This window comes from Clostridium amazonense (assembly GCF_056431285.1).
Genome location: NZ_JBWKMH010000033.1, coordinates 1 through 57,671, shown reverse-complemented (window position 1 = coordinate 57,671; position 57,671 = coordinate 1). Strand labels below are relative to the sequence as shown.

Annotated in this window: 67 protein-coding genes and 2 riboswitches (1 of these 69 running past the window's edge); of the genes, 62 read left to right on the top strand and 5 right to left on the bottom strand. The window is 26.2% G+C overall.

What is annotated here, in order from left to right:
• From AC07E4_RS14740 to AC07E4_RS14625, 24 genes are all read left to right on the top strand, one after another.
• Positions 1 to 876: the 3' portion of an alpha/beta hydrolase family protein gene (locus AC07E4_RS14740; protein WP_430830846.1), read on the top strand. Its footprint begins 48 nt before the window's first position; the window shows 876 of its 924 coding nt (coding positions 49-924); its start codon lies beyond the left edge, outside the window; its stop codon occupies positions 874 to 876.
• A 313-nt stretch (positions 877 to 1,189) separates the two neighbouring features.
• Entirely contained in the window at positions 1,190 to 1,588 is a 399-nt protein-coding gene (locus AC07E4_RS14735) for a hypothetical protein (RefSeq protein WP_034439986.1), read from the top strand.
• A gap of 337 nt (positions 1,589 to 1,925) precedes the next feature.
• Positions 1,926 to 2,420 carry a GNAT family N-acetyltransferase gene (locus AC07E4_RS14730; protein ID WP_034439984.1) on the top strand — a complete coding sequence of 165 codons (495 nt, stop codon included), beginning with the start codon at positions 1,926 to 1,928 and terminating at the stop codon, positions 2,418 to 2,420.
• Positions 2,421 to 2,694: 274 nt separating this feature from the next.
• The gene (locus tag AC07E4_RS14725; RefSeq protein ID WP_034439982.1) at positions 2,695 to 3,327 is read left to right on the top strand and encodes an HAD family hydrolase; all 633 of its coding nucleotides are present in this window, start codon (positions 2,695 to 2,697) and stop codon (positions 3,325 to 3,327) included.
• 238 nt (positions 3,328 to 3,565) lie between these two features.
• Entirely contained in the window at positions 3,566 to 4,096 is a 531-nt protein-coding gene (locus AC07E4_RS14720) for a GNAT family N-acetyltransferase (protein WP_478216806.1), read from the top strand.
• Positions 4,097 to 4,271: 175 nt separating this feature from the next.
• Positions 4,272 to 4,694, top strand: a complete 423-nt coding sequence (locus tag AC07E4_RS14715; RefSeq protein ID WP_034439978.1) for a bis(5'-nucleosyl)-tetraphosphatase — start codon at positions 4,272 to 4,274, stop codon at positions 4,692 to 4,694.
• Between the two features lie 134 nt (positions 4,695 to 4,828).
• Complete coding sequence (locus AC07E4_RS14710) at positions 4,829 to 5,353, top strand: cysteine hydrolase family protein (protein WP_034439975.1); 525 nt, start codon at positions 4,829 to 4,831, stop codon at positions 5,351 to 5,353.
• A 414-nt stretch (positions 5,354 to 5,767) separates the two neighbouring features.
• Positions 5,768 to 5,841, top strand: a riboswitch (Fluoride riboswitch).
• A 57-nt stretch (positions 5,842 to 5,898) separates the two neighbouring features.
• A complete protein-coding gene (locus AC07E4_RS14705) occupies positions 5,899 to 7,086 on the top strand; it encodes a chloride channel protein (protein ID WP_074432672.1) in 1,188 nt (395 codons plus the stop codon).
• A gap of 90 nt (positions 7,087 to 7,176) precedes the next feature.
• Positions 7,177 to 7,854, top strand: a complete 678-nt coding sequence (locus AC07E4_RS14700; RefSeq protein WP_478216805.1) for a nucleotidyltransferase family protein — start codon at positions 7,177 to 7,179, stop codon at positions 7,852 to 7,854.
• 102 nt (positions 7,855 to 7,956) lie between these two features.
• On the top strand, positions 7,957 to 8,322 hold the full coding sequence (locus tag AC07E4_RS14695; protein WP_034439973.1) for a hypothetical protein: 366 nt from the start codon (positions 7,957 to 7,959) through the stop codon (positions 8,320 to 8,322).
• 535 nt (positions 8,323 to 8,857) lie between these two features.
• Positions 8,858 to 9,244 carry a hypothetical protein gene (locus AC07E4_RS14690; RefSeq protein WP_034439971.1) on the top strand — a complete coding sequence of 129 codons (387 nt, stop codon included), beginning with the start codon at positions 8,858 to 8,860 and terminating at the stop codon, positions 9,242 to 9,244.
• 67 nt (positions 9,245 to 9,311) lie between these two features.
• A complete protein-coding gene (locus AC07E4_RS14685; RefSeq protein WP_034439968.1) occupies positions 9,312 to 9,605 on the top strand; it encodes a hypothetical protein in 294 nt (97 codons plus the stop codon).
• Between the two features lie 160 nt (positions 9,606 to 9,765).
• Positions 9,766 to 10,407, top strand: coding sequence for a DJ-1/PfpI family protein (locus AC07E4_RS14680; RefSeq protein ID WP_478216804.1), 642 nt, complete (start codon positions 9,766 to 9,768; stop codon positions 10,405 to 10,407).
• A 130-nt stretch (positions 10,408 to 10,537) separates the two neighbouring features.
• Complete coding sequence (locus AC07E4_RS14675; protein ID WP_478216803.1) at positions 10,538 to 10,990, top strand: GNAT family N-acetyltransferase; 453 nt, start codon at positions 10,538 to 10,540, stop codon at positions 10,988 to 10,990.
• A gap of 244 nt (positions 10,991 to 11,234) precedes the next feature.
• Positions 11,235 to 11,675 (top strand): cytidine deaminase, encoded by a 441-nt coding sequence (locus AC07E4_RS14670; RefSeq protein WP_478216802.1) that lies wholly within the window; start codon positions 11,235 to 11,237, stop codon positions 11,673 to 11,675.
• A 97-nt stretch (positions 11,676 to 11,772) separates the two neighbouring features.
• On the top strand, positions 11,773 to 12,534 hold the full coding sequence (locus AC07E4_RS14665) for an EFR1 family ferrodoxin (protein ID WP_478216801.1): 762 nt from the start codon (positions 11,773 to 11,775) through the stop codon (positions 12,532 to 12,534).
• 58 nt (positions 12,535 to 12,592) lie between these two features.
• Positions 12,593 to 12,928: a hypothetical protein gene (locus tag AC07E4_RS14660; protein WP_478216800.1), complete on the top strand. Its 336-nt coding sequence runs from the start codon at positions 12,593 to 12,595 to the stop codon at positions 12,926 to 12,928.
• Positions 12,929 to 13,307: 379 nt separating this feature from the next.
• Complete coding sequence (locus AC07E4_RS14655; RefSeq protein WP_478216799.1) at positions 13,308 to 13,721, top strand: GNAT family N-acetyltransferase; 414 nt, start codon at positions 13,308 to 13,310, stop codon at positions 13,719 to 13,721.
• A 289-nt stretch (positions 13,722 to 14,010) separates the two neighbouring features.
• A complete protein-coding gene (locus tag AC07E4_RS14650) occupies positions 14,011 to 14,508 on the top strand; it encodes a kinase (protein WP_478216798.1) in 498 nt (165 codons plus the stop codon).
• Positions 14,509 to 15,238: 730 nt separating this feature from the next.
• Complete coding sequence (locus AC07E4_RS14645) at positions 15,239 to 16,069, top strand: class I SAM-dependent methyltransferase (protein WP_034439953.1); 831 nt, start codon at positions 15,239 to 15,241, stop codon at positions 16,067 to 16,069.
• 718 nt (positions 16,070 to 16,787) lie between these two features.
• The gene (locus AC07E4_RS14640) at positions 16,788 to 18,017 is read left to right on the top strand and encodes a hypothetical protein (protein ID WP_034439951.1); all 1,230 of its coding nucleotides are present in this window, start codon (positions 16,788 to 16,790) and stop codon (positions 18,015 to 18,017) included.
• 724 nt (positions 18,018 to 18,741) lie between these two features.
• Complete coding sequence (locus AC07E4_RS14635) at positions 18,742 to 19,470, top strand: TIGR02391 family protein (RefSeq protein WP_478216797.1); 729 nt, start codon at positions 18,742 to 18,744, stop codon at positions 19,468 to 19,470.
• A 14-nt stretch (positions 19,471 to 19,484) separates the two neighbouring features.
• Positions 19,485 to 19,877 carry a hypothetical protein gene (locus tag AC07E4_RS14630; protein WP_478216796.1) on the top strand — a complete coding sequence of 131 codons (393 nt, stop codon included), beginning with the start codon at positions 19,485 to 19,487 and terminating at the stop codon, positions 19,875 to 19,877.
• Between the two features lie 48 nt (positions 19,878 to 19,925).
• On the top strand, positions 19,926 to 20,369 hold the full coding sequence (locus AC07E4_RS14625) for a hypothetical protein (protein ID WP_478216795.1): 444 nt from the start codon (positions 19,926 to 19,928) through the stop codon (positions 20,367 to 20,369).
• Between the two features lie 749 nt (positions 20,370 to 21,118).
• On the opposite strand, the gene AC07E4_RS14620 is transcribed toward AC07E4_RS14625, so the two are convergent.
• Positions 21,119 to 21,751 carry a guanylate kinase gene (locus AC07E4_RS14620; RefSeq protein ID WP_478216794.1) on the bottom strand — a complete coding sequence of 211 codons (633 nt, stop codon included), beginning with the start codon at positions 21,749 to 21,751 and terminating at the stop codon, positions 21,119 to 21,121.
• 237 nt (positions 21,752 to 21,988) lie between these two features.
• Between AC07E4_RS14620 and AC07E4_RS14615 the strand changes: the two genes are divergently transcribed.
• From AC07E4_RS14615 to AC07E4_RS14475, 29 genes are all read left to right on the top strand, one after another.
• On the top strand, positions 21,989 to 22,483 hold the full coding sequence (locus tag AC07E4_RS14615; protein WP_478216793.1) for a GNAT family N-acetyltransferase: 495 nt from the start codon (positions 21,989 to 21,991) through the stop codon (positions 22,481 to 22,483).
• 99 nt (positions 22,484 to 22,582) lie between these two features.
• A complete protein-coding gene (locus AC07E4_RS14610) occupies positions 22,583 to 23,101 on the top strand; it encodes a GNAT family N-acetyltransferase (RefSeq protein WP_034439947.1) in 519 nt (172 codons plus the stop codon).
• A 66-nt stretch (positions 23,102 to 23,167) separates the two neighbouring features.
• Entirely contained in the window at positions 23,168 to 23,665 is a 498-nt protein-coding gene (locus AC07E4_RS14605) for an AAA family ATPase (RefSeq protein WP_478216792.1), read from the top strand.
• Between the two features lie 484 nt (positions 23,666 to 24,149).
• Positions 24,150 to 24,980, top strand: coding sequence for an MBL fold metallo-hydrolase (locus AC07E4_RS14600; protein WP_478216791.1), 831 nt, complete (start codon positions 24,150 to 24,152; stop codon positions 24,978 to 24,980).
• 1,107 nt (positions 24,981 to 26,087) lie between these two features.
• The gene (locus AC07E4_RS14595) at positions 26,088 to 26,672 is read left to right on the top strand and encodes a type 1 glutamine amidotransferase family protein (RefSeq protein WP_478216790.1); all 585 of its coding nucleotides are present in this window, start codon (positions 26,088 to 26,090) and stop codon (positions 26,670 to 26,672) included.
• Positions 26,673 to 27,168: 496 nt separating this feature from the next.
• On the top strand, positions 27,169 to 27,753 hold the full coding sequence (locus tag AC07E4_RS14590; RefSeq protein WP_478216789.1) for a sugar O-acetyltransferase: 585 nt from the start codon (positions 27,169 to 27,171) through the stop codon (positions 27,751 to 27,753).
• 223 nt (positions 27,754 to 27,976) lie between these two features.
• Positions 27,977 to 28,492, top strand: coding sequence for a GNAT family N-acetyltransferase (locus AC07E4_RS14585; RefSeq protein WP_430829521.1), 516 nt, complete (start codon positions 27,977 to 27,979; stop codon positions 28,490 to 28,492).
• 969 nt (positions 28,493 to 29,461) lie between these two features.
• The gene (locus AC07E4_RS14580; protein ID WP_478216788.1) at positions 29,462 to 30,019 is read left to right on the top strand and encodes a nucleotidyltransferase family protein; all 558 of its coding nucleotides are present in this window, start codon (positions 29,462 to 29,464) and stop codon (positions 30,017 to 30,019) included.
• A gap of 8 nt (positions 30,020 to 30,027) precedes the next feature.
• Positions 30,028 to 30,663: a chloramphenicol acetyltransferase gene (locus tag AC07E4_RS14575; protein ID WP_034439934.1), complete on the top strand. Its 636-nt coding sequence runs from the start codon at positions 30,028 to 30,030 to the stop codon at positions 30,661 to 30,663.
• 469 nt (positions 30,664 to 31,132) lie between these two features.
• Positions 31,133 to 31,279 carry a hypothetical protein gene (locus tag AC07E4_RS14570; protein WP_430829518.1) on the top strand — a complete coding sequence of 49 codons (147 nt, stop codon included), beginning with the start codon at positions 31,133 to 31,135 and terminating at the stop codon, positions 31,277 to 31,279.
• A gap of 22 nt (positions 31,280 to 31,301) precedes the next feature.
• Positions 31,302 to 31,463, top strand: a complete 162-nt coding sequence (locus AC07E4_RS14565) for a hypothetical protein (RefSeq protein ID WP_158644446.1) — start codon at positions 31,302 to 31,304, stop codon at positions 31,461 to 31,463.
• Between the two features lie 341 nt (positions 31,464 to 31,804).
• A complete protein-coding gene (locus AC07E4_RS14560) occupies positions 31,805 to 32,272 on the top strand; it encodes a GNAT family N-acetyltransferase (RefSeq protein ID WP_478216787.1) in 468 nt (155 codons plus the stop codon).
• Positions 32,273 to 32,296: 24 nt separating this feature from the next.
• Complete coding sequence (locus AC07E4_RS14555; RefSeq protein ID WP_478216786.1) at positions 32,297 to 32,779, top strand: GNAT family N-acetyltransferase; 483 nt, start codon at positions 32,297 to 32,299, stop codon at positions 32,777 to 32,779.
• Between the two features lie 48 nt (positions 32,780 to 32,827).
• Entirely contained in the window at positions 32,828 to 33,358 is a 531-nt protein-coding gene (locus tag AC07E4_RS14550; protein ID WP_478216785.1) for a 2'-5' RNA ligase family protein, read from the top strand.
• A gap of 19 nt (positions 33,359 to 33,377) precedes the next feature.
• On the top strand, positions 33,378 to 33,875 hold the full coding sequence (locus AC07E4_RS14545) for a GNAT family N-acetyltransferase (RefSeq protein WP_478216784.1): 498 nt from the start codon (positions 33,378 to 33,380) through the stop codon (positions 33,873 to 33,875).
• A gap of 36 nt (positions 33,876 to 33,911) precedes the next feature.
• Positions 33,912 to 34,442, top strand: coding sequence for an N-acetyltransferase family protein (locus AC07E4_RS14540; RefSeq protein WP_478216783.1), 531 nt, complete (start codon positions 33,912 to 33,914; stop codon positions 34,440 to 34,442).
• Between the two features lie 68 nt (positions 34,443 to 34,510).
• Positions 34,511 to 34,957, top strand: a complete 447-nt coding sequence (locus tag AC07E4_RS14535) for a GNAT family N-acetyltransferase (RefSeq protein WP_430829512.1) — start codon at positions 34,511 to 34,513, stop codon at positions 34,955 to 34,957.
• Between the two features lie 23 nt (positions 34,958 to 34,980).
• Complete coding sequence (locus AC07E4_RS14530; protein ID WP_034439920.1) at positions 34,981 to 35,880, top strand: GNAT family N-acetyltransferase; 900 nt, start codon at positions 34,981 to 34,983, stop codon at positions 35,878 to 35,880.
• Positions 35,881 to 35,900: 20 nt separating this feature from the next.
• A complete protein-coding gene (locus AC07E4_RS14525; protein WP_478216782.1) occupies positions 35,901 to 36,464 on the top strand; it encodes a GNAT family N-acetyltransferase in 564 nt (187 codons plus the stop codon).
• Positions 36,465 to 36,487: 23 nt separating this feature from the next.
• Positions 36,488 to 37,348 carry a GNAT family N-acetyltransferase gene (locus AC07E4_RS14520; protein WP_478216781.1) on the top strand — a complete coding sequence of 287 codons (861 nt, stop codon included), beginning with the start codon at positions 36,488 to 36,490 and terminating at the stop codon, positions 37,346 to 37,348.
• Between the two features lie 8 nt (positions 37,349 to 37,356).
• Complete coding sequence (locus tag AC07E4_RS14515) at positions 37,357 to 38,013, top strand: class I SAM-dependent methyltransferase (protein ID WP_478216780.1); 657 nt, start codon at positions 37,357 to 37,359, stop codon at positions 38,011 to 38,013.
• A gap of 198 nt (positions 38,014 to 38,211) precedes the next feature.
• The gene (locus tag AC07E4_RS14510; protein ID WP_478216779.1) at positions 38,212 to 38,460 is read left to right on the top strand and encodes a hypothetical protein; all 249 of its coding nucleotides are present in this window, start codon (positions 38,212 to 38,214) and stop codon (positions 38,458 to 38,460) included.
• Positions 38,461 to 39,046: 586 nt separating this feature from the next.
• The gene (locus AC07E4_RS14505; RefSeq protein WP_478216778.1) at positions 39,047 to 41,032 is read left to right on the top strand and encodes a YgiQ family radical SAM protein; all 1,986 of its coding nucleotides are present in this window, start codon (positions 39,047 to 39,049) and stop codon (positions 41,030 to 41,032) included.
• Between the two features lie 483 nt (positions 41,033 to 41,515).
• Positions 41,516 to 42,322 (top strand): class I SAM-dependent methyltransferase, encoded by an 807-nt coding sequence (locus tag AC07E4_RS14500; protein WP_034439907.1) that lies wholly within the window; start codon positions 41,516 to 41,518, stop codon positions 42,320 to 42,322.
• A 320-nt stretch (positions 42,323 to 42,642) separates the two neighbouring features.
• Entirely contained in the window at positions 42,643 to 43,482 is an 840-nt protein-coding gene (locus AC07E4_RS14495) for a class I SAM-dependent methyltransferase (RefSeq protein ID WP_478216777.1), read from the top strand.
• On the top strand, positions 43,483 to 44,067 hold the full coding sequence (locus AC07E4_RS14490) for a GNAT family N-acetyltransferase (protein WP_478216776.1): 585 nt from the start codon (positions 43,483 to 43,485) through the stop codon (positions 44,065 to 44,067).
• Positions 44,051 to 45,058: a hypothetical protein gene (locus tag AC07E4_RS14485; RefSeq protein WP_478216775.1), complete on the top strand. Its 1,008-nt coding sequence runs from the start codon at positions 44,051 to 44,053 to the stop codon at positions 45,056 to 45,058. Before AC07E4_RS14490 ends, AC07E4_RS14485 begins: the two co-directional genes overlap by 17 nt.
• Positions 45,059 to 45,175: 117 nt before the next feature.
• The gene (locus AC07E4_RS14480; protein ID WP_478216774.1) at positions 45,176 to 45,523 is read left to right on the top strand and encodes a ComEA family DNA-binding protein; all 348 of its coding nucleotides are present in this window, start codon (positions 45,176 to 45,178) and stop codon (positions 45,521 to 45,523) included.
• A 95-nt stretch (positions 45,524 to 45,618) separates the two neighbouring features.
• Positions 45,619 to 45,879: a hypothetical protein gene (locus AC07E4_RS14475; RefSeq protein ID WP_034439900.1), complete on the top strand. Its 261-nt coding sequence runs from the start codon at positions 45,619 to 45,621 to the stop codon at positions 45,877 to 45,879.
• Positions 45,880 to 45,932: 53 nt separating this feature from the next.
• Here the strand turns inward: AC07E4_RS14475 and AC07E4_RS14470 are convergent, their stop codons facing one another.
• On the bottom strand, positions 45,933 to 46,745 hold the full coding sequence (locus AC07E4_RS14470; RefSeq protein ID WP_034439897.1) for a DUF6414 family protein: 813 nt from the start codon (positions 46,743 to 46,745) through the stop codon (positions 45,933 to 45,935).
• Positions 46,746 to 46,960: 215 nt separating this feature from the next.
• Here AC07E4_RS14470 and AC07E4_RS14465 point away from each other — a divergent pair, with 215 nt between their 5' ends.
• The 3 genes from AC07E4_RS14465 to lepB all read left to right on the top strand — a co-directional run bounded on the left by AC07E4_RS14465 (position 46,961) and on the right by lepB (position 49,134).
• On the top strand, positions 46,961 to 47,257 hold the full coding sequence (locus AC07E4_RS14465) for a LysO family transporter (RefSeq protein ID WP_051540018.1): 297 nt from the start codon (positions 46,961 to 46,963) through the stop codon (positions 47,255 to 47,257).
• A 9-nt stretch (positions 47,258 to 47,266) separates the two neighbouring features.
• Positions 47,267 to 47,863, top strand: coding sequence for a LysO family transporter (locus AC07E4_RS14460; protein WP_430829502.1), 597 nt, complete (start codon positions 47,267 to 47,269; stop codon positions 47,861 to 47,863).
• Positions 47,864 to 48,573: 710 nt separating this feature from the next.
• Positions 48,574 to 49,134: a signal peptidase I gene (gene lepB / locus AC07E4_RS14455; protein ID WP_051540016.1), complete on the top strand. Its 561-nt coding sequence runs from the start codon at positions 48,574 to 48,576 to the stop codon at positions 49,132 to 49,134.
• 55 nt (positions 49,135 to 49,189) lie between these two features.
• Here lepB and AC07E4_RS14450 read toward each other — a convergent pair whose 3' ends face one another.
• The 3 genes from AC07E4_RS14450 to AC07E4_RS14440 are packed head-to-tail and all read right to left on the bottom strand — an operon-like array spanning position 49,190 to position 51,418.
• The gene (locus tag AC07E4_RS14450) at positions 49,190 to 49,354 is read right to left on the bottom strand and encodes a FeoB-associated Cys-rich membrane protein (protein WP_081770916.1); all 165 of its coding nucleotides are present in this window, start codon (positions 49,352 to 49,354) and stop codon (positions 49,190 to 49,192) included.
• A gap of 15 nt (positions 49,355 to 49,369) precedes the next feature.
• On the bottom strand, positions 49,370 to 51,145 hold the full coding sequence (gene feoB, locus AC07E4_RS14445) for a ferrous iron transport protein B (RefSeq protein ID WP_478216773.1): 1,776 nt from the start codon (positions 51,143 to 51,145) through the stop codon (positions 49,370 to 49,372).
• Between the two features lie 6 nt (positions 51,146 to 51,151).
• Positions 51,152 to 51,418 carry a FeoA family protein gene (locus tag AC07E4_RS14440; RefSeq protein WP_034439891.1) on the bottom strand — a complete coding sequence of 89 codons (267 nt, stop codon included), beginning with the start codon at positions 51,416 to 51,418 and terminating at the stop codon, positions 51,152 to 51,154.
• 832 nt (positions 51,419 to 52,250) lie between these two features.
• Here AC07E4_RS14440 and AC07E4_RS14435 point away from each other — a divergent pair.
• The 6 genes from AC07E4_RS14435 to AC07E4_RS14410 form a co-directional block, all read left to right on the top strand.
• On the top strand, positions 52,251 to 52,955 hold the full coding sequence (locus tag AC07E4_RS14435; RefSeq protein WP_034439889.1) for a ribonuclease H-like domain-containing protein: 705 nt from the start codon (positions 52,251 to 52,253) through the stop codon (positions 52,953 to 52,955).
• 1,007 nt (positions 52,956 to 53,962) lie between these two features.
• Entirely contained in the window at positions 53,963 to 54,364 is a 402-nt protein-coding gene (locus tag AC07E4_RS14430; RefSeq protein ID WP_034439887.1) for a hypothetical protein, read from the top strand.
• Between the two features lie 140 nt (positions 54,365 to 54,504).
• Positions 54,505 to 54,999 carry a prepilin-type N-terminal cleavage/methylation domain-containing protein gene (locus AC07E4_RS14425; protein WP_478216772.1) on the top strand — a complete coding sequence of 165 codons (495 nt, stop codon included), beginning with the start codon at positions 54,505 to 54,507 and terminating at the stop codon, positions 54,997 to 54,999.
• An 87-nt stretch (positions 55,000 to 55,086) separates the two neighbouring features.
• A riboswitch (FMN riboswitch) is annotated at positions 55,087 to 55,205 on the top strand.
• 275 nt (positions 55,206 to 55,480) lie between these two features.
• Complete coding sequence (gene ribD, locus AC07E4_RS14420; RefSeq protein ID WP_430829500.1) at positions 55,481 to 56,560, top strand: bifunctional diaminohydroxyphosphoribosylaminopyrimidine deaminase/5-amino-6-(5-phosphoribosylamino)uracil reductase RibD; 1,080 nt, start codon at positions 55,481 to 55,483, stop codon at positions 56,558 to 56,560.
• Between the two features lie 13 nt (positions 56,561 to 56,573).
• Positions 56,574 to 57,227 (top strand): riboflavin synthase, encoded by a 654-nt coding sequence (locus AC07E4_RS14415; protein WP_430829535.1) that lies wholly within the window; start codon positions 56,574 to 56,576, stop codon positions 57,225 to 57,227.
• Positions 57,228 to 57,419: 192 nt separating this feature from the next.
• A partial coding sequence (locus AC07E4_RS14410) for a helix-turn-helix domain-containing protein (protein ID WP_478216771.1) occupies positions 57,420 to 57,671 on the top strand: 252 nt, incomplete at its 3' end.

Here is a 57,671-nt window from a genome sequence, read left to right as displayed (position 1 = left end):
CCTAATACTATATCTAATGTTGAGTATAGAATACTGGAATCCACAAAGGAAGAAGGATATAAAAGACAATTAATTGAGTATGATTCTTATGGAGACAAAGTTATTGCTTTTTTGTTACAACCAGAAATACTTGATAAAAATCCAGCTATTCTCATCAATCACCAACATAACAGAGAATATCATTTAGGAAAAAGTGAAGTATGCGGTTTGGGTGGAAATCCTTTGCAAGCTTTTGGCCCTGAATTGGCGAAAAGGGGATTTGTTGTGTTAGCTCCTGACTCAATATGCTTTGAGGAAAGACGCCAAAATCCTCATGTGGAGGGTTTTGACTTTTGGCAGCATTTTAACGAAATGTGCTATCGTATAATAAAAGGCGATTATTTGATGAAAAAAGTACTATATGATGCCATTAATGGGATAACATTGCTTTCTAATCTTACTTATGTTGATAATGAAAAAATTGGCACACTGGGACATTCATATGGGGGGAATACGGTCTTATTTCTTTCTGCGTTAGATGACCGAATAGCTTTTAGTTGTGCAAGCGGTAGTGCTTGTACTTATGAAAATCGCATTATAAATAATGTTGGAATTGAAATGGCGAGTGTACTTCCAAACTTCCACGGCAAATACGATATATATGATTTGGTATCTTGTATTGCACCAAGACGACTGCTTATTGTTTCTGCGGAAGATGATAAATATTCAAAAGATGCTTCATATATCGTTGAAAAAGCCAGCTCAACCTATTTAGAATATGATGCCTTACAAAACCTGCACCACAAGAGATACCCAGGTGGTCATGGATTGACGAAAGAACGATTCGATTTTATTATAGAGTGGCTTGATTCAAATGCGAAACATTTTGTAGTGTAAGCATAATGAGAAACTAACAAATTTCAATTTGTAGAGTAGAGTTTGTGAACAATTTTAAAATATTATGGAAAAAAATTAAATATTGAATCTTCTAAATACCGTACCATTCAAAAATGAATTTGCGGTATTTTTTATGTCGTATTTCAAATATAAAATTACTGTATTATATAAAGCAAAATAAGTATTAAAATTTGTTATTTTAAAATTGAATAGCACAGTATTTGAAAAATACACTATAATTACATTATAATAGTTATAAAGTGTGAGTTAACTATATCTAGGATAATATACATTGGAAGTTTGGGAGGTAACTATGAATAATAAAGACAAAAAAAACACAGTGGAAAAATATATGACACTATATATGAGCATTGGAATGTGTTTCGGTGTTTCAGGTGGATTAATATTTGGAATGATTATTTACCCTGATAATATGACTCTTGGAATGTGTTTTGGACTTCCAATTGGTATGGGCATCGGTATGGTAATAGGTCAAGCAAAAGATAAACGTCTTTCTGAAAATATAATGATAATAAAAAAAATCAAAACTGTGAATGATTCAACAGATTTAGTGATTTATGTTAGTGATAAAAATGAAATGGAAAAACAATATAGTGTTACTAATAAAAAAATGCAAGAAGAAAAATTCGTAGAAGGTGACCGAGTGGCAGAAGAAACAGATGGTTCTTTAGTATCATTAGAAAGTAAATAAAATTATATAAAGTTGATAATAGTAATATATCATGAAAATATAACGTAGATACCGTATTATTCAAAAGTGAATATGCGGTATTTTTTTGTAATTTAAAAAGATTAAGAGGCGAAATAATGATTATATAATTTTATGGATAAGTAACAGTGGTAGATTTAAATTTCAAAATTAATGTAATAATGAAGAAGAATAGTCACATTACAAAAATAAAATTAATCTATGATTATATTGCAAAATAATTATTAAATTTGTTCTTTGATAATAGAACTACACAGTATTTTACAAAATATGGTACAATTATATTGTAATAATAGAATTACTAGAAAGGAGAATGAAAATGTTAATCAGGATAGGCTCAAAAGAAGAGTTGAAGCATTTATGGGGAAATAATAACTTGCCTACTAAAACATATTTTATAGATGGTATTGAAAAAGGAAACATAGAATTTTGGACAATTGAAAATGAAATAGATAGATCACTGATAGGTGAACTTTATATATTTTGGGATTCTCAAGATAAGGATGAAGCCAATGGTAAGGAAAGAGCATATCTTTGTGCTTTTAGAGTTGATAAGGAGTTTCAGGGACGAGGACTGGGAAAGATGCTAATGCAAAGAGTTTTACGCAGGGTTATAGAGAAAGGTTTTAGCGAGGTGACCATAGGGGTAGATAATGATGAGGCGGAAAAATTAACCTGCATGTATAAAGTCTGGGGATTTTCGAAATTAGTAAAAATGCAAAATATTGATCATCATTATATTGATAAAAATAATAATCCTACACATTATGAAACACCATATGCGTTATACTTAAATAAATTATTTAAAGCATAATTTAGTATATAATTTTAATATTAAACATCAAGAGTGACAAAATAATAACTTATAAAAATACCGTACTATTCAAAACTGAATATACGGTATTTTTTATTTGGTAATTCAAATATAAAATTGCTTTATGATTAAATAATGAAGTAATTAATAGATAGTGTGGTATTTACAAAATATGTTATGATTGATTCGTGATAGTATTATTATGAGATATAACTTTATTTGTAAACTACCTTATTAATAATACGTAGAAATATTTTTAGTAGGAGGTAAAGTGATGAAAAATATTAAATGTATATTTTTTGATATAGGTTATACATTGATTAATGAAGATGATGTATGGCAGCAGAGGTGTTTGGAACAATCACAAACAGAAGAAGCAAAATTACTTAATTTATCACCTGAACAAATATATGCTGAAATTGTTCAAGCTTCTTTAGATTATAAACCACAATATCGAACAGTTATAAAAAAGTTTGGCTTTAAAAATCAAGCTCCTTATAAGCATAATCTTGAAAAACTATATGATAATGCGAATGTAGTACTACAGACTTTATCCAAGAGATATGAATTAGGGATTATTGCAAATCAAACAGATGGACTTATAGATAGATTAAGAGAATTAGGAATTTTAAAATATTTTTCATTTATAATTTCATCATGGGATTATCAGATTATGAAGCCAAATATTAAACTTTTTGAGATTGCAGTAGAAAAATCAGGATATAAAGCATCAGAAATAGTTATGGTTGGAGATCGATTAGATAACGATATATTTCCAGCAAAGCAAATTGGAATGAAGACAATATGGATTAAGCAGGGATTTGGTGGAATTCAGAATCCAAAATCAGATGAATATATTCCTAATATAGAGATTTCACAATTAAACGACTTACTTGAGGTGTTATAATAAGAATTTTTTCGAAAGTACTGTAGTAATAGTCTATATACTAATTTATCTATTAAATAACATAACTATTTAAATAATAGATGTAAAAATGCTTTTTAAATTAAATAATTGATTATTTACAAAATATGTTACAATTAATTTAGGATAGTAAATAAATATGATATATAAAAGATGTGAACCAATTCGATAAATAGGAATTTATAATTAAGATTATTTATACTTGGTGAGGTGATTTATAATGATTACATATAAAGTATTGGATGCCAACGATGTGAATCTCTCGTTGTTCGAATCTTTTGATAGGACGCAGAATGTAACTAGGTGCTGGAGAAAAATAAACGGTGAATGGTTCATTAAAGATGTACCATTTGTTGATAACTGGTGTGAGGAAGAATATCGGGAAGGGGTTTTGTACCTGGAAAATCTAATTAATTCCAACGGATATGTTGTTGGTGCTTTCTGTCATGGATATCTGAAGGGATTTGCATCTGTAGAGCCAGTTATATTTGGCATACATGCTAAATACATGGATTTATCCAACATTCATGTATCACAGGATATGCGTGGAGAAGGAATTGGAAAAGAATTATTTAGTTTAGCAAAAAAGTGGGCAAAAGAGCATCATGCCGAAAAATTATATATATCAGCTCATTCGGCAATAGAAAGTCAAGCTTTTTATCGAGCGATGGGGTGTGTGGAAGCTGTTGAATATAATAAAGAGCTTGCAGAAAAAGAACCTTGTGATTGCCAACTAGAGTGTGTTTTATGACTAATATAGAATCAAAGTATATCGAGGATGACTGTAATCCAAGTATATATTCCAATAGTATCAATTTCTAGTTCATACATAAGTAGATATAGAATTTACCACATTTCTTATTTTAAATAATGAATTATTGTATTAAGTTCTGAGGGTTAAAGGGGATTTTTAGGAGGCTTTTTTTATGAAACATGAAGTGTCAAGTGGTGCAGTGGTATTTACACGCAAAGAAAATGATGTTTACTTCGTTATTGTTAAATCTTTAGAAGGACATTATGGATTTCCTAAAGGTCATATTGAAGGAATGGAAACAGAAAAAGAGACTGCATTAAGAGAAATATATGAAGAAATAGGTATAAGACCTCAAATTATTGATGGTTTTAGGACAATGGATGAATATATAATTCCTAATAAGGAAGAGATAATTAAAGAAGTAATATATTTTGTTGCAGAGTATGATAATCAACAGATATGTTATCAAGAAGAAGAATTAGATGGGGCATATTTAATTAAATATGAAGACGCAATGGAAGTTTTAAATTTTGATAGTTCAAAAAGAATATTAAGTGAAGCAAAGGACTTTATTGAAAAAATTTCAATTTGCTAAGGAATTTAAAAATAAGGAGATATATTAAATATGTGATTTAAAAGAATAAACAATAATTTATTTGTAAAATATGGTATAGTTAATTTATTAAATCAAAACATATTTTTATACTATAAATAGAAAAGGGGATTGAAATGGTTTTATTAATAGTTGATACACAAAAATTAATAGTGAATGAAAAATTATATGAATTTGATAGGTTTGTATCTAATGTTAAAGAACTAATAAATAAAGCTAGAACAAATAGAATTGAAGTAATATATGTACGTCATGACGATGGACAAGATAGTGAATTAACAAAAGGAAATATTGGATTTGAAATATATGAAGAGTTTAAACCAATAAATGGAGAACGAATATTCGACAAAAATGTTAATAGTGCTTTTAAAGGAACTGGTTTGTTAGAGTATTTAATAAATAAGGGTGAAAAAGATATAATTATTGCAGGACTTCAAACAGACTATTGTATTGATGCTACTATAAAATGCGGATTTGAACATGGATTTAATATTATAGTTCCAGAATATGCAAATACAACAGTAAATAATAAATTTATGTCATCAGAACAAAGTTATAGATATTATAATGAATTTATTTGGAATGGAAGATATGCAAAATGCATTTCAATAGATGAAACAATTATAAAGATGAATTCTTAAATTTAAGTTATATATAGGAATCCAAGTTGGAACTTTAAGTTATTCATGTTTCAGTTGAGAAAGAAAAATTTAAAGTGTTATACAAAATTAACAATTAACGATTAACAATTAACAATTAAGGATAAAACTGAAGTATCAGTTTTTAAAATCAATTTTTATGATAATTTGCTAAGCAAATTACTTGAAAACAATATAAAAACGTAGTTTTTAAGCATTTCTATTTTTAGATATTAAAAGCGAAGTGAGTAATATCAACTATAACTTTTCACTTTTCACTTTTAACTCTTACTTGGTTCCAAATATAAAAATAGAAATAAACTGTAAGCTTAATAATATCATTTGATAAAGAGATTACTTTAAATTTGAACTTGGAACACTATAGATTGAACTATATATTTAAGTTTGATATAATATTTTTTATTAGGGAATGAATGTCTCCCTTGATTTATATCAAAACTGCTTAATAAGCTAATGACTTCTACAACTTTCTTTGTTGTAGTTTCATTAGCTTTTTTTATATGAATATTTAAAATTAAGGAGAAAATATGAGTAAGATAAAAATTTTAAAATTAGTGTTGATTTCAGCAATAATAGGAGGATTATCTGGTGTAATTATTGGAGGATTTCTTATATTGCTTGAGAAGGTTATTGAATTAAACTTAAAGTACGACTTGCTAATATTGTTACTACCTTTATCTGGAGTGTTAATGACTTTTCTTTATAAAAAGTATGGTAAAAACTCAAAAAAGGGAAATAACTTAATTATTGAAAATATTAATGGGCGTAATGAAAAAATACATTTAGTTATGGCACCATTAGTTTTTATAGGGACAATTTTAACACATTTATTTGGAGGATCAGTAGGCAGGGAAGGTACAGGTGTGCAAATTGGTGGAACTATTGGAAACTTATTTGCAGATATCTTTAAAAAATATGATTTGGATAGAAAAATATTATTGATTAGTGGGGTTTCTTCTGGATTTTCTGCTGTGTTTGGAACACCGATTGCTGGGAGTATATTTGCAGTAGAAGTTTCAACTGTGGGTAGTTTAACTTATGCGTCTATGTTACCAGCTATAACAGCTGCTATAGTTGGCGATAAAGTTGTAAGGTTTTTAGGTGTATCGCACTCTCACTTTCAAATACCACCTATAGAATCTTTTGATTTTATTAATATCGAAAAAGTTATATTACTTTCAATTTGCTTTGGAATTATTAGTAAATTATTTGTATATATGACTGATTTCTTTAAGGTTATTTTTAATAAATATATTAAAGATGATTATATAAAAATTTTTATTGGTGGGTCAATTATGGTTTGTATAACATTTTTATTAGGAAATAGATTATATAACAATTTAAGTTTAGGGTTATTAATGGATTCGTTTGAAGGCAATGTTCCATATTTTGCTTTTATCATAAAACTCACACTAACAACTCTTTGTTTAAGTGTTGGATATCAAGGAGGAGAAGTAACACCACTATTTGTTATAGGGGCAACATTAGGAGCAACATTATCACCTATAGTTGGTATTCCGGTTGCTTTTTCAGCAGCTTTGGGATTAATAGGTGTTTTTGCTGGTGCTACTAACGCACCTATTGCTTCATTTATATTATATCTTGAGCTTTTTGGTTCAAATAATATGATTTTTGCAATAATTGTTTGTATAATAAGTGTGTTTATTTCAGGCAGAAAGGGAATCTATTCATCACAGGTTTGGTTGGAGTATTAAATGTAAATTAAAACACTGTATTTACAGAATATGTTATAATTGGATTGTAATAATAATTTATAATAGAGAAATTAAATAGGGGAGGGGTATATGAACATTTCATTTAAAGAAAATGAAAATAATATTTTATTTGTAATTTCTGAGTATCCCAATGAATATAAAAGCATTCTTGAAAGCCAATATTACTCTTTAGAACATGGAAATTTTGTAAAGAAGTATCCTAAAAACATTGATAATATAGATAATATTAAAATGAATTTCAAGAATTATGCAGAAGAAATGTTTTTACAAATGGGATACTTAAAAGAAGTTCAATGGGAAAAAGCTTTGTTATCATTTATAAATAAAATTAAAGGTTATGATATAGATTGGTGGTTAACTGGCAGTTGTGCTTTGTGCATAAGAGGAATTTCTGTTATGCCTCATGATGTTGATATTATGCTAAATTCAAAGGACATTGGTAAGATAAAAAATATTTTTTCTGATTTTATTGTTGAACCTATTATTTCAAGTAAAGGTTGGGTGGTGAATTATTTTGGTGTGCTATTTTTAAATGCAAGAATAGATTTGGCTTTTGATCCACAGGATTTTGTAGATAAACCAGAACCATCTGATTTTGGGCCATATGCAAGGAATCATATAGAAAGTGTCCTATGGAATGGAAATATTGTTAAAGTTCCACCATTAGAATTACAGCTACAAGTTAATAGGAAAAGAAAACGATATGATAGAGTAAAGGCTATTGAGGATTATTTAAAAAATAAATAGATATTAATTTATAGTTTTTAGGTGCTTCTTAATATTCTAATTGAAAATTTTACTATAATAAAATGTATATTAATATTATTAGGAAATCTATGGAGGTGGATAATGTTTACACTAGGTGTAATTGAAGAAAGCTTAGAAAACAATCAAGTATTAGAGATAATAAAACCGTATTTCTTTTCGCAAAGAATTGAAAACGTACCAGAAGATGAATGTCCAGTATGGCACACAAATGAATATCGTGTACCAGATGAAAAAATAAAAGACTTATTAGAAATGCTTAAAAATGAAGTGAAATTGACATGGTATATACACACTTTTAGTGACGAAACTCTCTTTGTTATATTGAAAGGGAAATATTTTGAGCTTCCAGTAAAAAGAGATAAAACATGGAATGAAATGATTGAATATGGAGTAAATAAGTGTAATGTAGAAAAACATTTTTTAGAGAACATACCACTACATGTTTAATGCAAGTTATTATAGGGTTTCAAGCTGAAAAATGAAATTATTCAAATATTAAATGAGAATGGTAGTAGTAAAGGAAACAGTAATTATTTAAAACGTTATTCATAAAAATTTCGAAGAAACTCTAATAAATTTGCCATTTTATTTTCAAGACTAGACGGCTATTAGTGAACTAAATTCAGAGCTATGTAATTAAATTCTAGCCTATTTTTCATAACTCTTCGTCAGCAATTCACATTAATAAAATTCCATTATTGATGTAAATTACTTCCTTGATTTATAAAAAATATACATTGAATTCTCAATTACATATTTCTAAATTTAGTTCACACGACATCTTGTCTAGGCAGTCGCTGAACCCGTCCTTGGGTTCAGGTCTTGAAAATAAAACACAAATTAATAAGATTTTCTAAATTAAATTTTAAAGAAATACTAATTTAAATAATTCCTGTTTCTTGATGAAAGAAAAAAGTCTTTCAATTGATAAATTTGTTATTTAAAATTTGAACTTGGAGCCCTATTATTGGGGGATAAATACATGGAGACAAAGGATAGGGTACTAGAACTTTGGAAAGATATTATTGAGCAAAATCCAAAGAAACTTAAAAGATATTTTAATTCAAATGCTATAATTAATTGGCATAATACTAATGAAAGTTTTACAGTAGAAGAATATATAATAGCAAACTGTGAATATCCTGGTAATTGGTGTGGCGAGGTTGAAAAACTTGAGGTAATAGGCGATTTAGCTATTTCAGTTACAAGAGTATGGCTTTCAGATAATAGTAGTTCATTTCATGCTACATCGTTTATAAGGTTTTCAGGGGAAAAGATAATAAGTATTGATGAGTACTGGGGAGATGATACAAACCCTCCACAATGGAGAGTGGATAAGAAAATTGGAAAACCAATAAAATTAGTATAATTACTAATTTGAAATTATTCTACCTAGACTCAGAATTGCAACAGTTATAAGAAAGGTGGAATTATTTATGAAAAAACCTAAAGCAACTAGTATTGCTTTTTTTATTATTATTGTTTGCTTTTTATCATCATTCATATTCATACATACTAATCCAATAAGAGTTGCTAAGAAATATAATTTTTATCATGGGTACTTTAAATATCATTTAAAAGAAGCTCCACAATTAGAATATACATCTGATGATAAAAGAAATGTACGTGTTCATTTATTGTATAATGACAATTCTGCTTCAGGAATGGGCGTGTATAAAACAAAATTAGGATTATGGTTTATAATTCCTAATAGTGTATATGATTTCTAAAATTATGTGTCTGTGAATTTGAAATGAAGTGCAAAAGCATATGAATTGGTTATGAATAATGATGGAGTACAATATTTTTTGAGCTTACAAAGTATATTATGATTCAATCATTATAAAAAATGACTTTGAATAAATAGGGATTTGAAAGTGAGGAGTTTATATGAAAAAAATTGCGGTTATGATTTATCCATACTTTTCTATGCAAGAAATTTCTTGTCTAACTGATGGATTAAAAGTATATTTTGACATTGATGTTGAAGTATTTGCTTCTTCTAAAGAAGTTATAACTAGTGAAGATAACTTTCAAGTAATAGCACATAAGACATTTGATGAATTTAATATAGAAGAATATGATTGCTTAATTCTTCCAGGTATATATAATCCAATTCCTGCTTTGTTTGATGAGAAAAATATAGAGTTTTTAAAGGGATTAAAAGGAGAAAATATTTTGATTTCAAGTATATCATCTTCACCAATACTGTTAGCAAAGGCAGGATTATTAGAGGATGTACATTTTACATCTGGAATATGGGATGAAATTAGTAAAAATATTGATTTTATTCCGTATGAAAATATTATTCATAAACCAATTGTTAAAGATAAAAATTTTATAACTGCAATTGGATTTGCATATAAAGAATTTGCTATAGAAACAATAAGGGATTTAGGAATTGATGAATGTAAAAATGGATTATTTAATGGAATAACAAGAGATTATACTGAGGAAGAACTGGTTTATAAGATGGGTGATGATAAATTTAAGGAATTTATGAAAGAATACAAAAATTATTCAATTAATTAACTTTTTATTTATTAAATAGATTTAACATAAAAGATAGGGTCATTATAATTACTGGTATGTTTAGAAAAGGGTATTTTCATAATAAGGGATAAAAATTCGATAGTTTCCCTTAAATAAGTGGAGGAATTTTATGGAGAATGAACTAATTTTAAAGAAAGTAGATGAAAGTAATTTTATTGAGTGTTTTAATTTGAAACTTGGATATGGACAAGATAAGTTCGTATCACATCCTATTCGCAGTTTAGCACAAGCATATGTATATTATAATCAATGTACTCCATTTGTAGCTTGTAAAGATAATATGATTATAGGATATGTTATGGTTATTTATGATTATGATGAAGAAACATATAATATTTGGCATATGATGATTGATGAAAAATATCAAGGTAAAGGATATGGAACTAAAGTTATAAAATTATGTATAGAGTATATAAAAACAAAACCATTTGGGAAATCAAATAATATTATATTAACATGTAATATTGATAATGCTCATGCAATTCATATTTATGAAAAGTTAGGTTTTAAAGACACAGGAGAGCGTGATGATGATGAGATGATTATGAAATTAGTAATATAACTTTAGAAATAGCAAAATAAAATGTCACAATATTCAGAAGTGAACTTGTGGTATTTTTATAAAATAATGAGAATAGAGTAGGAATTGGAGGTGTTACAATAAACAAAAGTATATTTTATTAATACAAATCAATGGAAAAATTATAAATAATGTATTTTGAAAAGAATATAGCTTAAATCAGATTATTGAAATACAAAGTATTGCACAATGTGAGTTAACATACATTTGCAAAGTGGAGGGATTTATGCTTCAAGATAAAATTATTGAAAACGAGATGTATAAGAAGGCTATTGAGTTTATCAAAAAAAGATATCCCAAAGGATGGGGTGGAGCTGCGGTAATACATACGGAGGATGGACAATATCTAATAAGTGTTGCAATTGATACTGCAAATGCAAGTGCAGAATTATGTATAGAAGTTGGAGCTATGTGTGAAGCGCATAAATATAATTTAAGAGTAACTCATTGCATATGTGTTGTGAGAGATGATGAATATAGTCAATTTAAAATTCTGTCACCATGTGGAATTTGTCAAGAAAGATTACGCTTTTGGGGTGAAGATGTAAAGGTTGCAGTTACATTACCTGACAATAGTTTAAAATTTGTATCTTTAGGTGAGCTGCAACCATATCATTGGACAAAAGCATATGATAAGGAAACATTAGAGCATTATATTAAGGAATAATAGTATTAATTATGGTATATTTTACAATTTAATCATTATATGATGGTTAAATGTGTAAATTTAAATTTTCTTTAGTTGAAAGATATAAGGGGGAAAAATGTTAGGTATATATTTTAGTGGAACAGGCAATACAAAGTATTGTATTGAATCCTTTGTAAAAGAACTTGATGCAAAAGCAAAATGTATGTCCATAGAAGATTCTAAGGTCTTACATGAAATAGAAAAAAGTGATTTTATAGTTTTAGCCTATCCAATTTATTTTAGTAATTTACCTAAAATAATGGGATATTTTATTTTGAAAAATAGAACTAAATTCAACAACAAAAAGATTTTCATTATTGCAACTATGGGTTTATTTAGTGGTGATGGAGCAGGATGTAGTGCAAGATTATTAAAAAAATGTGGAGCTAAGATTGTTGGTGGACTTCATTTGAAAATGCCTGATTGTGTAGGTGATGTACAAGCTTTGAAAAAATCTAAGGAAGAAAATATAAAGATTGTACAAGAAGCCATTATTAAAATAAAAAATTCAGTGGAAAGTTTAAAAGATGGAAAACCTACAGAAGAGGGACTTAATATTTTGTGTCATTTGGGAGGTTTATTTGGTCAAAGATTATGGTTCTATAATAAAACCAAAGAATATACAAATAAAGTTAAGATTAATGAAAATAGATGCATTACATGTGGCAAATGTATTGAACTATGTCCAATGAAAAATTTATATGAATGTGATGGAAAAATAAAAAGCAAGAGTACATGTACTATGTGCTATAGATGTTTAAGCAATTGTCCTAAAGAGGCAATTACTATATTAGGGAAACAGGTACATGAGCAGTGTAAAATTGAAAATTATATATAATAACTAGAAGTAGAATTATTAAAGGTATTAATGTAAATAGGAATTTGAGGTGGTGCAAATGGATAAATTTCAAAGAGGAATTGTTGTAATAGCTTTTGCTTCATTGGCAATATATATATTTATTTCAATGGTTAATATTGAAAAATCCTCTAATTGGATAAAGTGGTATCATCAAATGAATATAGAGGAACAGAAAAAATATAATCCTAAAATTGCTATATGCCGTTTGAAAAAAGTACTTGTTATAATATCAGTAATTGGTATAGTTGGATTTTTGTTATCATGGTTTATTAAACCTGCAATTTCAATTATAACGTTTGTAATTATTATAGCTATATTTGCTTTTTCTATTAGTTATATTGGACCAAAGAATTGTTTAATAGTAAAAAAGTAAGGTATAAAGAAACTAATATTTAGTAATCTGCATTTTAATAATTAAGGTGGGATTATAATAAGGATAATTTAATTATACGGTCTATGATGAAAAGTGGCATAGAGATATGTCACTGCTCAAAGAATGTATATAAAACGAGGATATATTCCTTATGGTACAGGAGTTTGGTATAGTGGAAAACAATTGCAACCATACTCAAAATGCAGAAATGATGATGATCTAACACTGTATTTTCTAAAGTCTTTAAAAGATTAATATTAGTGTTAAATATGAATATTTTTCTAAATATGGTATTATTCAGAAATGAATTTTATATAATAATGAAAGGCAAAATAAAGATTATTTATTTGTGTTAGAATATCGCTAAAGGAGGTATAAAATGAAATTTGAGATTACTGATGAAATTAAAAAACAAGATGAATATGTTATTTTTCAAGGTTTATTACAATATAATCTAGCGAAAATTGAAGATAAGAATCCAAAGGATTTAGGCGTGTACTTACAAAATGAAACAGGCAATAAAATTGCTGGTTTAATTGGAAGTACACATGGTAATTGGTTGTTTATAAAGTTTCTATGGGTAAGTGAAGAATTAAGGGGACATAATATTGGAAGTAATATTTTAAATGAGGCAGAAAAAACAGCAAAAGATCGTGGTTGCAAGTATTCATTTTTAGATACTTTTAGTTTTCAAGCACCTGAATTTTATAAAAAGCATGGATACAAGGAAGTGTTTGCATTAGAAAACTATCCTGTCACAGGAAAACGCTATTATTTTACTAAAACTCTTTAAATATAAAGATAAAATCCAATTTGTTAATAAATTTAAAAAGTAAATACAAAATAATAAATTTATGATAATACTGTATTACTCAAAGGAAATGTACAGTATTTTTATGTTGTAATACAAAAAGGCAACATAACTTTTAAAATTGTGGATATGAATAATATTCTTCGAAAATTGGATAATGTGATATATGAAAAATATATTATATTTAATATCATAATTTGAAAATAAGATAATTTTAAGTAAAAATTATTTATAATATAGATAAAAAGGAATTTGTAGTGGGGGGAATGATATGCCAAAACTGATTATTATTAGAGGAAATTCAGGTAGTGGAAAAACTACTCTTGCAAAGAATTTACAAAAAAGATTTGGAAGAAATACCATGGTGATTTCACAAGATGTTGTTCGAAGAGATATACTTATGGAAAGAGATGGTGTTAATACAAAAGCGTTGCCACTTTTGATTGAGTTACTAAAGTATGGACGACAAAATTGTGAAGTTGTAATTTTAGAAGGAATTTTGAACGCAGAATGGTATAAAACACTGTTTGAAACTGCGATATTAGAATATGGACCAAATATTTATGCATATTATTATGATATACCTTTTGAAGAGACAGTAAAGAGGCATAAAACGAAACAGAATTGCAATGATTTTGGTGAAGATGATATGCGAAGGTGGTGGAATGAAAAAGATTATATAAGGATTATTCATGAGGTTACATTTACTTCTGAGGTAAGCTTGGAAAAAGCCGTTGAACTCATATCATATAATGTTGTAAGCAGATAATTTACATAGCAATAAATAGGAATTTACTAATTAGTTAAAAAGTAAAAATTAAGAGTGAAAAGTTAATGAATAAATTCAGCAAAGCTGAATTTGAATATATTTAAACAGAAATCCTTTAGGATTTCCACCTTTTTAAGATTGAGTAATATAAATAAAAATTTGTTGCGGATTCTATGGAACATAAGTAACATATATACAATATTCAAAACATTATAAAAATATATTAATAAAGACAAGGAGATAGCTGGTATGAGGGTATATTTAGATTTTTAAGTATGGGATTATCTTAACAAGAATGCGAAGTTAAAGAATAATAACAGCTTAGTGATACTAACACTAATTTTCTAATGCTGGGTTTTCGCTTTTTTATATACATATAATAAATATTATGTTATTATATGTATATAATGGTATGATTATGGAAGGTGGAATGTCGTTCGGCTATCTTAGTGCTAAATAATCGCATAGCATAAGACGCACGGAGAAGTAGAATAAAATCATTAAATTAAATAAGTTGGTGTACTGATTTTAAATAATTAATTGTTAACAATTAATTATTTAGTAATGGTTTATTTGTGATACCAATATGTTTATTTGTGATTTTATGTTTACTCTCAAGGCGAGATTTTCAACCTTTTTAAGGTAAGTCGCAGAGTAAATCTGCGACTTTTTTATTTTATGGAGAATCATACTATTATATTAATTTTAGATATTATAAGGAGATGGAACTATGTTTAATGAACTTAAAAAATATACAAAAAAACCAAAACTATATGATCCAAGCACAAATAAATTTTGGGATGATGAACATATCTCTAAAGGTATGTTATCAGCTCATCTAAATCCTAATTGGGATGCGGCAACTCGTAAACATGAATTTCTTGGTAGATCAGTAAATTGGATCTCAGAAATTGCGCCATCGTCTCAGTATAAGCTATTACTAGATTTAGGATGTGGTCCTGGATTATATGCAGAGCGATTTAGTAGCGCTGGATATTCTGTTACAGGGGTGGATTTTTCTAAACGTTCCATTTTATATGCAAAGGAACAAACAGTACTTAATAAAAGCAATATCGAGTACCATTACCAAAACTATTTGACAATTGATTATAAAGAACAGTTCGATATAATAACATTGATATATTGTGATTATGCAGCGTTATCAATTAAGGATAGGCTTATTTTATTAAGAAAAGTATATCAAGCATTAAAGCCAAAGGGAAAATTTATTTTTGATGTATTTACACCGCTTATGAGAAAAGATGAAAGTTGCTCATGGGAATATTGTTCAGAGGGTGGATTTTTTAGTGAAAAGCAGTATATTTGCTTAGAATCTGTATATCAATATGATGATGAAGATAATACAGAATTAAGGCAGGCTATTGTAATAACCGAAGAAACTGTAAATTGCTATAATATATGGGACCATTTTTTTACTAAAGAAGTACTGCTATCAGAAATTCAGAACATAGGCTTCAATTCATTTGAATTTTATGGCGATATTGCTGGAAAGGAATTTTCAGATACAGGAGAAACTATTTGTGGTGTTTTTACAAAGTAGAATCTTCATAATAATATAAGTATAATCTGTACTTGAATTATTAGGTAATCTTAAAACAAAAAATCGTACTTGGTGATGATACGATGAAGGGTATCTTTGGAGAACTAAAATCGAAATAAATCTTTAAAATATTTTAATTAATCTAATATTATTAAACATATTAGTGGTGTATGCTATATTCTATTTAAGTATTAGAGGTAGATGAAAAATTAGGAAACTGAAAGGTTTCCTTTTTCTTTTGGAGAAAATATTGTACAATTATTACATTAAAAGTGGATGTATTTTATATAGAGATAGATATTATAATTATGGATATAGGAGAAATTATGAGTAGAGGGCTAGGGGATGTTTATAGGTTATTAGTCATTGAAGATGATAAAGCTATTTATGCATATTCAGGAGAGAATTTTAGTTTTCCATATGATAAGGAACTTACACGTTCATAGGATGGACGTATTGAAATATTGCCCTCAGCATTTGAGGATATAGACTCATATGATTTGGTTGAGAAATAAAAAGTAAAAAATGTAAAATAATACCATTATGCTAAAAAAACTTGTATGGAGTTGATATTTTAGCAATTAGAACTGTAAGTCATATTTTAAGAAACTATAGAGAAACATATGAAATACCAAAAGAAGGTTATTGGATTGTATAAATTTTACTATTAAGGGTGTAAAAGTTTTTAACGATGTGAAGAAATTATAGGGGGAATAGTATGACAATAAAACCTACAGTAGAAAAGATAGATATTCTATGTGAATCAGATATATTATTTAAAATCACTAATGGACAAAGCAAGCTTAAGATTAAGTATGTAAAAGATATAAATAACAACATAAAAGTAGCATATTACTTAAATAACATTCCACTTATACTATACAATTCGGAATATTGTCCAACTTGTTCAACAATGATTGCATTGGCAGAGGGCAGAGAAGAAGTTGATGTGGAGATTATAAAAAATCTTGATAACCTAAATAGTATTAATGGACTAGAAGATGGATTTGAGAAAATTAAATCTATACTAAGCCTATTAGAAGATGGGTATTATGTATTAAAAGAAATAGAGTTTTATCCTACAGATGGAGATGATAACTTCTTTTGGAGATTAGATAATAGCGCTAATCATATTGCAGCAAGTGCTTATTTTTATCATGGGGAATATGGGACTATTGTTGCAGAACCAAAGTTTTTATTACCTTCACAAGGGACTAATGTATATGATAGTGACAGAGTAGAATATTATAGAAGAAAAATAAGGAACAATGAGGTTTTATACGGACTTGCAATAGATTTTAGAGGGGCATTGGGATTATTGCTTGATGGACATCATAAAGCAACTGCCTCTTATTTAGAAGGAAAACCTATTAAATGTTTAACAATAATGAATGTATTTCCATATGAAAATTATAATACAAAAGAAAGCGGAATAAATTATGGTATTAATAATGCGAAGTATTCTGAAATTAAAGGTTCTGAAGAAATTATAAAATTTTATGATAAAAAAAGAGATATGAAAAAAGAAATAGTGTATGAAGAGGTTTATTTAGAAGATAAATATTATAAACCTATAAATATTGATAAGCTTAAAGTTAAGTTTCCGAGTTATGAGTATTATGCTTTATCTAATATTGCAGAAGATACTTCTGAGGAGAAAATTAAAGCGTTATTAAGGTATAGAAGTATAGATAATTGTGATGAGTTAAGAGAAGTTTTTTATAATTTAAGAGTTCATAATGAAGAAAGAGCTAGAATTTTAAGCTTTTCTATTTTAAATTCTGATATGTTTAATGTACTTTGGGAAGAGTGTATATTATTTTTATCACGATATAAGGATGATGAAGTCCAAGACTTATTTGTAACTTTATTAGTTGAATATGATAGCTTTACTTTTGGATATGATGTAATTAGGGATATTATAGATAATTATTTTAGAGAATTATAGAGCTTTAAAATGTTGACTTACAATTAAAACTAATCCATATTTAACTAGTAAAGTTGACCCACCTAGGGAATATAATTTATTTTAGTCTTTGAACAGAAGATTAGGGGGAGCAACGTTAAATAGTAATCTAGGATAGATAGGCTATAAAAGTCTATCTTATTTTTTATAAAAAATAAGATTAAAACTTGAATTTAAAATCATGTTAATTATATTGTATATGGGAAGGTCTAAATTTTTTTACTTACGATATGATGAAGCGTATCTATGGAGAACCAAAATTATTAGAAAAAATAATTAATGTATAGTGTATTAAGTTTTAAAAGAACAGCTGAATTTATTTCAGCTGTTCTTATTATGTATCGAAAAAATATATTTTCAACTTTTAATACATAAATTTTAAGTTGATCTAGTAAAAACAAAATTATTACTACTTTAAAGTGAGTAAATCAATATAATAATATAAAAAGTGAATGTAATTTATGATATAATTACAATAATAACCTTATGTAATTATTTTCTTTAAATAGAACTTAATGGATTAAGAGTGTAGGATAATTAACTAGAACATATACAATATGGGTTTAATTTAGAGTGAGGTGAGGGTATGATTAATAAAAAATTAAATGAACAACAGATAAAAGCTATATGCGATGTCTTAGCTCATACAAATAAAGGATTAACAAAGACAGAACTATCTCGATTATTACAACAAAGTCAAATACAGGTGCTAGATGATGGAGGTTCTAGAAATGAGTATGGTTACACATTTGGGTTAAATAAACGGGATTGGTTATATAATTGTTTAGCAAATGATATTAATATAAGAAAATCATTCAAACAGATTTATATTTTTTTTGAGAAAGCATTAAATCCGATTGCTTATATTAATGAGAATAGTAGGGATAAGTTTAAGTATCTTTTGGAAGAAGTAAATAAAGCGCTTTTGATGGCTGGATTGTCTATTAGTATAGAAGGAAGGATTAGCGAAGTAGTACAAGCTAAAACTTTGGATGAAGTAGATCGTCGTGTAAATCATTTAAAAAGAGAATTATATAATAGAACAATTCATAGTGAAGTTCAGAAGTATTGTATTAAAGATTATTTAAGAAAAGATTATTATGATGCAGTATTTGAGGCGGCAAAGGGGTTGGCAGAACGTGTACGCCAAATAACTGGATTGACTACAGATGGTGGGGAACTTTTTCAAAAAGCATTTGCTAAAGGCAATCCATACTTATTTTTTAATTCTATGAAGACAGATAGTGAAAAAAGTGAATTTATAGGTGTTAAAGAATTATTAGAGGCAATTTTTCATTTAGTTAGAAATCCAGTTGCGCATACTCCTAAAATTAACTGGAAGGTAGATGAAAGCAAGACTTTGGATATATTAACATTAATATCATTGGCACATAAATATTTAGATGAGTGTCATAGAATGCCTGATAAGGTTTAAAGGAGGATTTTTATATGGAAATATTATTAGATAAAAAAGAAGATAAGGGGTTAGCTCAATTATGTAGTTATTTAGATGTTCCTATCAGACGTTTAGCAAATAGGAAAGGAAATGGGATTATGGAGTTAATTTTAGGGTGTGCAGGAATATCCTCATTAGCTGACGAGTATACATATTACTTCAATCCATATACTTATAATAGAGGATATCCTAACGATAATGATAATTTTAATCCTGAAATGGGAATGTTAAAAATATGTAATAAAATTAAAGGTGACAAGGAAATACTAAATGAATTTTTAAATGAAATTTTCAGAAGATTGTATGGTATTGATATAGAAGATGATAAATTAGATGATATTAGGAATACATTACAATTATTAGGGTATTATTTACAAATAGATTGACAAGAACTTGGATATAAGTATTCATTACAATATTTATCTATAGGAGAAATGAATAGGCAAGAAGAAATGTCTTTAATGAGAAAAGATTTAAATGTAAATAATCCAGAGGTATTGAGGCATTGTAATGAAGCAATAGAAACATATAGTAATGGTAATTTTAAAAGTTGCATTGATAATTGTAGGACAGCTTTTGAAAAATATTTTTCTAAGTTAGATATTGCTGATTTGGACTATTTGAAGGGGATATTAATAGCAACAGATGAACATATTATTGACAATGGTTCTGAATTAAAATCTAAAAAGAAAATTTTTACTTACTGGATTAACAATAATAAAGGTGCTAATAGGTATAGACTTTTTGCAACTTTATATAGTATAATGTCAGGATTAGGTGCACATGGAGAAGATAATCCTGTTCAGGAAGATGCATTAATGATATTAAGAATGACTGAAGATATATTTTTATGGCATATTCAAAAAAATATAAATTAATTCTGTATATAGAAGTATGAAGTAGTATAAGATTTTTAGTTATTAAATAAGAAACAAACTTTGGATTAATAAAGGATCTTAGTTTTCAAGCAAGGTCATTTATATTCTAGTTCCAGTAAAAGTTTTTATTAATGTTTATTACTTAAATAAGATTTTTTGAATCAGTAGTTACTACTGATGCAGTATAGTTTTCAATTATATTATTTAATAATTGTAGATATTCAATAGTGAGATTATCAATAATAATAGTTCCTTACAATTAACTTTCATTTTAGAATAAATAATGTCAATTACTTTATTGTAAAAAATTATAATGAAAACTTGAATTTGAAATTATATTAATTATATTGTATATGGGAAAGTCTAAACTTTTTTACTTACGGTGCGGTGAAGCATATCATAAGTAATCTTAGATTTAAAGTTAGACATAAATAGGAATTTAACATTAAGGTAAAAGGTAAGAGTGAAGAGTGAAAGAAACTCTCTAAGTTTCAAAAAAATAGCAAGAGGATAATGTTTACTATTTATTTATACATTAACATGTTCTGTTTTATTAAAATTAAAATGAATAAATTCTGTAAAACCGAATTCTAATATGCATTAAAAGAAATCCTTTAGGATTTCCACCTTAACTCTTCACTTTTCTCTCTTACTTCTTAACTCATATACAAATTTCAATTTTAAAAAAGATTAAAGGATATAATTTAGGTTACTATATCCTTTAATCAATTGTTTTTATGGCTATTATCTTAATTCATAATAGGTACTATATCTAAAATAACTAAATCTATTCTTTCATTTGCATCTATAATATAATCTGCTTCTTTTTTGTAGTTTATTATTTTTAGGTTTTCAACTCTAGCTTTATAAGATTCTAAGCTTTCATTTCTACCTTTCATTCTTGCTTCCATAGTTTTTATTGACACATCTAAATATATTGTAACTACTTGATTTTTAAAAGTTTCTTTAAGTTTTCTTGCCCCATCATCATCAATTACTATAATTCCATGGGATTCTTCTATGGATTCCTTTATTGAAGTAAAGGATGTGCCATAATAATTACCAAAGTTTTGTACGTATTCTAAAAACTTATTTTCTAATATTTTTTCTTCAAATTCTTGTTTTGTATAAAAATAGTAATCAACGCCTTGAAATTCATTTTCTCTTGGACATCTTGATGTTGATGTTATTACTTTTTTAAATTCTTTTTTATATAGTAAAGTCTTTGCCTTTTTAAAATTTTCTATCATAAGCTTTTGTGTTTCTAAATCAGCTTTGTTTAATATTTTATCAAATCTTGATATATCTCTATTTACTATAAAATTTGATATTAATGTTTTTCCTGCTGCTGAAGGACCAACTAAAACAAACAATCTATTCATACTTACCTCTATATTCTTAAGTTTTATATATTATATAATAACGTTCTATTTATTCCATTGTAAAGTTGAAATTTTAGTTATACATATAAATTCACATGTATCACCTTCTAATAATATTGAGATCACACTAGAAATGCTGTTAATGATGGTATAATAGTAATTATTAAGGAATTATTACCATATGATTGGGGAAGTTAATAAATTCTTTTAAAATTAAATATAAGAGGGGGAGATAAAATGAGAATACAAACTGAACGATTAGAGCTTATTCCGTTAATGCCTAATCAATTAAAATTATGGATTGAAGATATTAAAGAACTTGAAAAAGAATTAGAGTGTTATTATAAGGCAGAACCAATGGAAGGATTTTTTTTTGAAATAGTAAAGGGACAATATGAAATAACTCAAAATGACCCTAATAATTATTTGTGGCATAGCTTTTTTTTCTTAGTTCGTAAGGAAGATAGGGTTGTGGTAGGCTCAGCAGATTTTAAAGATATTCCTAATGAAAATGGTGAAGTTGAGATTGGTTATGGGTTAGGTAAAGAGTTTGAGCATAATGGTTATATGACAGAAGCTGTAAAAGCAATGTGTCAGTGGGCATTAAATCAAAATGATGTTACAAGTGTAATTGCTGAAACAGATTTAGAAGGGTTAGCATCTCAAAGAATTTTAGAACGTTGTGGATTTAAAAAATATAAGAAAGAAGAAACTCTTTGGTGGAGGTTATAAATAAAATATAATATAGGCTAATTGTACAAGAAAAATCATATATTAAGTGATATGATTTTTTTTATTAGGTTAAATATTTGGGATGGGGATGATCGATATATGATAGAACTAAAGTTTGAATTAGCACAAAAAGAGCATTTAGATTGTATAGTGTCTATGTTTACAAATGCTATTAATGAAATGAAAAGAAATGGTATTGATCAATGGGATAGTATATATCCCGATAGAAAAGTAATTGAGAATGATATAGAAAAGAAACAATTATTTGTAGGTACATATGAATCTATAATTACATCTGCATATGTGATAAATCAAGAATGTGATGAGCAATATTTAAATGGCAGGTGGAAATATCTTAATTCTAGGTATTATGTAGTTCATAGATTATGTGTTAACCCAATATTTCAAAATAGAGGAATTGGAATGAAAACAATGATTCACATAGAAAATGAGCTTAAAAAGATGGGAATAGATACAATTAGATTAGATGCATTTACTTTGAATCCATATGCTTTGAAGATGTATAAAAGATTAGGTTATTCAACGGTTGGAATTGCAAATTGGAGGAAGGGAAAGTTTTATCTTATGGAGAAAAGAATTAAGGATAGTAAATTATAAGATTTTAATAAACTTATAAAGTTTTAAATATGGTAAATTAAGGTTTTCTCAAGAGGAAGTGTTGTGATGAAAAATATTTTGTTTTTATGTGGTCCAAATGGCATAGGAAAAACTACTATTTGCAAAGAAATTATTAAACAATTACAAAATTCAGCTTATGTTGATTCTGATTCGTGTAGAATTATGAATCCATTTGTTTTAAATGATGATACCATACCTACAATTGCAAAAAATATTAGTGATTTAATTATAAATTATTTAAAGTGTACAACTGTTAATACTGTCATTTTTTCATATGGTTTTCATGGAAGAAGAAAAGAAGTATTTCAAAAAGTTTTAGTAGAAATATCTCAAATAGAACATAAATTTATTCCATTCTTACTTTGGTGTAGTGAAGAGGAAAATGTAAATAGAATGAATATTGACAATAGAAGTGCTGAACGTATTCAACGAGCTTTGAATGAATCAAGAAAAGCTTTTGAATATGTAAACTATTCTAAAATAGATATAACTAATTTATCTGCTGTGGAAGCTGCAAAGAGAATAATTACGGAAATAACATAGCAAAATGGTATTAAAAATTTATGTTAATTTAGAATATAAAATAAAGAATAGTACCATAAGTAAATGAGGCTTTTACTAAAATTGGATAATTAAATATTAGAAATAATAGAAGGCATATAAAAATCTTCAACATTATATTGAGGGTGAGTATATATATTCCTATGAGATATGGGAATGGGAATAATTGGGGGCTGAAAAATAATATAAGAAAAGAATTAGAGATACGGAATCTTAGTATTTATAATCATTTCATATCTGGTATTAGTAGAAAAGTGTTAGCCGAAAGATATTTTTATCTAAAAAGAGTATAGAGAGAATAAATTTAGAAGAAAAATCAAAAATATAAAATTTTAGTGAGTCATAAAAAAGCAATTATGGCTCATTTTTATTTAGTATTAAATTTTAAGGTTTAATTTGAAGATATTAATGTTGTAGTATATTACTAAAGGAATTACTATTTTATGGATATGAGGAGCTGGTGAGAATGTTAGAAAAGGTTACTGAAAGAATTTATTATTTGCTAAATGATAATACTAATGAACGTCCTGCATTAGGGCTTGTTAAGGGAGATGAATCTTGCTTAGTTATTGATGGAGGTAATTCGATTAAACATGCGGAAAAATTTTTAAATGAGATTAAGGATATGAATTTACCACCAATAGATTATGTTGTTGCAACACATCATCATTGGGATCACATATTTGGATTATCAAGGTTTGATGCTATAAAGATAGCAAGTAATAAAACTTATGAATTAGCAAAAATGTATTGGGGAATAAAGACAGATAATGATTCGTTAGAAGATGCTAGGAGGAAGAATATTTTTGATGAGTTAGAGATAAAAATGGTAAAGGATAACTTGCAAAATGTTGATATTTTAGAAGAAATAAAATTTGATTTATTATTTGATGGTGAATTAGAAATAAATCTTGGAGGAATAACATGTTTAGTAAAGGAAATTATTAATCCACATAGAGAGGATGGAACTATAGTATATGTACCACAAGAAAAAACATTGTTTTTAGGTGATTCAACATATGGTTGTATAAAAGAAGGTAAAGGTTATTTTAATAGAAAAAAATTAGTATCAATGATGGAAGAAGTTAAAAGTTATGATGTTAATTATTATTTATGTTCACATGAGTCAATTTGTGATAAAGAAGAAATTATATGGTATTTCGATAAGCTAAACATGGGCTTAGAGATTACACAAGGATTAAATAATAAACAAGATGTACTAAATAGATTTAAAGAAGTATATAATGATGAACCATCACAAGATGATTTATTCTTCTTAGAAAGTATTTACGAATAATCAGTATGAACCTAATGCAACCGTAAGGAAAAGTAAATTAAAGATAATATAGTTAAAGCTTAAAAAATCTCATTTGTAATAAATACGGAGAAGCGCATCTGTGGAGAACCAAAATTAATAGAAAAAGTTATTTAAAATTAAGTATAAAGTTTTAAAAAAACAACTGAATTTATTTCAGTTGTTTTTATTATATCTAGAAAAAATATATTTTCAACTTTTAATATAGAAATTTTAAGTTGATTTGGTAAAAATAAAATTATTACTAATTTAAAGAGAGTAAATCAATATAACAATATAAAAAGTGCATGTAAATGATATGAAATGGCTGATAAAGAATTATTTTATAAAAACAAATAATAGAAATATACAAAGTTTGAGTAGATATAAGTGTATGAAATGCAAGTATAAAGACAGAGGATATTCATAAAAGTATGCAAAAAACTTTAACTTCTAATTCTATATTAGATTTAGATAAATATTCAATTAGTGAAACTTGTTTTGAAAAATTAAACAGAACAACTCTTTTATAAAAAGGAATTATGTAGATTATAAATAGGAATTAACAATTATTTAGCAGTATTAGCTTTAAAAGTAGCATTTATAGTATTTAATACTGCAATTCCTTATTCCGTAATGAATAAGCGAAAGGATTTACTTGAAAATTTGATGAAACAAAAGAATAAGTAGAAATTCTCAGATAAGTTTTTATAAAATTTTATCTGAGAATTTGTTAATGGGTAAGAAGTATGTATACTGTCTAAAAATTAATAAAGGAGATGGTATATTATGAAGAAAGATATAAATAAATTGGGAGTTAGATGATAAAAGCCAGAATTTAAATAAACTCTAAATTGACAGAAATAAATATAAGTAATATGTAATAATATTGTTAGAAGGATATTATTTCAGAAATAAATCTGTAGTATTTTTTATTTTTTAATTATTAATACATGGTATAATATGTATTAATATATATTATTTTACATAAAAAAATATATATTAATATTAAGAAAGGAGAGGATGGCTATGAATTCATATAAATTTATATATCTTAGAAAAATTAGGAGGGTAATTATATTTTAACCTTCCTACAGATAGGGGGATGTAATGAGCAATATTAAAAATGAAGTACTTATTGTATTGACAGAACAATGGAATGATTGGGAAGGGAGTTATGCTATTGCAGTTTTAAATTCTTTTTCAGATTATGAGGTTAAAACAATTGCAATTGATGATGCTCCGAAAAAATCAATGGGTGGTATTAATGCTTCTATTGACTATGAGATAGGTGATTATGAGAATTTTAATAATCTTGCTATGGTTATTCTACCAGGTGGACTTTCATGGGAAGAAAATGAATATATAGAAATTGCAAATTTTATTAAGAAACTTATAGGATTACACATTCCTGTGGCCGCTATTTGTGGATCAACTACTTTTTTATGCAAGCATGGGTTGCTTAACAATGTTAAACATACAGGAGACAGCTTAGAATTATTTCAACAGCAAAAAGAATATAAAGGAGAGGCATTTTATATTCCTGCACAGATAGTTATTGACAATAAGATTATTACTGCAAATGAAACTGCTGCTGTTGAATTTGCTTATGAGATTTTTAAAATATTAAAGATTGACAGTGACGAAGAACTGAAGCAATGGTGTGATAACTTTAAAAATGGTGCAATTCAATAGAATATTAATAAAATAATATAGATAAACTCCAGATTTATATAAGAATAAACTTGGACAATCTTAACAATTATTTTTATATAAAAAATAAACAATATATTAAAATACCATAAAATTTATAAATGAATTTTGTGGTATTTTTATGTAAGAATTAAAAAATAGTATTTAGTATTTTACAATGATATAAGAGTCAGTCAAGATTTAAACATAATTTATAAAGCACATCAAATCAAAACTACAACCTTGTACGTGAGAAATTAATCTTGTGTAACACCTTTTGAAGATAATGTAAATTAAGAAATGCATACTTTAAGATTTAAATAATACTGTATTTACAAAATATGTTATAATTAATTCATAATAAGATAATGTTAAGTAAATTTTACTTATATGAGAAATGAAGATAAATAGGAATTTACTAATTAGTTAAAAAGTAAAAATGAAGAGTGAAAAGTTAATGAATAAATTCAGAAAAGCTGAATTTGAAAGGAGTAAAATAATGGATTTTATAGAAATTATGAAACAAAATAAGGCGTATTGTTCAAGGCATACAGATATGCCTTCAGAGTTACAGCAAAAGGCTAAAGAATTATGCTGGAAATATAATCAGACTGGACCTTCTGAAAGGGAAAAGAGAAGTGATATTTTAAAAAAATTGCTTGGAACGTATAATCCACTAACATTTATTGAACCATCATTTCGTTGTGATTATGGTTTTAATATACATACTCATGGACTTACTGTAATTAATTATAATTGTGTAATATTAGATACATCTCCAGTATATATTGGTGAAAATGTATTTATAGCACCTGGAGTTTGTATAGCTTGTTCTGGACATGCGATACTTAAAGCACAAAGAGCAGAAGGAATAGGAACTTCAAAACCTATTACAATAGAAGATGATGTATGGATTGGTGTTAATTCTACTGTATGTGGTGGAGTTACTATTGGAAAAGGTAGTATTATTGGAGCAGGCAGTGTGGTAAGTAAAGATATTCCCGCAGGAGTAATTGCAGTAGGTAATCCTTGTAAAGTTATGAGAGAAATTACAGAGGAAGATAGAATTAATTTACAAAACTAGTAGGTTAAATTTAAAGTGATAAAAATTTGAAAATAAATTAAAAGAAAAATATGTTACGGCTAATTTAAAATATTATCAAAATTCAAATTAACCCCATAAAAAACCTAAGGAACAATCTAAAAAATATACAGTTATGGCAGTAATAAGTGCTTACTTAGTTATTGTACCAATAATATATAATTATAATTAATAAAATATATATTTATGAAAAAGGGTGATAGTTATGATTAGGCTTATAGAACCAAATAAAAAGTACTTAAAATCATATATTGAAGCATATGATGAATATGAAAATAATAATGTTCAAACATATGCCTTTGATGATGCACGGTCTTATGATATATTTTTAAAATATGATAATTACAAAAATGAGAAGAACTTGAAACCAAACAGGGTTGGTGCTAATTATTTTTGGTTAGTTGATGATGAAAAAGAATTCTTTATAGGTGAAATTAGCATTAGACATAAACTTACAGATGAATTACTAAAATATGGAGGTCATATAGGTTACGGCATTCGTTATTCTGAATGGAACAAAGGATATGGAACTTTTATGCTCAAATTGGCATTAGAACAAGCAAAAATCATGGGAATTTCAAAAGTTTTAATTACTTGTGATGATGATAACTTTTCTTCTGCTAAAATAATGGAAAAAAATCATATGGAACTTCAAGATAAAACAGAGAATATTATAGATGGACAGAAAGTAATAACAAGAAGATATTGGAAGACTTTATAAGTATTGAAATTCAATTTGTAAAAAAGTAAATATAAAAAACATATTATAATACCGTATTATTCACGTGAATATACGGTGTTTTTTAATATTAAATTATCATTTTAATTGACAATGGAAATTAAAAAGTGAATATTAAAATTGGGCTTCTAATGTAGGCGAGAATTCATTCTTGCAAAATACTATTTTATATCATTTTTAAATGTATTTCCATATAAAAAACACCAAGACTGAAGTCTCGGCTACGAGGATAATTAAACAAAATTCACACTCTTTGTAGGTTAGAATTTATTCTTGCTTAATGTCTTATATATACTAATTCTTATTTTATATCCACATAATAGTCCGCCAAGGTTAAAACCTCAGCTACGAAGAAAATCTAATCAAAAACCAACATTTGTAGGCGAGGTTTCAACCTTGCATAACGTTATTTTATATCATTTTTAAAATGTATTACCATATAAAAAACACCAAGACTGAAGTCTCGGCCACGAGGATAATTAAATAAAATTCACACTCTTTATAGGCTAGAATTTATTCTTGCATAACGTTAATTTCCAAATTTCAATACTCCAACTTAATTTATAATCTATTTGGGACTGACTTTGCTTGTTTATGTAAATATGTTATTTAAAATGGAAGTGTACTATGAATAGGTGATTATCATATGATAGGTCCGTCCCTACTGTTGATTAATATATTTTAAAATTTAAACCAATGAAATATAGCAAGGATACAGTACCGCCAAGGTTAAAACCTCAGCTACGAAGGTGTTATACTTTTTACTTGGTTCCAAACATGATATTAGAATAAACTGTAAGCTTAATAATATCATTTGATAAATATGTTATTTAAACTTCGAACTTGGAACCCCATAGTAATCATAATAGTCTTAACTTTTAGGTTAAAAAAGGTTATACTTATAAAGTGTACATAATTTGTATAAATGTGTAGAAAAAAGAGGTGGAGTAGATGTATTTTGATGTATTAAAAGATGTAAGTGATGTACTAAATTCTTTGAATATACTATGGGCAGTAGGTGGTTCTTTAGTGCTTTATAATAATGGAATATGGGATAAGCCTAAGGATATAGATATATTAATAAATTTTAAAGATGCCTCAAAAGTAAAAGATGTTATGGATTTAAAATATGAGAGATTAAATTTAGAGTATAAAGCTAGTTTTAGAACTAAAGAATTTTTTGGATACGTTATTAATGGTATTAACATTGAGTTTATGGCGGATTTTACTATAGTTACTGATGATGAAAAAGAATATAACTTTTTATTAGATGATGAAGCTGTAGTAGATAAAATGAATGTAAATGAAACTTGTGTTAATGTAACTTCATTAGAGGATTGGTTTGTTTGTTATGTATTAATGAAAGATCCAAAAGGAAGAATACCCATAATAAAAGAATATTTTAGTAAAAATGAAATACAACATAAAAATTTATTTGAAAGAAACTTGAAAAGAGATATTCCTAATAATATAAAAAAAGAAATAATTAACTTACTTGAAAGGAAATAGCAATATATATGAAAGAATTAGATTTAGAAACTTGGAATAGAAGAAAACAATTTGAACTTTATAAAAATATGGATTATCCACATGTAAATGTTTGTGCTAATGTTGATATAACAAAGTTTTATGAATATATAAAAGAGAAAGAAAAACCATTTTTTATTTCATTTGTTTATGTAGTATCTAAGGTAGCAAATGAAATTAAGGAATTTAAGTATAGAATAAGAGGAAATTCTGTAGTTGAACATGAAACTGTAAATCCATCTTTCACAATTATGGGACAAGATGATGTATTTAATTTCTGTTCTACTAAATTTACATATAATTTTAATGAGTTTGTATTAAATGGACTTAATGAAATTGAGAAGAAGAAAAATGTAGTAGAACTTGAAGATGATGAAGTTAGTGATAATTGTATATTTATGACTAGTATTCCATGGGTATCATTTACAAGTATGAGCCATCCAATAGATATGAGTCCAGTTGATAGTATTCCAAGAATTGCTTGGGGAAAATATTTTAAAGAAAATGGTTCTTTAAAAATGCCATTATCAGTACAAGCTCATCATGCAGTAGTTGATGGAATACATATTGGAAGATATTTTGAAAGAATTGAGGAAATATTAAATAATCCAAAGGATAATTTATAAAATAAAAAGTATTCAAAAAATTAACAGTTTATTAACATAAAATGGTTGACATGTAAAATGGAAAGATATAAACTAATAAATGTAAGCAAAATATATAAAATTTTTGAAAGGAGTTAGGAATAATGATTAAAACAAATATAACAGTTAAAAGAATACAATTTAATAATGAGAAAAATAAATCATCAGTTCTATCTCTAAGTAAAAATATTTATAGTATATAATTTATAAGTAAGTATATATATTAAGTATGTTGATAATAGAGCATAGCTGAATGGCTATGCTTTTTTTATGCAATTAAGTATAAAAAAATTAAAATAGTCAAGTATTTATATAGATATTTAGTTAGTAATAATTTTATATGCTATAAAATCTACTTTCAGAAGGGAGTGACAGACAAAAGCAAAGTTACAAATTAACAAAAATAAGTAAAATGAATTTAGTAAAAGAACATTAGAAAAAGAAAGAAAAGGTGAAAGAAATGAAAGATAATTTAAATCAAGCAAAAAAAGAATACAAACAATACATCGAAAGCTACAAAAGCAGAGAACAAATATTAAATAAAAAGAAATACTCTAAAGAAGCAATGATGATGAATGTATTAACTAAACCAATGTAATATTACAAGGAGCGGCAATAAAATGTATTTAAGCATAAGTATTAATTCTAATATAATTGCAGACAATGAATATGAAAAAGAATTTGAGATTTGGAATTCTAAAGAAGATAATTTAAGAGGCAATTATAAAAGCAGAATTAATGAATTAACACAATTTAAAATTGAACAAAATGCAATAAAGTAAATTTGAGAGGGGATTAGAAGTTATGAAACTTATAATAAAATTAGAAAATAGAGTTAGTATAAAATGTACAAAAAATATACTAATTGAAACGTGAAACATTTTAATTTAATTCAAAGCTATTTAAATTTAGGGAGTAATTTGATTAGAAATTAGGGAGTAACACAAAAAACGATTTTAGGGAGTAAAAATTTAGGATATCAAAACAATCTGTATAGTAAGAGATTGTTTTAAATTTAGAAAATCAAGATAGGAGAATATCTTGATTTTCTTTTCATAGAATACTTTAAGGTGAGATAATATTATGTTATTTTTATAACTTTAATAAAAAAGGAGGACAAGCTATGAAAGATGTAGAAATAACTGTGTGTAAAGAGTATGATATTGAGGCTTTATGCAACTTTGAAAAGGAAGCAAGAGAAACTGAGAAAGATATTTGGGGATGGAATTTTAATGAAGAAGATTACACTAATAAATTAAAAATGTTAAAGATTGATGATATGGAAAATACAAAAATAATAATTGCTAAATATAAAGATAAAATTGTAGGTAGATGTGATATATCCATTAATTTTACATTAGTAGATTTTAATAAAACAGGTTATGTAGATTGGATATATACATTAAAGGATAATCGTTGCATGGGTATAGGGAAAAAGCTTTTAAGGGGAGCAGAAGATTATTTTAAATCTAAAGGTGTATCTAGTTTTTATTTATTTACAGCATCTAATAATGAAGCGCAACAATTTTATCATAGACAAAATGAATTAAGTATTACTAAGGAAGAAGTAGCAAAAAGAATTTTAATTTAAAATATATATTTTGGAGGAGATTTTATGGCATTACATTTAGGAAAAGTAAATAATGAAGAAGCAAAAAAAATTTCAGAATGGATTTATGAAAAGCCATATGAAATATATAACATTGAGGGAAAACAAAGTTGTATAGATGAATTTGTAAATGACTTATATTTTTCATTTTTAGATGAAAACGATGAAATTTTAGGATATTTTTGTTTAGGAAAGGCAGCTCAAGTTCCAGAGGGGAATAAGTTAGAAATTTATGATGAAGAATATGTTGACATTGGATTAGGACTTAGACCTGACATGTGTGGAAAGGGACTAGGAAGTAGATTTTTAATAGAAGCTATAAAGTTTGCCACTAATCAACTAAGTGCAAAGAAATTTCGTTTAACAGTAGCATCATTCAATAAACGAGCTATAGGAATGTATAAAAAAGTTGGATTTAGAAAAAATAATTCATTTAAAAAGGTTGAAGGTAATGTAGAAAGAGATTTTGATGTTATGATTTTAGAATAATTATATTCTAATTAAGAACTAGTGTTTATGAAGGGACGTTGAATAATTATGGAAGAAAAGTTTATATGTTTAATTGCTATGTTTGATGAAGATACAAACAAAAAATTTAAATTAATAAATGATGAATTGAAGAAAAATGGATTAAGTGACACAAGTTTAACACCGCATATAACATTAGCAGCATATGAAGGTGTAGAAGAAAAAGAACTTTGTGATTATATAGAAAAGATTTGTAGTGAAAATAGTAAGGTGGAAATAAATTTTAATCATATGGGTTTATTTTCTCTAGAAGTTGCATTTTTAGCACCACAAGTTTCAGAGGATTTAATAGATTTACATTGTAAAGTTCATGAAAAGTATGAAGATAAATGTGGTGAAGTTGGGTTTAAGTATACAGTTAAATCTAAAAATTGGGTTCCACATGCTACTATTATTATTGATGATAATGAAGAAAAAATTTTAAAATCAATACCTATAATAAATAAAAACTTTGAGCCGTTTAAAGGTAAAATAGTATCTCTTGGATTGTATGAGTTTTATCCAATGAGAGAAGTTAAAGTTTTTAAGTTCATGAAATAAATAGAAATGAGGTATTTCTATGGATAATGAATTAATTTTAAAGAAAGTTTTTTCAGAAGATGATTTTAAGTATTTTTCTCAAGTGTTTTTTAATGAAGATGTAATGGTAATGAATTATGGAAGAGTATTCACTTTAGAAGAAGCAAAAAAATGTTATAAAGGTATACTTAAAAATAGTTTAAAGTATAATGAATTAGGAAGTTTCAAAGTTTTTATAAATAATACTGAGGAGTTTATTGGTATTTGTTCAATTAATATTAATGAATCTTTAGATGAAGTTGAACTAGAATATTTATTATTACCACAATATTGGGGAAATGGATATGGAACAGAAATTGTAAGGGTTTTATTAAATAGATGTAAAAAGATAACATCTGTAAAAAAAGCCAGTGCTATAATAAATCCTAAAAATATAGCATCTAGAAAAATATTAGAGAAATATGGATTTAAGTCAGAAAGTATCTTTAGAATAGATGATGGATCATTGGCAGAAACTTTAACCCTAATTGTAAATTAAAAATTTAAAAATGTTAATTTTGGAAGGGGAATAAAAGTGATAATTAGAAAAGCTACAATAAATGATGCTAAAGAAATTGCAAAAGTTCATGTAGATACTTGGAAAAGTGCATATAAGGATATTATATGCAATGAGTATTTAGAAAGATTGTCATATGAAAACAGAGAAAAAAGTTGGAAAAGCATGTTAGATAATGATATGGGCTTAAGAATAATTTATGTAGCTGAAGAGGAAAATGAAACAATAGTTGGTTTTATATCAGGTGGTTATGAAAAGAAAGACACTGAGATTAAAAATGCAGAGATTTATGGACTTTATGTTTTAAAAGATTATCAAAATAATGGTATAGGAAAAATGTTATTCAAAAAGATATTAGAAAGTTTCAACAAATTAAATTTGCAAAGTGTTTCTTTATGGGCTTTAAATGATAATTATGGTGGTCGTAAGTTTTATGAATCAAATGGTGGAATTAAAGTTAATGAAAAAGAAATAACTATTGGGAATGAGAAGTTAAAGGAAATACAATATTTATTTAAAAATATTAAAGATATAATCAATATTTTTTAAAGGAAAAATAATATTGTATTATAGTATATATCAAAGAGTTTAAATATATAAAACTTAGGAGGAAATTTATGAATTATAAAGAGTTTGTAAGAGAAGATTTGGAGAAGGTTGTTCATTCATATATTAAGGCATTTAATAAAGAGCCTTGGAATGATAAGTGGACTTATGAAACTGCATTTAAAAGACTTAGTATGACAATGAATACACAAGGATTTTATGGTTTAATTGCATCAGAAAATAATGAATTTTTAGGTGCAATTATTGGTAATGAAGAAATTTATTATGATGGAATGAATTTTAATATAAAGGAATTTTGGACAAACTCTGAGGTGGAAAGTAGAGGTATAGGCTCTAAGCTTTTAGAAGAATTAACCAAAAGACTTAAGGAAAAAGATATAAGAAACATTACATTATTTACAACTAGAGATGATAAAGCAGAAGGCTTTTATGAAAGAAGAGGATTTAAAACTATAAATAATATAGTTTATATGGAAAAAAATATAATTAAGAATTAATATTTGAAAATGGAGGGTATGATTTGAGAATTAGAAGCATAAATATTGATGAAGTTGATAAATATTCAAAAATTAGTATGGTTGATAGTGAGGCTTTTAAAGACAGTTTATTATTAGATATTAATGATGATATAGTTAAACTTAAGTGGTGTTATGTTTTAGAGGATGAGGGGAAATTCATTGGAAGAATAGTTGGGGGATCATTTGATGATAATTTTCAAATTTTAAGAATTAATATTTACGAACGTAGAGATGATATTAGAGAAAAGTTTTTAAAATATGTTATAGATGACGTAAAGAGTCAGGGATATGATAGTGTAGAGGCACATCTTTACTCAGATAATGTACAGTTTAAAAATTATAAAAATATGTTTTTAAATGTGGGATTTAAAATAACACAAGAAAAATATAGCTATCTATGGGATAAAAGTAACATAAGGGAAGTTAAAAGTTTAAGTAAAGGTTTAAATTTTAAAACATTAAAAGAAGTTGGCGAAAAAGAATATGTAAAAGCTATAGAAGCTGTAACAGAGAATACATTAGATAGAGATGATATAGAAAATGTTAAAACACTAGGAAAAGAAGCGGCAGCACAAAGATATTTTAATGAGCTTAAGGAAATTGACTTTAATGAGGAATGGTGGAAGTTAGCTTATAAAAATGAAAAATTAGTTGGACTTATAATTCCACAAAAGTTTAATGATAAATATGGGGCAATAAATTATATAGGTGTTGTGAAGAATGAAAGAGGAAAAGGATATGTAGATGATTTATTGACAATGGGAAGTAAAACCTTAAGTGAAGCTGGAATACAAAAAATTATAGGAGATATTGATGTTAATAACTTTCCTATGGAAAATAGTTTAAAAAGACAAGGTTACAAACTAAGTTGTAATATGCGTGTTTTAAAATTAGAAATGTAATATGGATTGGAGTAAACAATATGAATCATTTAGGAACTGTAAAAATAGATACAGATAGACTTATATTACGAAAATTTAATATGGAAGATTCAAGTGCTATGTTTAGTAATTGGGCTAATGATGAAAATGTAACTAAATTTCTAACTTGGAAGCCTATTAAATCTATAGATATAGCAAAAGATATTTTGACACAATGGGTTGATAGTTATTCTGATCCTAAATTTTATCAATGGGCTATTGTATTAAAAGAAAATCAGTTAGAACCTATTGGAACTATTAATGTTGTTCATATGAATGAAGAAATTAATATGGTTCATGTTGGATACTGCATAGGTAAAAAATGGTGGCATATGGGGATTATAACTGAGGCATTTAATGGAATAATTCCATTTTTAATTGAAGAAGTTGGTGTTAAACGTATAGAATCTCGTCATGATCCAAGAAATGAAAATTCAGGTAAAGTAATGATAAAATGTGGATTGAAGTTTGAGGGGACATTGCGAAATGCAGATATAAATAATCAAGGAATTTGTGATGCTTGTATATACTCACTTTTAAAAGATGAATATTATACTAAAAAGTAATTATTTTATGGATAGGAGTTAATATGGTAAGAGAGTTTATAGATGATGATTTAAATGAAATTAATATGATTTTAAAAGATGAATGCTTAATAAGTGATGAAGAACTTAAAGAATTTCAAAAAAGATCAGAAAATAAAACCAACACTACTTTTGTTTATGACGAAAGTGGTATAAAAGGATTTATAGAACTTAATAAAACATCTGAAGAATTTAATAAGTGGTCAATAAACATATATGTTTTAAAAAATAGTAGAAAAAGTGGTATAGCAAGTTTATTATATAAAAAAGCATTTGAATATTTAAAAAATGAAAAAGCAAATTTAATAACTACATCATTTAGAAAAGATATTGAAGATTCCACAGAGTTTTTTAAAAAGCTAGGATTTAAAACTTGGTTTTCTTGTTATGATATGAAATATAATGGAACTAAACAAAGTAAATCAAGTTTAGAGTTTAAAAACTATGAAGATAGGTATTTTGAAAAATATGAAAAACTAGGTGGAGAATGTTTTTATGAGCTTAGAAAAGCAAATGATATTACTCCATATAAATCCATAGATATTAGTGATGAAAATAGAAAAAATACTTTGAAAAGAAAAGATAATATATATATTACAGTTGATAGTGAAGATGAAATAATAGCAAGTGTATTTATGGAAAATGGAATTATAGATTTTGTAATGGTTAATTCTAAGTATCAAGGAAATGGATACGGAAGAGAAACTATGAAATTTGCTATAAATAAATGTATTGAAAGAGGATATGACTCTATTGTTTTAGGTGTGGTTAAATGGAATCAAAAAGCTTTTAAGTTATATAAATCATTGGGATTTGAAAAAATAGAAGAAACTCAATTTTTAAGACAATTTATGGACAAGGAGTAAGAGTGTTGATGGAAGAGTATAATAAATTTTTAATATGGGGAACTAAATGTAATTGTGGTAATCAGTGTAGTATACTTCAAAATGAACATCACCCTTGGGATGAAACGGATTTTAAAGTAAAGTTAAAATGTGAAAAATGCGGAAGTGAGTTAGTAGTAGATAAAAGTAGTGCTGAAATATTTTATAATAACAAGATATATGGGTATTATGAAAAACTTTATGGAAATGTTATTAATTTAGGCTGTGGTGGTGGATTTTTAAGTAGAAGATTGATAAGTAACAACTCAATAGAAAAAATATATGGTATAGATTTAGATGAAGATTGCGCTGAAGAATTGAAAGATGTAAGAAGTGAAAAATTCAAATTTATTAACTTAGATCTATGTAATTTAAGTGAAAAATTTTTAGAGAATAGTATAGATTTTTTAGTCAGTAGAGATGTATTTATGTTTATTGAAGATACAAATAAATACTTAGATGATGTAACTAAAATTGTAAAAAAAGAAATAAGACAAATGGGATGGTACATTGAATCAAATAGTAGAATTAAAAATAAATTGTCACCAAATGAAATTAAAGAAGGATATGAAAAAAGAGGCTGGAATGTAGAACTGGAATATTTAAATTGGTATAAAGGTGGATATTTTATTAAAGCAAATAAATAATAATTATTGATTTACAAAAAATGATATATGTTATATAATAAAAGATAGTATCTTTTAACAAAAAAGATTTGAAAGTAGGTAAGAATAGCAAATGATATAACAAAAAACATAGAATCAATACAAAAATTAAGCAATGTAGAAGTGAGAATATGGTATCTTAAACAAGATAAAAATATAATTAATGAGATAGATAGAACTTTGTCGCTAAAAGATCAAGCTAAACAAGCTCATTTTTTAAGAAATAAGTATAGAATGCAAGCTAGAAAAATGATGAAAGATAGGAAACTAGCCAAACATTTAAATGAAAACAACATTAATATGCCATTTGAGTATTACGAAACTAAGTATATGAAAAAAGGTTATAATGGAAAAGACCTTTATAAAAAGATAATACAATCTTCTACTAGAGCTAACAAGGAGGTAAATAGAGTGCTAGGATTAAACTAATAATAGTTTAATAAAAGCAATAATTACGCCTTGTTTTAAATCATGACATAGTGAATTTTATATTAAATTCACTTAACATAGGTTTATATAAATGGAATTATAAATATATTTTAATAAAATATTTAATATATAGATAAGATGTGAAACTAGGAGTTATAGATTCCTAGTTTTTTATTATAAATTGAAATATAAATAAAAGTTTTATAGTGATTAAAAAGAAGTATAAATAGGTTTAATGAACAGTGTTATATATATTAAATTAAATATTTTTATATGATTTGATATAATTATAATGTATAATCATATAGTGATTTTATAGAAAGTTTAATGAAATTAGAAATAAAGTATAGGACTAAAATAAATCTAAAATGTTAAGATTTATAGATGTATTATAATGATTTCATTTTTAGTACAAATAAATTATTATAGAGGGGATTTTTATCTCCTTTTTTCAATAGATTTTCTTAATAAGTTTTAAATGGTTTAAAAAATAAACTGTGAATTAAGTATAAAATTGAAAAACAAATTATTTTAAAGTTGAATTTAGAAACATATAGAATGTTAATACAAATGAGTAGGTGATGAGATGACAAGGGAAAAATTTTTGCCAGTTAGTAAAGAAGATATGGAAAAAAGAGGCTGGGATGAGTTAGATTTTATTATAGTTACAGGAGATGCATATATAGATCATCATAGTTTTGGTACTGCAATTATTGGCAGAGTACTAGAAAATGAAGGATATAAAGTAGGGGTAATACCACAACCACAGTGGAAAGATGTAGAAGATTTTAAGAAACTAGGTAAACCTAGGCTTGGATTTTTAGTTAATGCAGGTAATATGGATTCTATGGTTAATCACTATACTGTAAGTAAAAAGTTAAGAGATAAAGACTTTTATTCACCAGGTGGAAAGATGGGTCTAAGACCAGATAGAGCAACTATTGTTTACTGTAATAAAATTAGAGAAGCATATAAGAATGTTTCGGTTATAATAGGTGGAGTAGAAGCTAGTTTAAGAAGATTTGCCCATTATGATTATTGGAGTGACAAAGTAAGAAAGTCAATGCTTATTGATAGTGGTGCAGATTTGCTTGTTTATGGTATGAGTGAAAAACAAATTGTAGAAGTTGCTAGAAACTTAGAAAATGGAGTAGAAGCTAAAAACATAAGAGATGTAAAAGGAACTTGTTATGTTGTAGAAAATTTAGAAGATGTGAAAGATGAGTATGTTTTAATCCCTTCTTATAAAGAAATATGTAAAGATAAGATTAAATATGCAGAAGCGTTTAAGGCTCAATATGAAGAGCAAGACCCTGTAATAGGAAAACCTATAGTTCAGCAACATGCAAATAAATATGTTGTTCAAAATAAACCGGAAATGCCACTTACTAGGGAGGAACTAGATAAAGTTTATAATCTTCCATATACGAAGAATTATCATCCTATGTATGAAGGCTTAGGTGGTATAGATGCTATTGAGGAAGTAAAGTTTAGCATAGTTAGTTCAAGAGGCTGTTTTGGAAGTTGTTCATTTTGTGCAATAACATTTCATCAAGGAAGAATTGTTCAAAGTAGAAGTGAAGAGTCTATATTAAAAGAAGCAGAAGAAATTACAAAACTTGAAGATTTTAAAGGATATATACATGACGTAGGAGGTCCTACTGCAAACTTTAGAAGACCAGCTTGTTCAAAGCAATTAAAGTTTGGGGCATGTAAAAATAGACAATGCTTATACCCAAGTCCTTGCAAAAATTTAGATGCCGATCATACTGAGTATTTAGAGTTATTAAGAAAAGTTAGAAAAGTGCCTAATGTAAAAAAAGTTTTTGTAAGATCAGGGCTTAGATACGATTACATAATGGCAGATAAAGAAGATAAATTCTTTAAAGAACTTGTTGAGCATCATGTAAGTGGAAAGCTTAAAGTTGCACCTGAACATATTTGTCCTGAGGTTTTAAAATATATGCAAAAACCAGCAGGAAAAACTTATGATAAGTTTATAGATAAATTTTATAAAACTACAGAAGAAGTAGGAAAAAAACAGTTTGTTGTGCCATATTTAATGTCTAGCCATCCTGGTAGTACAATAAAATCAGCAATAAAACTTGCTGAGTATTTAAGAGATATAAATTATATGCCAGAACAGGTTCAAGATTTTTATCCAACACCAGGAACATTGTCAACTACTATGTTTTATACAGGGCTAGATCCTCTTACAATGAAAGAAGTTTATGTTCCGAAAACAAAACATGAAAAGGCTATGCAAAGAGCACTTCTGCAGTATAAAGATCCTAAAAAATATACATTGGTATATGAAGCATTGGTTGAAGCAAAAAGAGAAGATTTAATTGGATTTGGACCTAAGTGTCTTATAAAACCTAGAAAAGGTGAGAATAACTTTGAAGGAAAGAAAAGAACTTCAAATAGTAAAGGAAAATTCCAAAAAGAAAAACCAGATACAAAAAATTTAAAAAGTAGACCTAAAGTTAATGATAAGAAAGTTAAGTCTAAAGATGATTTCAAAAATAAAAGTAAGAAAAGTGGAAATGTAAAAAATAAAAAAAGAAGATAAAATAGTAAATGTTATATTTAAAATTTAACTTCAATTTATTAAAAGGATGAAGAATGCTTTGTGAGTGGTTTCAAATTTCTTTTAACAATTTAAGTCAACAATTCAATTTAAAATTTTACATAGTTTAAGATTGATAAAAAAAAGTAAACTAAATAAACAGGATACAAACTATTAACAAAATATTCATTTTAAACCATTGAATTACAGTAAACTTTTAACTATAATTAATACATACTTATTTTTAGGAGGGAAAAATGATGAAACTATATTTAAATAATAATTGGCAATTTAATAATAACAATAATATAAATATAGAAAAATATTCATCAGCAATATCTCTTCGTAAAAAGATAGGTATATAATACTTTTAAAAGTTATTAATGTATTATAAATATCGATATTTTATGATTTTTTTAAGGTATAGCTGATTTTGGCTATACCTTTTTAATTTTTTACAGAATAAAAATAAAAGGGGGTATTATTGTGAGTGATGATGTAAGAGAATATTATGATAGTGAAGCAGAGATGGAATGGGGAAGACTTGCCAATCCATATTCAATAGTAGAGTTTAAATCAACAGTTTATTTAATAGATAAGTATTTTAAGAAAGAAGGACATGTTTTAGATATAGGTTCTGGCCCAGGAAGATATTCCATGGAATTATTAAAGAAGGGATATAAAGTATCACTATTAGATATATCCAAAAATGAACTTAAGATTGCAAAGAGGAAAATAGAAGAGGAAGGTTTAAGTGCAGAAGGATATTATGTTAAAAGTGCATTGGAGTTAGAAGAATTTGAAGATGAGAGCTTTGATGGAATACTTGTTATGGGACCTTTATATCATTTGCATGATGAAGAAGAAAGGTTAAAAGTTTTAAGTGAAGTTTACAGAATATTAAAAAAAGATGGGGTTGCATTAGTAGCATATATAAACACATGGGGTTGTTTAAAACCAGCTGTTAGTGAGTTCCCAGAAGTATTTGCTGATAAGGAACATTTTGGAAGATATTTAAAGGGCGATTTAAAGTTCCCTAAAGAAGAGAGTTTTACTAAGACTTATTTTACAACGCCAATAATAGCATTAGATGAAGTTAGAAAATCTAAATTTAATATTTTATCTTATGCAGGAGCAGAAAGTTTTGTAAGTGGATTAAATATTCAAATGAAAAATTTGTGTAGATATATGCCTGATATTTATGATAATTTTTTAGAGGCAGCTATAAAAGCTTGTGAACTTCCACAATTTAGAGATAGTACTGAACATCTTAATATAATTGTAAAAAAATAGACTATAATATTAAAATGAAAATTAGATTATTTATATTTCAGTTAAAGAATTAGTCATAGTGTAGCGGGGATTTAAATCCCCGGTTCTTTAATAAATAAAAAATGATTTGAAATATTATAATTGAAATGGAGGAAATTTTATGGAGTTTGACTTAATGATTTGTGCAGCATTTATTTTGAATTTAGCTATTTTAGTATTTATAGCTTATGTAATATTTCGTTTATTAAAAAGATATAGATAAAATTATTTAAATTTTAATTTTGTGACTGACTTTACTTGTATTCATAAATATCTTGCTTAAAATTTAAAGGAGGCCCAATATGTACGAATCAAACAAAATAAGAGAATTTTACAATCAGTATGGAGAAAAGGAATGGGAGAGACTTAATTTAACAGCATATGACAGAATAAATTACCATCTTCATATACATTTTTTAAAGGACCATATAGAAAGTGGTAAAAAAGTTTTAGATGCTGGATGTGGTGCAGGAAGATTTAGTATTGAATTAGCAAGGTTAGGGTGTATGGTAACACTTTTAGATATATCAGATCAGCAACTTAAAATAGCAAAGGAAAAGTTGCAACAAGAAGAGTTGATAAGTAATGTAGATGATATAATAAATGCTGATTTAAGAGATTTATCTATGATAAAAGATAATACTTTTGACACTGTAATTTGTTATGGAGCACCCTTAAATTACCTTTTAGAAAACAGAGATAAGGCTATTTCTGAATTAGTTAGAGTAACTAAGAAAGGTGGATATATACTAATAAGCGTAAATAGTAAATGGGGTGTAATAAGAACGCAATTAGGAAGAATGGATTTTGATTATACATCATTTTTCGGAAAACCAGATTATTGGATGATTAATGAAATGATAGATACTGGAGATTTACCTAAACATGAAATGGTAGCACATCCACCAAGACATTTTTTTGAAAGTGATGAACTTGAGAACATGCTAGAAAAATGTGGAGTAGAGAATATAGTATTAGGTGGTAGTCCATGTATTATAAGTGGATTTAGAGATGCAGCAGAAAAAATAGAAAAAGATAAAGTTGCATTAGATACTATACTTAAGATAGAAGAACGAACTTATTGTAAAAGAAGTTTAGTAGATAATGGTGAGTTTTTACTAGCTAAGGGGATGAAAAAATAAGTGAATAATTTAAGTGAAGCTACTTTTATATTTGATAAGTTTCCTACAATAGAAACAAAAAGATTTTGGTTAAGAGAAGCAAAAGAAGAAGATTATTTAGATGTTTATGAAATATATTCTAGTGAAGAAGCTGTTAAATATCAAAGCATGAAAAATATGACAACATTTGAGCAAGCTAAAAAATCAATAATGAGTTTTAAAAAAGGTTTTAAAGAAAAGAGATTTATAAGATGGTGTATTGAGGACAAAAATACTAATAAAGTTGTAGGTACTATAACACTTCATGATTTTGACTTTGATGAATCAACAGTACAAATAGGCTATATGCTTAATATAAAATATTGGAGAAGAAATATAATGACTGAATGTGGACTAGAAGTATTAAAATATGCATTTGAAGATTTAAAATTCAAATCTATTCAGGCGTATATTCATCCAGGTAATATAGCATCAATTAAATTAAATGAAAAACTTGGATTTATAAATAAAAAAATTATAAAAGAAGTAGTATTTAATCTCAATTCTAAAATATTTGAGGATAGAGTACTATATGAAAAGGGTTGTAATTATGGACTATGTATTTAAAAATAGTGATGAAAAAATAAAGATAATTACCGAATTAGAAAATTATAATGGAATGTTATGCGGAGAATATCTAGATGAAAATTGTGAATTATATAAAAAAATAATGAAAGAATTAAGCTATGATTTTAATAAAACATGTATTAGATTAAATAAGTGCAGTAGAAATTTATCAAATAATTTAGAGGGAACGGATTTACTCTTTATATCTAAAAATATAGGTGGGTTTAATAGAAAAGGAATTGTTATTAAAGAAAATGATGAAAAATTAATCTACAAAAATTTAAATTTTGTAGATTTGGTGTTAGATGAAGAAAACATAGAAAAAGGAGAAATGAATATTTTTACTCATGAATTAGGGCATGTAATGATGACTAATATTATGCCAGAGTTTATAAAATATAGTAAATCTACTAAACAACATTGCAGCATGGGAATTACAGATTATTATAATGCCTTTTTTGAAGGGTTTGGAGAACATTTTGAAAGATTAACATTTGATTGTATAAATAAATATAGAGATTGTTTTAATGAAAGATATAAATATAAATTTGATCCCATAAAATTATGGCATTGTGATATTGATGCTAATTTTAGAATAAATAAAGTTTTGGAAAATGGATATATTTATAAAAAAATATTGCCAAGTGTAAGTGTAGATACAATGAATTTATCTGATATTATTATGTTAGAACATACATCATGTATATATGATAAAACAAAAGTGTTAAATGGAAATGAAATGCTTTCATCAGAAGGAGTTATGGCTACAGTATTTTATCGTATTAATACAAATGATAAAATAAAAAATAATTATATGAAAAGGGAAGACTTTAATAAATTTGTTTTAAATGAAATACCAAATAGTGAAGATATAAAAAATATATTTTCACCTTTTGAAAATGTAATGCTTAAAAACTTTTTAGTATGGAATCTTATGAAAGATAAAATAAATGAAGGATCTGTACCAGCAATAGATTATATAACATTATAGTGTGAGTATTTTGAAGATGATAAAGAAGAAATTTTAAAAATATTTATAGCAACAACTTTAGGAACAACTTTTACAAATGATTTAAAAGAGATTTATGAAGAGTTATCACTAATAGGAATGGTAGGGAATGTTGAAAAATTTATAACTAAATTAGAAGAATATAAAGAACTTTATAGCCATATATTAAAACTTGTTAAAGATGATAAGTTAAGTCTAAGTAAAAATATATATAAAGAAATATGGATAAAAAGTGATAGTGTAGTAGTACCTTCTGTGCTGTGGGATGAGAATAGTAAAAAGCCACTAATGATAAATATAAATACTGCAAGTATATATGATTTATTAGCAATTAATAATATTGATTTTAAAAAAGCTGAAAAAATTATAAAAATTAGAGACAATAGAAATGGTTTTGGAAGTTTAGATGAATTTTATCAAATTTTGTATAATGATTGTTTATTTTAATAGGATTTTGATATAATAATTATATAGTTTATTATAAAGATGAAAGAAAGTGATTGATTACTTTCAAATATGTGTTTTTATGTGGAGTGGAGCAAATGGATAAAGAAAAAAAAGAAGTAAAAGAACAATCATTATTTAGTGAAGTTATTGATGAATTAATAAATTATTTGACTTTACCATTTCAAAAGAAAAAACCTAAGAAAAATGTAGCTAAAAAGAAAAAATCACAACCAATTAAAACTGCAAGTGAAGAAGATTTAAAAGCTTTAAATGAAGCAATATCTAAAGGAAGACAAGCTTTTGAATTTGGTGAAGAAGAGGCTAATATAATAAAAACATGGCTAAATGAAGATTAAATATAAGTAAATAAAATAGGTAAAAGTAAATCTTTTACCTATTTTACTTGTGATTAAAGATGAATTGATAATGGAACAATTCCAATGTAATAAGGAGTATCTTCTTCAAAGTCGAAATTTTCTGCATAAGGAAAAGTTATATTATTAGTTTTAATAAATTTTTCAATAGGGTCTAAAAAGGTATCAACCATAGTTTCTTTTAAATATGGTTCTATGTAACTTACCTTTCCTACAATTGTTAGTGGTTTATCTTCTATACAAGTTAGTGATGATTCAAAATTATCCTTACTTAATGCGGTAACTATTCTGTATTTTGAGAAAAGAAGTTTTGAAAAGTAATCTACACAGTAGTTATTTTCAAGTTTATCTAAGGTAGTTTTTAAGTATGCTAAAAAATTAGCAACATTAACAGAAGATTTATTTTCTATAGATTTATCATCACTATTTATTAACATTTGTAATTCTAAAGAGTTGGCCATTGAGAATAAATTTTTAACTTCAGGATCTTTAAATAATGGACATTGAATTTCAATGATATCTCCAACACGCAGTGAATTAAAATCACTAGCATTGTTTAGATGTTTCATTAGGCTGTTGTCTTCAAGAATGTTATAAAGCTTTAAGAATGCTGTTGTAGCAGATTGACAGATGGCATCTATGGTAGCGTTAATATATTCTCTAGTATACTCTACTGTTCCAGTACCTTGAGTTATTCTACCACAAGTAAGTTCGCTTAGAGGTAATGTTGTTTTAAATACTATAGTATTTCTATTTAAATTAAAATCTAAAGATAAAGTTTCAACAGTAGATCTAAATAGAGAAACTACATTAGAACTATTTAAATATATAGGTGTAACAATTGGCAAACTCATCAACTCCTACTAAATGTTGTTATTAGCTTTATAAAAAATTCAATTTATTCCATATAATATTATTATAGAAATAGTTATTATAATAGAACTAAAAAATAAATTTTTTATAGGGCTACAAGATGAAAAATGAAATTATTGAAATATTAAATGAGGATTCTAATTAATTTAATTGAAAATAAAAATTATAAGTATAAAAGGGGGAAGATTGTATGAAGGTTATGTGGGCATTAGTTTTAGGTATGGTTATAAGCTTTATGTTTCCATTGAAAGAAAAGGTAGCTAAAATTAATGGAAGATTGCAACAATTTGGAGTTGTATTTTTATTGTTTTTTATGGGAGCATCTATAGGGGCTGATGATAAAATAATAGAAAATATAAGCACTATAGGAGTAAAAGCAATAGTGTTTTCAATATTATCTTGTTTAGGAAGTATTATTGTTGTATATTTCTTAACTGAAAAAATTAAGTTTAAAAAAGATAAAAAAGTATCATATAGAGGTGAATAGGGGGACATTATGACAATAATAATTATTATAGCTATGATTTTAGGAATTATATTTGGAAGATATGTTTTTCCACAATCATTTATTATGAACATAAAAGACATTACAAATATAGTTTTATTTATATTAATATTTCTTGTAGGATTAGATATAGGTTCAAATAAAAAGGTACTGAAAGATGCAAAAGATATGGGGTTGAAGGTTATAATAATTCCAGTTGGAATTATTATAGGAAGTTTATGTGGAGGGCTTATAGGTGGAATGCTATTTAAAATGCATTATAATGAAAGTTTATCAGTTGCAGCAGGTTTTGGATGGTATAGTTTGTCTGGTATATTGTTAACTGAGATGGGAAATGCAGAACTTGGAGCTATAGCATTTTTATCAAATGTATTTAGAGAGATTTTAGCTATAATATCTATACCAATAATAGCTAAAAGGTTAAATCATTATACAGCAATAGCACCATGTGGAGCAACATCTATGGACACTACACTTCCAATTGTATCTAAATTTACAAACTCAAAAGTTGCTATAATATCACTTGTAAATGGAGTAATACTTAGTATGCTAGTTCCAGTATGTGTTCAATTTTTCTATAATCTATAGAATTACATATAGGGTTCTAAGCTGAAAATGAAATTAATTAAATATCAAATGAGAATAATGTTATTACCCAAAACAGGAATTATTTAAAACGTTATTCATAAAAATTTCAAAGAACATCTAATAAATTTGCTATTTTATTTCCAAGACTAAACGGATGAATCGACGTCCTGTCTAGGCATTCGCTGAACCCGTCCTTGGGTTCAGGTCTTGAAAATAAAACACAAATTAATAAGATTTTCTAAATCAATTTTTAAAGAAATACTAATTTAAATAATTCCTGTTTCTTGATGAAAAAAAGTTTTTAAATTGATAAATTTTATAAAATATCAAAAGTAAAGTTATATTCACTATTAAAACTATGGTAAGTAAGAATATTATAATTAGGAATTTATTCTCCAAAATGAACTTTTTACAGATAAATATTATATTAATTTTTATTTGAAGCACAAATAAAACATTGTAGCGGAGATTTCAATCCTAGGGGATATTCACCATCACTTTTCACTCTTAGTTTTTAGTTTGTTCTCAATATAAAAATAGCAATAATCTGTAAGCACATTAGTATCAATTAATAAAGTATATAAAATATTATCTTATAACACTATAAATATCTTAGGAATTTTAAATTTCTAAGATATTTTGTTTTAAAAATATAAAATATGTTAATAATTCTAGATATAAATAATATATGTAGAATTAAGGTGATGTGAGTGCAATTAAATACAGAAAAAGATGTAAAAATACATAATAGATTAGTAAAAAAGATCAATTTAAAGATGCTATTATTTACGCTTGAAGTAATTTTATTTTTTGTTGTTATAAATGTAATATTTGAATTTAGTTATATAAAGGGAAAATCAATGGAACCTACTGTATATAATAAAGATGTTGTAATAGTAAATAAATTAATATATAAGTTAAAAGAACCTAAGTACAAAGATGTTGTAATATTTCATAGCGATATAGATGGTGGTAAATATCTTATAAAGAGAGTAATAGGTGTGCCTGGTGATACTATCAAAATTACCAATGGTAAATTATATGTAAATAAAAAAGAAGTTAAGGAAAATTACATAAAAAATAAAATGATAAATAGGGAAGATTATAATGTAAAAATTCCACAAGGAAAAATATTTGTGATGGGTGATAATAGAAATGTAAGTTTAGACTCAAGAGATGAAAGTGTGGGTTTAATAAATTATAAACATGACATAAAAGGTAAGGCTGTAATGAAAGTATTTCCATTAAAGAAAATGTGTTATCTAAATTAGAAAACTTTATTATATATAAAAAAAGATAGCCTAAGAGTAGACTATCTTTAAATATTTATTTATCTTCATTTTCTTTATTATCGTTAGTTTTATGTGAACTACAACAAGAACAATTTCCACTGCAACTTGAACATTCACCTTTAATCTTTTTCTTAAATTGTTTTACAAGTATTAATACAGCTAAAACAATTATAATACCTGTAACTATAATTTCAATCATTTTGTTTCGCCTCCATTAGAATATAAGCATTCCAACATTATAAATTAAAAAGGAAACTACCCATGCAACAACAATTTGATATAAAGCTGAGAAAGTAGCAAATTTACCACCAAATTCTTTCTTTTGAGTACCTATAACAGCCACGCATGGTGTATATAAAAGGCAAAATACTAAGAATGATAATGCACTTAAAGTAGTAAATTGACTAAGTAGTGCTGTTTCTAATCCAGTAGGATATAACACACCTAAAGTACCAATAACAACTTCTTTTGCAGCAATACCAGTTAATATAGCTACAGAGTTTTGCCATGTACCAAATCCAAGTGGTTTGAATATAGGTGCTATAAATTTACCGATTGAAGCTAAAAAGCTATCATTAATATCTACCATTCCACTAAAGCTAAAGTTTGATAAGAACCAAACAATTACGGAAATTGCGAATATAATAGTACCTGCTTTCTTTAAAAAGCCTTTTCCTTTTTCAAGTGTTAAATAAATAACTGATCTAAGTTCAGGCATTTTATATTCAGGAAGTTCAACTATAAATGGTTCTTCTACGTTTTTAAATAATGTACGTTTAAATAAAAGTGCCATTAAGAATGCAACTAATATACCTATAGTATAAAGTGAAAACACAAGTAATGTTTTATGCTTTCCAAAGAATATACTACCAAATAAAGCGTATATAGGTAGTCTAGCGTTACAAGACATAAATGGAAGTATTAATGCAGTAAGCTTTCTATCACGTTCACTTTCTAGAGTTCTTGCAGCCATTATTCCAGGAACAGAACAACCAAATCCCATCATAAGAGGAATAAATGCTTTACCAGAAAGTCCAAGTTTTCGCATTATTTTATCCATTATAAAAGCAACTCTTGCCATATAGCCACTATCTTCAAGTATAGACATACCAAGGAATAGAGTAAGAATTATAGGTATGAATGTTACAACTCCACCAACTCCAGCTATAATACCATCTACAATTAAAGACTGGAACCAAGGACTTGTACTTGAAAGAAGTTGCCTTACAGTATCTGAGAATGGTCCTTCAAAGAATGAGGCTAATAATTCTTGCAATGGTCCTCCAATCCAATCAAAGGTGAACTTAAAAATTATGAAAAGTATTAATAAAAATATAGGATAAGCTAGAAACTTATTTAAAATAATTTTATCTATCTTTTCAGTAAGTGATGTTTTAAGATCTTTTGGAATAATCATGCAAGAATTTAAAATTGTATCTATATATTTATATGTTTCATTTTCATTTAAATATCCAAAATTGTGTTTTGTATTTATAGTAGTATCTAATAAATTGAAATTTTCATTAGATAAAAATTCCTTAACAGTATCTATTCCTTCATTTTTAGATGCTGAAATAGGAAATATTTTAACACCTAATTTTTTAGAAAGTAAATCAAAATCAATATTAATACCTTTACTTCTAGCAACGTCAATCATGTTTACAATCAATATCATAGGTTTGTTAAACTGTGCTAATTGAGTTGTTAAATATAAATTTCTTGATAAGTTTGAAGCATCAACAATGTTAATTATTAAATCAACATCATCACTTTCTAAAAAGTTTTTAGATACTTTTTCTTCATTAGAAAAGGCATCCATGGCATAAATACCAGGTAAATCTACTATTTTAATGTCTTTTTTGATGTAACCCTCTTTTTTATCTACAGTAACACCAGCCCAGTTACCAACATGTTGGTTTGAACCAGTAAGTGCATTGAAGAGTGTAGTTTTTCCTACGTTAGGGTTACCTAGTAATGCAATAGTAACCATCTTTTGTTATACCTCCATGGCTAATTTAAAATGTTCAGTGTCAGAGTCATTTGTTAACTCTATATTTATTAATTTAGCATCTTTTTTTCTAATAGCTAAGTTAGTTCCTTTAACGTTTATTATTATTGGATCACCAAGAGGTGCGACTTGTTTCATAGTTACTTTAGTTCCTTCGATAAAACCTAAAGCAAGTAATCTTTTAGAAAATTTATTATTAAAAAGTAAATTCTTTATATAAGCTGTGTCACCTGATTTTAAATCGTATAAAGTCATCAATTACCACTCCTCATTGAAACTAATTCTCAATGTCATTATATAAAGTTTAGACAATTTTGTCAACAAAAAGTTAATAAAATATATGTATAAAAATTTAAAATTGAGGGAATAATACTAAATTTTAATTTAATATATTTAAAATAGTAATTGTATTTATAGTAATATTTAAGTTTATTAAATTTGAATATTAAAAAATTTATATATTATAAATTTTAATTAAAGATATATAAAAAACATATGTTAATAAAAAATTAACAAGAATACAAATTTGAATTATAAGTTAAAAGTATGTAGGAACTAATAATGAATAAAATTATAATATATTAATGAAAGCAAATTTAATTATTGTTTATTTTATTAAAAATTATTTTTTTATAAATAGAATTTGAAGATATGTAAAATTATATGATATAATAACTAATATTACATTATTAAACGTTAGGTATTTACAAAGTAAAATAAAATTTAGATTTATTTTAAAATGATCATTAAAAAATTTAATTTAAGATTAAAATTATTAAATTTTAAGTGATTGAAAATATTTAGTATTATTTTAAATTTCCAAAATTTCTTCTCAAAATAATGTTAATGCAAAGATTAAATTAAGTTTAGAACAAAGCACATAAATACATTAATTTTTAAATTGGATTAAAGATGATCAATTTAAAATATTAGTTATATTAGTATAAGATAATTACATAGAGCTGCATGCTTAAAAAGTGTTGTAATTAATTAAATAGTTATAATTTTTAAAATAAAATTTTGCTTTTATATTTGATTACGTATGTTGTTCTAAATAGATAATTTTGATTTAGAAAAGAGTGGTAACATGATTATTAAAGAACAAACGATTCCAGTCAAAGACTTTAATATAGAAAATGCTCTTTCAATTGAAGGACACAATGATTTATTTAAGGAAGCTATATTTTTTGACCTAGAACATTATGTTTATAAGAAACCAGTATGTGTTGGAGTTTTTGGAAGTGGATATTATGATGAAAAAGAAAATACTTTAAAGATTACTCAATATATGATTGAGAACAAATTTGAATTGAAGAAAATATTAGAATGGTCTAAAACATACTTTTTAGATTTAATTAAGAAAAAGAATAAAAAGTATATAATCACATTTTCAGGTAATAATGACTTTACTGTTATAAATTACTTGTACAATAAGTATAATATAAATTTTAAAATAGAGGATTATTTAAAAGATGTAGATCTTCAAAAAGAATATGAGAAGGCTATGAACACCTCTATTGGACTTAAAAATCTTGAATGTAAATTTGATATTAAAAGAGAAAGCGAAGTTATAAGTGGATCGAACCTTGCTAAAACTTTTAGTAAAATTATGAAAGATACAGAGTATTTTAATAGAATGCCAGAAGAAAAGAAAGAAAAAATACTTCTTTATAACATGCAAGATGTAGTAAGTTTATTTTATATTTATGTAAATTGGAATAAGTATATTATACCTAATGAAAAGAATTTAAATGATGAAAAAAAAGATTCCTTAAATGAAAACTGTAACTAAATGGTTAATCCATTTAGTTACAGTTTTTTGTGCATAAAAATAATAAAATTCCAAAGTTTCATTCATACCATAATCCGCCAAGGTTAAAACCTCAGCTACGAAAACAATTAAACAAAATCCCCACCATTTGTAGGCGAGGGTTTAACCTTGCAAAACGTTATTTAATATATTACTTTAAAATGTATTTCCATATCAAAGACCGCCAAGACTGAAGTCTCAGCTACGAAGGTAATCAAATAAAATCCCCACCATTTGTAGGCGAGGTTTTAACCTTGCAAAGCGTTATTTAGTATATTACTTTAAAAATATATTCCATATCAAAGATTGCCAAGACTAAAGTTTCGGCTACGAAGGTAATCAAATAAAATCTCCACCATTTGTAGGCGAGGTTTTAACCTTGCAAAGCGTTATTTACATTACTTTTAAATTTGTAATCTGTTAGGGACTGACTTTACTTTCTTAGATAAGTATATTATTAAAAAGGGTAATAAATTATAAAAAGGTGATTGCACTATGAGATGTCTGTCCTTCTTGTTTATTGGTATATTCAAGGATGAAACCAATAAAATTTAGCAAGGATATATTACTGCCAAGGTTAAAACCTCGGCTATTGTGTATAGATTAGAAATTTGTAATAAATATAAATTTGAAATGAATCAATTGACCATCAAATATTATATTTTACATTTTGAATTTTCAATTACCCCATGATATGTTCAGTATTTTTGTTTGGTAGTATATTTTAAGAATTAGATGAATAAAATTTAGTAATGATACATTAATAGTAGAATTCAAATATCATCTAGTAAGGTATTAAAAAATCATATAAGAATTAACACGAAATATTAATTAATAAATATTAAAAAATCGGTATATTATATAATTTTAAAAATAGATATATTATTAAGAATGAAAATTAAAAAACAAATTATACTTCTAAAAATATTTTATAAAGTACACATTAACTTGTAAGTGTAGGATACATAATTTTTAGGAGGTATGAAAATATGGAGCTAGTAAACACTTTGCCAAAGAAAAGAAAAATTACAAAACAATTGGATGATATTGAAGAAATTTTAATTCATAAGGGTAAGAAAGGCTTTTTAACAGTAAAAAATGACAGTCAAGATTTACTTCCTAATACAAAAACTATAATATATTTAGAAGCTAATGATAACATAATAGAAAAGTTTAATTTAGGATTTACTATAGAGGAAGTACCAGTTAGATTATATGAAGTTGAATTACTTTCAGAAGGTAGACAAATTGAATATTTATACAAGAATAATGTTATGAAAATAATAGAAAATAGAATAAAAAGTGAACTAGAACTAAACAATTTAAATGGCAATTTATATAAACCTTTAATAGACTCATATGAAAATGCAATAAGTAAGATTTGTAATTAATTCACGAAAATTAGCTTTTTCAAATTATAAAAAATTGGAAAGAGCTAATTTTTTACTATTATCTCTAAAATATGTTTATTATTAATTATTTTGGCAATGGTTAAAATAAGACATGGTTTAGTGAAGGGAGAATAGTAAAAGTGAAAACCACAAATAAGAAAATAAAAAATAGTATACGTACTAAGGAAAAAACATTTGATAAAAAGAAAAAAGGCTTTACTCTTATAGAGTTAGTTGTTGTAGTTTCAATAATGGCAATACTTTTAATAATAGCATTACCTAAGTTTGCAAGTATACAAGAAAATGCAAAGAAAAAAGCAGATGTAGCCACTGCAAAAAACATAGCTATGGCTTTAAATGCAGAAATGTCCTGTGGAAGTGATATTGAAAAAATAGATAAAAATAAAGATGTTATAAATAAATATTTTGATGGAGATATAAAGCAGCAAGCAAAGGTGACGAAAGATGAAAAACCTGGTTTTGTTGTATATATAAAAGATGAAGATATAAAAATATTTACAGGTAAAAGACAAGTATATCCTGAACTTAAAGAAAATCAGGCAAAACCAACTGATTGCAAGAGTATAGAAATTTTAGAAGATAGAAATAGTAGTAAGATAGATGATGGTAATTAAATAAAAAATAGAAAAACAATACATAATATTCAAAAAACTGTTGACATAAAATATTAACAATGTTAATATTTAGTTGAAAATTAAATATAGTATCTTCGGGGCAAGGTTAAATTCCTTACCGGCGGTTACAGCCCGCGAGCTATTTTATAGCATGATTTGGTGAAAGTCCAAAGCCGACAGTATAGTCTGGATGAGAGAAGAGAAAATAATTTACATTAAGTTTATTTATATTGTTTAAATAGGTTTTGTTTATGATTTTTATGCTCCGAGCTTTTTAGCTTGGAGTATTTATTTTTATAAAAATTTTAAATTTAAACTTGTAAAATTAACATTAAATAATTAATAGTAAATGAATTTTAATATGGAATTATTAAATGCCCGAAGCAATAAAAAGCTAAGGGCATTTTTGTTTTTTTATATAAAATAGAGAAATAAATAGGAGTGTCATAAGTCTGATTAAATATAAAAAGGAGAGAATAGTATGGATGAAGTTTTTATGGCTAAAGCATTAGAGCTTGCTAAATTAGGACATGGAAAAGTAAGTCCTAACCCTTTAGTTGGAGCAGTAGTTGTAAAAGATGACAAAATAATAGGTAGTGGATATCATGAGAAATCTGGAGAAAATCATGCTGAAGTAAATGCTATTAATTCATGTAGAGAAGATGTTTGTGATTCTACTATATATGTTACTTTAGAACCTTGTTGTCATTATGGAAAAACACCTCCATGTGTTAAAAAAATTTTAGAAAGTAAAATTAAAAGAGTTGTTATAGGTGTACTAGATCCAAATCCATTAGTCAGTGGAAAAGGTGTAGAATTTCTAAAAAATCATGGTATTGACGTAACTGTTGGTGTATTAGAAGAGCAATGTAGAGAATTAAATGAAATTTTTAATTATTACATAGTTAATAAAGTGCCTTTTATAGCTTTAAAATGGGCAATGACGTTAGATGGTAAAATAGCTACAAAAAATTATGATTCAAAATGGATAACAAATGAAAATTCTAGAGAGTATGTTCACAAATTAAGAAATAGATATTCAGGAATAATGGTTGGTATAAATACTGTAATTAAGGATAATCCAAGGTTAACTAGCAGAATAGAAAATGGAAGAAATCCAATAAGAATTGTAATTGATAGTAGTTTAAGAATTCCTGTAGATGCAAAGCTTTTAAAAGAAGAAGGAAAAACTATAATATTTTATGCAGAGGAAAATGAAGAAAAACTTGAAGCATTAAAAAACTATAATGTAGAAGTTGTAAAAGTTGATAAAAAATTAGATAAAGTGAATTTAAAAACTGTTATGGATGAGCTATGTAAAAGAAATATTGATAGTGTTTTGGTAGAAGGTGGAGGAACATTAAATTATAGCTTGTTAGAGGAAAATATAATAAGTAAGGTATATGCTTTTATTGGTCCTAAAATAATAGGGGGAAAGGAAGCTATAACACCAATAGAAGGTGAAGGGAAAAGTAAAATAAATGAAAGTTTTAATATTAAAAACTTAAAAGTATTAGATTTTGAAGGGGATATTTTAATAGAAGGTAATATTCAGTATTAAGGAGATGAGAAAAATTTTTACTGGAATAATCGAGGAAATAGGACTAGTAAAACAAATAATAAATTATGAAAAAAGTTCAGAGCTTATTATTGAATGTAAAAAAGTTTTAGAAGGCATAAAAATAGGAGATAGCATAGCAACAAATGGTGTATGTTTGACAGTTGTAAGAAAAAGCAAAAATGATTTTGTTGCAGAAGCTATGGCAGAAACTTTAAGATGCTCAAACTTATCTGATTTTTATGCAGGATGTAAAGTGAATTTGGAAAGAGCATTAAGTTATAATGGAAGATTTAATGGGCATATTGTTACAGGTCATGTTGATGCTATAGGAAGAATAACAAGTTATGAAAAAGAAAGTATAGGAACATGGATAACTATAAAGCCTTCTTTAGAAATAATAAAAAATATAGTTTACAAGGGCTCTATAACCTTAGATGGTGTTAGTTTAACAGTGGCAGATGTAAATGAAGACTCATTTAAAGTGTGTATAATTCCGCATACCAAAGAAGAAACTACGCTTCTAAGTAAAAAGATAGGAGCAAAAATAAATATAGAATGTGATGTAATATCCAAGTATATAGAAAAGATTTTATATTCAAGAGATAAAGAAAATTCAAATAAAAATGATATAACTATAAATTTCTTAAAAGAAAATGGGTTTTATTAATAAATATAGGAATCAAAGTTAAAACTTTAAGGTATTCATGTTTCAGTTGAGAATTTTAACACTAATTATTAATTTATATTTTTAAAATTGACAATTGACAGTGGACAGTGAATGCCTCATAGGCCCCTATAGAAATGTAGACTCATAATTCAAATGGAATTATACTAGGATTAATGAATGGAGGGGTGCATTATGAGTGGAAATTTTATTAGAAAATATACTGAAGAAGAACGAGTGAAAATTGTGGAAGAGGCTTTATCATCTGGAAGCAATTCGCTAGTTGCAGCAAAGTATAATATAAATAGTGGATTAATATCCAATTGGAAATGTAATTATAGAAGATATAAACAAACTTTAAAACCTAAGAATGCTACGCAATTTAAAAATGAAGAAATAATTGTAGACTACAAAAAAGAGTATAAAAAAACCCAAGAAAAGTGTAGA

Bases quoted from the DNA above. Each gene is read 5' to 3' on its own strand.
- AC07E4_RS14735 (WP_034439986.1), top strand. From the start codon at position 1,190: ATGAATAATAAAGACAAAAAAAACACAGTGGAAAAATATATGACACTA.
- AC07E4_RS14730 (WP_034439984.1), top strand. From the start codon at position 1,926: ATGTTAATCAGGATAGGCTCAAAAGAAGAGTTGAAGCATTTATGGGGA.
- AC07E4_RS14725 (WP_034439982.1), top strand. From the start codon at position 2,695: ATGAAAAATATTAAATGTATATTTTTTGATATAGGTTATACATTGATT.
- AC07E4_RS14720 (WP_478216806.1), top strand. From the start codon at position 3,566: ATGATTACATATAAAGTATTGGATGCCAACGATGTGAATCTCTCGTTG.
- AC07E4_RS14715 (WP_034439978.1), top strand. From the start codon at position 4,272: ATGAAACATGAAGTGTCAAGTGGTGCAGTGGTATTTACACGCAAAGAA.
- AC07E4_RS14710 (WP_034439975.1), top strand. From the start codon at position 4,829: ATGGTTTTATTAATAGTTGATACACAAAAATTAATAGTGAATGAAAAA.
- AC07E4_RS14705 (WP_074432672.1), top strand. From the start codon at position 5,899: ATGAGTAAGATAAAAATTTTAAAATTAGTGTTGATTTCAGCAATAATA.
- AC07E4_RS14700 (WP_478216805.1), top strand. From the start codon at position 7,177: ATGAACATTTCATTTAAAGAAAATGAAAATAATATTTTATTTGTAATT.
- AC07E4_RS14695 (WP_034439973.1), top strand. From the start codon at position 7,957: ATGTTTACACTAGGTGTAATTGAAGAAAGCTTAGAAAACAATCAAGTA.
- AC07E4_RS14690 (WP_034439971.1), top strand. From the start codon at position 8,858: ATGGAGACAAAGGATAGGGTACTAGAACTTTGGAAAGATATTATTGAG.
- AC07E4_RS14685 (WP_034439968.1), top strand. From the start codon at position 9,312: ATGAAAAAACCTAAAGCAACTAGTATTGCTTTTTTTATTATTATTGTT.
- AC07E4_RS14680 (WP_478216804.1), top strand. From the start codon at position 9,766: ATGAAAAAAATTGCGGTTATGATTTATCCATACTTTTCTATGCAAGAA.
- AC07E4_RS14675 (WP_478216803.1), top strand. From the start codon at position 10,538: ATGGAGAATGAACTAATTTTAAAGAAAGTAGATGAAAGTAATTTTATT.
- AC07E4_RS14670 (WP_478216802.1), top strand. From the start codon at position 11,235: ATGCTTCAAGATAAAATTATTGAAAACGAGATGTATAAGAAGGCTATT.
- AC07E4_RS14665 (WP_478216801.1), top strand. From the start codon at position 11,773: ATGTTAGGTATATATTTTAGTGGAACAGGCAATACAAAGTATTGTATT.
- AC07E4_RS14660 (WP_478216800.1), top strand. From the start codon at position 12,593: ATGGATAAATTTCAAAGAGGAATTGTTGTAATAGCTTTTGCTTCATTG.
- AC07E4_RS14655 (WP_478216799.1), top strand. From the start codon at position 13,308: ATGAAATTTGAGATTACTGATGAAATTAAAAAACAAGATGAATATGTT.
- AC07E4_RS14650 (WP_478216798.1), top strand. From the start codon at position 14,011: ATGCCAAAACTGATTATTATTAGAGGAAATTCAGGTAGTGGAAAAACT.
- AC07E4_RS14645 (WP_034439953.1), top strand. From the start codon at position 15,239: ATGTTTAATGAACTTAAAAAATATACAAAAAAACCAAAACTATATGAT.
- AC07E4_RS14640 (WP_034439951.1), top strand. From the start codon at position 16,788: ATGACAATAAAACCTACAGTAGAAAAGATAGATATTCTATGTGAATCA.
- AC07E4_RS14630 (WP_478216796.1), top strand. From the start codon at position 19,485: ATGGAAATATTATTAGATAAAAAAGAAGATAAGGGGTTAGCTCAATTA.
- AC07E4_RS14625 (WP_478216795.1), top strand. From the start codon at position 19,926: ATGAATAGGCAAGAAGAAATGTCTTTAATGAGAAAAGATTTAAATGTA.
- AC07E4_RS14620 (WP_478216794.1), bottom strand. From the start codon at position 21,751: ATGAATAGATTGTTTGTTTTAGTTGGTCCTTCAGCAGCAGGAAAAACA.
- AC07E4_RS14615 (WP_478216793.1), top strand. From the start codon at position 21,989: ATGAGAATACAAACTGAACGATTAGAGCTTATTCCGTTAATGCCTAAT.
- AC07E4_RS14610 (WP_034439947.1), top strand. From the start codon at position 22,583: ATGATAGAACTAAAGTTTGAATTAGCACAAAAAGAGCATTTAGATTGT.
- AC07E4_RS14605 (WP_478216792.1), top strand. From the start codon at position 23,168: ATGAAAAATATTTTGTTTTTATGTGGTCCAAATGGCATAGGAAAAACT.
- AC07E4_RS14600 (WP_478216791.1), top strand. From the start codon at position 24,150: ATGTTAGAAAAGGTTACTGAAAGAATTTATTATTTGCTAAATGATAAT.
- AC07E4_RS14595 (WP_478216790.1), top strand. From the start codon at position 26,088: ATGAGCAATATTAAAAATGAAGTACTTATTGTATTGACAGAACAATGG.
- AC07E4_RS14590 (WP_478216789.1), top strand. From the start codon at position 27,169: ATGGATTTTATAGAAATTATGAAACAAAATAAGGCGTATTGTTCAAGG.
- AC07E4_RS14585 (WP_430829521.1), top strand. From the start codon at position 27,977: ATGATTAGGCTTATAGAACCAAATAAAAAGTACTTAAAATCATATATT.
- AC07E4_RS14580 (WP_478216788.1), top strand. From the start codon at position 29,462: ATGTATTTTGATGTATTAAAAGATGTAAGTGATGTACTAAATTCTTTG.
- AC07E4_RS14575 (WP_034439934.1), top strand. From the start codon at position 30,028: ATGAAAGAATTAGATTTAGAAACTTGGAATAGAAGAAAACAATTTGAA.
- AC07E4_RS14565 (WP_158644446.1), top strand. From the start codon at position 31,302: ATGTATTTAAGCATAAGTATTAATTCTAATATAATTGCAGACAATGAA.
- AC07E4_RS14560 (WP_478216787.1), top strand. From the start codon at position 31,805: ATGAAAGATGTAGAAATAACTGTGTGTAAAGAGTATGATATTGAGGCT.
- AC07E4_RS14555 (WP_478216786.1), top strand. From the start codon at position 32,297: ATGGCATTACATTTAGGAAAAGTAAATAATGAAGAAGCAAAAAAAATT.
- AC07E4_RS14550 (WP_478216785.1), top strand. From the start codon at position 32,828: ATGGAAGAAAAGTTTATATGTTTAATTGCTATGTTTGATGAAGATACA.
- AC07E4_RS14545 (WP_478216784.1), top strand. From the start codon at position 33,378: ATGGATAATGAATTAATTTTAAAGAAAGTTTTTTCAGAAGATGATTTT.
- AC07E4_RS14535 (WP_430829512.1), top strand. From the start codon at position 34,511: ATGAATTATAAAGAGTTTGTAAGAGAAGATTTGGAGAAGGTTGTTCAT.
- AC07E4_RS14525 (WP_478216782.1), top strand. From the start codon at position 35,901: ATGAATCATTTAGGAACTGTAAAAATAGATACAGATAGACTTATATTA.
- AC07E4_RS14520 (WP_478216781.1), top strand. From the start codon at position 36,488: ATGGTAAGAGAGTTTATAGATGATGATTTAAATGAAATTAATATGATT.
- AC07E4_RS14515 (WP_478216780.1), top strand. From the start codon at position 37,357: ATGGAAGAGTATAATAAATTTTTAATATGGGGAACTAAATGTAATTGT.
- AC07E4_RS14505 (WP_478216778.1), top strand. From the start codon at position 39,047: ATGACAAGGGAAAAATTTTTGCCAGTTAGTAAAGAAGATATGGAAAAA.
- AC07E4_RS14495 (WP_478216777.1), top strand. From the start codon at position 42,643: ATGTACGAATCAAACAAAATAAGAGAATTTTACAATCAGTATGGAGAA.
- AC07E4_RS14485 (WP_478216775.1), top strand. From the start codon at position 44,051: ATGGACTATGTATTTAAAAATAGTGATGAAAAAATAAAGATAATTACC.
- AC07E4_RS14480 (WP_478216774.1), top strand. From the start codon at position 45,176: ATGGTAGGGAATGTTGAAAAATTTATAACTAAATTAGAAGAATATAAA.
- AC07E4_RS14475 (WP_034439900.1), top strand. From the start codon at position 45,619: ATGGATAAAGAAAAAAAAGAAGTAAAAGAACAATCATTATTTAGTGAA.
- AC07E4_RS14465 (WP_051540018.1), top strand. From the start codon at position 46,961: ATGAAGGTTATGTGGGCATTAGTTTTAGGTATGGTTATAAGCTTTATG.
- AC07E4_RS14460 (WP_430829502.1), top strand. From the start codon at position 47,267: ATGACAATAATAATTATTATAGCTATGATTTTAGGAATTATATTTGGA.
- AC07E4_RS14450 (WP_081770916.1), bottom strand. From the start codon at position 49,354: ATGATTGAAATTATAGTTACAGGTATTATAATTGTTTTAGCTGTATTA.
- feoB (WP_478216773.1), bottom strand. From the start codon at position 51,145: ATGGTTACTATTGCATTACTAGGTAACCCTAACGTAGGAAAAACTACA.
- AC07E4_RS14440 (WP_034439891.1), bottom strand. From the start codon at position 51,418: ATGACTTTATACGATTTAAAATCAGGTGACACAGCTTATATAAAGAAT.
- AC07E4_RS14435 (WP_034439889.1), top strand. From the start codon at position 52,251: ATGATTATTAAAGAACAAACGATTCCAGTCAAAGACTTTAATATAGAA.
- AC07E4_RS14430 (WP_034439887.1), top strand. From the start codon at position 53,963: ATGGAGCTAGTAAACACTTTGCCAAAGAAAAGAAAAATTACAAAACAA.
- ribD (WP_430829500.1), top strand. From the start codon at position 55,481: ATGGATGAAGTTTTTATGGCTAAAGCATTAGAGCTTGCTAAATTAGGA.